Source organism: Pseudomonas sp. PDM28, from assembly GCF_019219115.1.
In the GTDB taxonomy this organism is placed as follows: domain Bacteria; phylum Pseudomonadota; class Gammaproteobacteria; order Pseudomonadales; family Pseudomonadaceae; genus Aquipseudomonas; species Aquipseudomonas laurylsulfatiphila.
In genome coordinates this window covers 111,346-169,016 of sequence record NZ_JAHUWG010000011.1, presented here as the reverse complement: position 1 = coordinate 169,016, position 57,671 = coordinate 111,346, and the positions used below count along the sequence as shown (strand labels likewise).

At 59.5% G+C, this 57,671-nt stretch carries 47 protein-coding genes (2 of these 47 only partly in view); 22 read left to right on the top strand and 25 right to left on the bottom strand.

What is annotated here, in order from left to right; all coding sequences use genetic code 11:
* Positions 1 to 1,410 carry the 5' portion of a TonB-dependent siderophore receptor gene (locus KW841_RS24540; RefSeq protein WP_218480115.1) on the bottom strand. The gene continues 915 nt to the left of window position 1, outside the view, so only the first 1,410 of its 2,325 coding nucleotides appear in the window; its start codon is at positions 1,408 to 1,410; the stop codon falls past the left edge of the window.
* A 207-nt stretch (positions 1,411 to 1,617) separates the two neighbouring features.
* On the opposite strand from KW841_RS24540, the gene KW841_RS24535 reads away from it, so the two are divergent.
* A complete protein-coding gene (locus KW841_RS24535; RefSeq protein ID WP_218480114.1) occupies positions 1,618 to 2,298 on the top strand; it encodes a Fe2+-dependent dioxygenase in 681 nt (226 codons plus the stop codon).
* Complete coding sequence (locus KW841_RS24530) at positions 2,299 to 3,069, top strand: tetratricopeptide repeat protein (RefSeq protein WP_218480113.1); 771 nt, start codon at positions 2,299 to 2,301, stop codon at positions 3,067 to 3,069.
* Positions 3,070 to 3,170: 101 nt separating this feature from the next.
* Here the strand turns inward: KW841_RS24530 and KW841_RS24525 are convergent, their stop codons facing one another.
* The 7 genes from KW841_RS24525 to KW841_RS24495 all read right to left on the bottom strand — a co-directional run bounded on the left by KW841_RS24525 (position 3,171) and on the right by KW841_RS24495 (position 11,245).
* A complete protein-coding gene (locus tag KW841_RS24525) occupies positions 3,171 to 4,184 on the bottom strand; it encodes an alpha-xenorhabdolysin family binary toxin subunit B (RefSeq protein ID WP_218480112.1) in 1,014 nt (337 codons plus the stop codon).
* A 59-nt stretch (positions 4,185 to 4,243) separates the two neighbouring features.
* On the bottom strand, positions 4,244 to 5,422 hold the full coding sequence (locus KW841_RS24520) for an alpha-xenorhabdolysin family binary toxin subunit A (RefSeq protein WP_218480111.1): 1,179 nt from the start codon (positions 5,420 to 5,422) through the stop codon (positions 4,244 to 4,246).
* Between the two features lie 255 nt (positions 5,423 to 5,677).
* Positions 5,678 to 6,841, bottom strand: coding sequence for a type III PLP-dependent enzyme (locus tag KW841_RS24515; RefSeq protein ID WP_015093460.1), 1,164 nt, complete (start codon positions 6,839 to 6,841; stop codon positions 5,678 to 5,680).
* Positions 6,842 to 7,761: 920 nt separating this feature from the next.
* Positions 7,762 to 8,919: a betaine/proline/choline family ABC transporter ATP-binding protein gene (locus tag KW841_RS24510; RefSeq protein ID WP_218480110.1), complete on the bottom strand. Its 1,158-nt coding sequence runs from the start codon at positions 8,917 to 8,919 to the stop codon at positions 7,762 to 7,764.
* Complete coding sequence (locus KW841_RS24505) at positions 8,916 to 9,569, bottom strand: ABC transporter permease (RefSeq protein WP_218480109.1); 654 nt, start codon at positions 9,567 to 9,569, stop codon at positions 8,916 to 8,918. Before KW841_RS24505 ends, KW841_RS24510 begins: the two co-directional genes overlap by 4 nt.
* 12 nt (positions 9,570 to 9,581) lie before the next feature.
* Positions 9,582 to 10,475 carry a glycine betaine ABC transporter substrate-binding protein gene (locus tag KW841_RS24500; RefSeq protein WP_218480108.1) on the bottom strand — a complete coding sequence of 298 codons (894 nt, stop codon included), beginning with the start codon at positions 10,473 to 10,475 and terminating at the stop codon, positions 9,582 to 9,584.
* Between the two features lie 20 nt (positions 10,476 to 10,495).
* The gene (locus KW841_RS24495) at positions 10,496 to 11,245 is read right to left on the bottom strand and encodes an ABC transporter permease (protein WP_371319538.1); all 750 of its coding nucleotides are present in this window, start codon (positions 11,243 to 11,245) and stop codon (positions 10,496 to 10,498) included.
* A 407-nt stretch (positions 11,246 to 11,652) separates the two neighbouring features.
* On the opposite strand from KW841_RS24495, the gene KW841_RS24490 reads away from it, so the two are divergent.
* The 3 genes from KW841_RS24490 to KW841_RS24480 all read left to right on the top strand — a co-directional run bounded on the left by KW841_RS24490 (position 11,653) and on the right by KW841_RS24480 (position 15,092).
* Positions 11,653 to 13,236, top strand: coding sequence for a peptide chain release factor 3 (locus KW841_RS24490; protein WP_007973058.1), 1,584 nt, complete (start codon positions 11,653 to 11,655; stop codon positions 13,234 to 13,236).
* A gap of 219 nt (positions 13,237 to 13,455) precedes the next feature.
* Positions 13,456 to 14,691 carry an MFS transporter gene (locus KW841_RS24485; protein WP_218480107.1) on the top strand — a complete coding sequence of 412 codons (1,236 nt, stop codon included), beginning with the start codon at positions 13,456 to 13,458 and terminating at the stop codon, positions 14,689 to 14,691.
* Between the two features lie 146 nt (positions 14,692 to 14,837).
* The gene (locus tag KW841_RS24480; protein WP_218480106.1) at positions 14,838 to 15,092 is read left to right on the top strand and encodes a hypothetical protein; all 255 of its coding nucleotides are present in this window, start codon (positions 14,838 to 14,840) and stop codon (positions 15,090 to 15,092) included.
* Between the two features lie 99 nt (positions 15,093 to 15,191).
* On the opposite strand, the gene KW841_RS24475 is transcribed toward KW841_RS24480, so the two are convergent.
* From KW841_RS24475 to KW841_RS24430, 10 genes are all read right to left on the bottom strand, one after another.
* Positions 15,192 to 16,379, bottom strand: a complete 1,188-nt coding sequence (locus KW841_RS24475; protein WP_218480105.1) for a hypothetical protein — start codon at positions 16,377 to 16,379, stop codon at positions 15,192 to 15,194.
* A 230-nt stretch (positions 16,380 to 16,609) separates the two neighbouring features.
* A complete protein-coding gene (locus tag KW841_RS24470) occupies positions 16,610 to 17,590 on the bottom strand; it encodes a peptide ABC transporter ATP-binding protein (RefSeq protein WP_015093469.1) in 981 nt (326 codons plus the stop codon).
* Positions 17,590 to 18,558, bottom strand: coding sequence for an ABC transporter ATP-binding protein (locus KW841_RS24465; protein WP_007973051.1), 969 nt, complete (start codon positions 18,556 to 18,558; stop codon positions 17,590 to 17,592). Before KW841_RS24465 ends, KW841_RS24470 begins: the two co-directional genes overlap by 1 nt.
* A gap of 10 nt (positions 18,559 to 18,568) precedes the next feature.
* Complete coding sequence (locus KW841_RS24460) at positions 18,569 to 19,480, bottom strand: ABC transporter permease subunit (protein ID WP_007973050.1); 912 nt, start codon at positions 19,478 to 19,480, stop codon at positions 18,569 to 18,571.
* Positions 19,481 to 19,490: 10 nt separating this feature from the next.
* Positions 19,491 to 20,501 carry an ABC transporter permease subunit gene (locus KW841_RS24455; RefSeq protein WP_007973049.1) on the bottom strand — a complete coding sequence of 337 codons (1,011 nt, stop codon included), beginning with the start codon at positions 20,499 to 20,501 and terminating at the stop codon, positions 19,491 to 19,493.
* 73 nt (positions 20,502 to 20,574) lie between these two features.
* Complete coding sequence (locus KW841_RS24450; RefSeq protein ID WP_218480104.1) at positions 20,575 to 22,170, bottom strand: ABC transporter substrate-binding protein; 1,596 nt, start codon at positions 22,168 to 22,170, stop codon at positions 20,575 to 20,577.
* 78 nt (positions 22,171 to 22,248) lie between these two features.
* Entirely contained in the window at positions 22,249 to 23,682 is a 1,434-nt protein-coding gene (locus KW841_RS24445; protein WP_218480103.1) for an OprD family porin, read from the bottom strand.
* Positions 23,683 to 23,855: 173 nt separating this feature from the next.
* Positions 23,856 to 25,457: an ABC transporter substrate-binding protein gene (locus KW841_RS24440; RefSeq protein ID WP_218480102.1), complete on the bottom strand. Its 1,602-nt coding sequence runs from the start codon at positions 25,455 to 25,457 to the stop codon at positions 23,856 to 23,858.
* Positions 25,458 to 25,760: 303 nt separating this feature from the next.
* Complete coding sequence (locus KW841_RS24435; RefSeq protein WP_007973045.1) at positions 25,761 to 27,386, bottom strand: ABC transporter substrate-binding protein; 1,626 nt, start codon at positions 27,384 to 27,386, stop codon at positions 25,761 to 25,763.
* Between the two features lie 447 nt (positions 27,387 to 27,833).
* The gene (locus tag KW841_RS24430) at positions 27,834 to 28,550 is read right to left on the bottom strand and encodes an SIMPL domain-containing protein (protein WP_218480101.1); all 717 of its coding nucleotides are present in this window, start codon (positions 28,548 to 28,550) and stop codon (positions 27,834 to 27,836) included.
* Between the two features lie 402 nt (positions 28,551 to 28,952).
* Here KW841_RS24430 and KW841_RS24425 point away from each other — a divergent pair, with 402 nt between their 5' ends.
* The 9 genes from KW841_RS24425 to KW841_RS24385 all read left to right on the top strand — a co-directional run bounded on the left by KW841_RS24425 (position 28,953) and on the right by KW841_RS24385 (position 40,463).
* Positions 28,953 to 30,215 carry an ATP-binding protein gene (locus KW841_RS24425; protein WP_102698840.1) on the top strand — a complete coding sequence of 421 codons (1,263 nt, stop codon included), beginning with the start codon at positions 28,953 to 28,955 and terminating at the stop codon, positions 30,213 to 30,215.
* A complete protein-coding gene (locus tag KW841_RS24420; protein WP_007973041.1) occupies positions 30,208 to 30,768 on the top strand; it encodes a response regulator transcription factor in 561 nt (186 codons plus the stop codon). The genes KW841_RS24425 and KW841_RS24420 overlap by 8 nt, the downstream gene beginning before the upstream one ends.
* 97 nt (positions 30,769 to 30,865) lie before the next feature.
* Positions 30,866 to 32,593 (top strand): ABC transporter ATP-binding protein/permease, encoded by a 1,728-nt coding sequence (locus KW841_RS24415; RefSeq protein WP_218480100.1) that lies wholly within the window; start codon positions 30,866 to 30,868, stop codon positions 32,591 to 32,593.
* 95 nt (positions 32,594 to 32,688) lie between these two features.
* On the top strand, positions 32,689 to 33,438 hold the full coding sequence (locus tag KW841_RS24410) for a FadR/GntR family transcriptional regulator (RefSeq protein ID WP_015093478.1): 750 nt from the start codon (positions 32,689 to 32,691) through the stop codon (positions 33,436 to 33,438).
* Positions 33,439 to 33,853: 415 nt separating this feature from the next.
* Complete coding sequence (kdgD, locus tag KW841_RS24405; protein WP_007976489.1) at positions 33,854 to 34,765, top strand: 5-dehydro-4-deoxyglucarate dehydratase; 912 nt, start codon at positions 33,854 to 33,856, stop codon at positions 34,763 to 34,765.
* Between the two features lie 59 nt (positions 34,766 to 34,824).
* The gene (locus KW841_RS24400) at positions 34,825 to 36,270 is read left to right on the top strand and encodes an aldehyde dehydrogenase family protein (protein ID WP_218480099.1); all 1,446 of its coding nucleotides are present in this window, start codon (positions 34,825 to 34,827) and stop codon (positions 36,268 to 36,270) included.
* Positions 36,271 to 36,354: 84 nt separating this feature from the next.
* Complete coding sequence (locus KW841_RS24395; protein WP_218480192.1) at positions 36,355 to 37,797, top strand: MFS transporter; 1,443 nt, start codon at positions 36,355 to 36,357, stop codon at positions 37,795 to 37,797.
* A gap of 11 nt (positions 37,798 to 37,808) precedes the next feature.
* Positions 37,809 to 39,362: a galactarate dehydratase gene (gene garD, locus KW841_RS24390; protein ID WP_218480098.1), complete on the top strand. Its 1,554-nt coding sequence runs from the start codon at positions 37,809 to 37,811 to the stop codon at positions 39,360 to 39,362.
* Positions 39,363 to 39,521: 159 nt separating this feature from the next.
* Positions 39,522 to 40,463: an AEC family transporter gene (locus tag KW841_RS24385; RefSeq protein ID WP_218480097.1), complete on the top strand. Its 942-nt coding sequence runs from the start codon at positions 39,522 to 39,524 to the stop codon at positions 40,461 to 40,463.
* Here KW841_RS24385 and KW841_RS24380 read toward each other — a convergent pair.
* The 7 genes from KW841_RS24380 to gatC form a co-directional block, all read right to left on the bottom strand.
* Positions 40,460 to 41,941, bottom strand: a complete 1,482-nt coding sequence (locus KW841_RS24380; RefSeq protein WP_218480096.1) for a PhoPQ-activated pathogenicity-related family protein — start codon at positions 41,939 to 41,941, stop codon at positions 40,460 to 40,462. The two genes, KW841_RS24385 and KW841_RS24380, sit on opposite strands and share 4 nt — an antisense overlap.
* 194 nt (positions 41,942 to 42,135) lie before the next feature.
* The gene (locus tag KW841_RS24375) at positions 42,136 to 42,516 is read right to left on the bottom strand and encodes a carboxymuconolactone decarboxylase family protein (RefSeq protein ID WP_007976475.1); all 381 of its coding nucleotides are present in this window, start codon (positions 42,514 to 42,516) and stop codon (positions 42,136 to 42,138) included.
* On the bottom strand, positions 42,513 to 43,574 hold the full coding sequence (locus KW841_RS24370) for a calcium/sodium antiporter (protein WP_218480095.1): 1,062 nt from the start codon (positions 43,572 to 43,574) through the stop codon (positions 42,513 to 42,515). The genes KW841_RS24375 and KW841_RS24370 overlap by 4 nt, the downstream gene beginning before the upstream one ends.
* A gap of 50 nt (positions 43,575 to 43,624) precedes the next feature.
* Complete coding sequence (locus KW841_RS24365) at positions 43,625 to 43,999, bottom strand: septal ring lytic transglycosylase RlpA family protein (protein WP_218480094.1); 375 nt, start codon at positions 43,997 to 43,999, stop codon at positions 43,625 to 43,627.
* Between the two features lie 178 nt (positions 44,000 to 44,177).
* On the bottom strand, positions 44,178 to 45,623 hold the full coding sequence (gene gatB, locus KW841_RS24360) for an Asp-tRNA(Asn)/Glu-tRNA(Gln) amidotransferase subunit GatB (RefSeq protein ID WP_116580960.1): 1,446 nt from the start codon (positions 45,621 to 45,623) through the stop codon (positions 44,178 to 44,180).
* Positions 45,624 to 45,633: 10 nt separating this feature from the next.
* Positions 45,634 to 47,085 (bottom strand): Asp-tRNA(Asn)/Glu-tRNA(Gln) amidotransferase subunit GatA, encoded by a 1,452-nt coding sequence (gene gatA / locus KW841_RS24355; RefSeq protein WP_218480093.1) that lies wholly within the window; start codon positions 47,083 to 47,085, stop codon positions 45,634 to 45,636.
* Positions 47,086 to 47,101: 16 nt separating this feature from the next.
* Entirely contained in the window at positions 47,102 to 47,389 is a 288-nt protein-coding gene (gatC, locus tag KW841_RS24350; protein ID WP_007976465.1) for an Asp-tRNA(Asn)/Glu-tRNA(Gln) amidotransferase subunit GatC, read from the bottom strand.
* 211 nt (positions 47,390 to 47,600) lie between these two features.
* Here gatC and mreB point away from each other — a divergent pair, with 211 nt between their 5' ends.
* The 8 genes from mreB to tldD form a co-directional block, all read left to right on the top strand.
* Positions 47,601 to 48,638, top strand: a complete 1,038-nt coding sequence (gene mreB / locus KW841_RS24345; protein ID WP_002555108.1) for a rod shape-determining protein MreB — start codon at positions 47,601 to 47,603, stop codon at positions 48,636 to 48,638.
* A 143-nt stretch (positions 48,639 to 48,781) separates the two neighbouring features.
* Positions 48,782 to 49,918 (top strand): rod shape-determining protein MreC, encoded by a 1,137-nt coding sequence (mreC, locus tag KW841_RS24340; RefSeq protein ID WP_218480191.1) that lies wholly within the window; start codon positions 48,782 to 48,784, stop codon positions 49,916 to 49,918.
* Positions 49,918 to 50,409, top strand: coding sequence for a rod shape-determining protein MreD (gene mreD / locus KW841_RS24335; protein ID WP_007970244.1), 492 nt, complete (start codon positions 49,918 to 49,920; stop codon positions 50,407 to 50,409). Before mreC ends, mreD begins: the two co-directional genes overlap by 1 nt.
* A 32-nt stretch (positions 50,410 to 50,441) precedes the next feature.
* A complete protein-coding gene (locus KW841_RS24330; RefSeq protein ID WP_218480092.1) occupies positions 50,442 to 51,038 on the top strand; it encodes a nucleoside triphosphate pyrophosphatase in 597 nt (198 codons plus the stop codon).
* A gap of 57 nt (positions 51,039 to 51,095) precedes the next feature.
* A complete protein-coding gene (rng, locus tag KW841_RS24325; RefSeq protein ID WP_007970246.1) occupies positions 51,096 to 52,553 on the top strand; it encodes a ribonuclease G in 1,458 nt (485 codons plus the stop codon).
* A 75-nt stretch (positions 52,554 to 52,628) separates the two neighbouring features.
* Positions 52,629 to 56,432, top strand: coding sequence for a YhdP family protein (locus KW841_RS24320; protein WP_218480091.1), 3,804 nt, complete (start codon positions 52,629 to 52,631; stop codon positions 56,430 to 56,432).
* A 157-nt stretch (positions 56,433 to 56,589) separates the two neighbouring features.
* Positions 56,590 to 57,444 (top strand): carbon-nitrogen hydrolase family protein, encoded by an 855-nt coding sequence (locus KW841_RS24315; RefSeq protein WP_218480090.1) that lies wholly within the window; start codon positions 56,590 to 56,592, stop codon positions 57,442 to 57,444.
* A 12-nt stretch (positions 57,445 to 57,456) separates the two neighbouring features.
* On the top strand, positions 57,457 to 57,671 hold the beginning of the coding sequence (gene tldD / locus KW841_RS24310) for a metalloprotease TldD (RefSeq protein WP_007970251.1). Its footprint extends 1,228 nt past the window's final position; the window shows 215 of its 1,443 coding nt (coding positions 1–215); it begins with the start codon at positions 57,457 to 57,459; its stop codon lies beyond the right edge, outside the window.

The window sequence follows — 57,671 nt, the reverse complement described above, 5'->3', positions numbered from 1 at the left end:
GGCCTTGGTGTCGGTGCCGGCGTAGTTACGCGAGATGGCGCCGTTCCACGGATCATTCGGGTTCGGGTTGGACAGCGAGGTGCAGTTGTAGCCACTTGGCGCGCCGATCAGGGCCGGCGAGCAGTTGGTGGTTACCGGGGTTGTTCCCGGGGTGGTGTCGGTGTTGACGTTGTACGAGGACTTTTGGTTTTCCTCATGGGTGTACTCGACACCGGTGGAGAAGCTGTTCTTGAAACCGGCGATGTAGACATCACCAAACAGGTCGGTCTGGTTGGTGGTGGTCTCGGTGTTGCTCACGCGGGTGTTTGCGCGGCGCCAGACGCTGCCATTGTTGACGTTGCCTTTACTGTCATCCGGCTGGGTCAGGATGTAATCCTGCATGCTGGTGCCGTGACGCAGGGTGTTCTTGATGGTCAGCGCGTCGCTCAGGTCGTGCTCGATGGCGAAGGTCGCCGTATCGACACGGGTCTTGCGGAAGTCGCGGTCGTTCAGGCCATAGAAGTTGCTGCTGTCGCCGCCGTCATTCGGCTTGTCCGGATTGGCTTTGGTACGCGCAGCCGAGCCACCGGCCGGGATCGAATACGGAATGCCCGAATCCGGCGTGTCGTTGCTTTCGAGGTGGTAATAGTCGAGGTTGACGCGAGTGTCCGTACCCAGGCCGAAGGCCAGGGACGGTGCAATACCCCAGCGGTCGTAGTCGACGCTGTCACGCCCGGCGACGTTGCTCTCGTGGCTCAGCAAATTCAGACGGCCAGCGGCGGTGTCGGTGAACTGGTAGTTACCGTCGAAAGTATAACGCTGGGTCTGGTCGGAACCCCAGGTGAAACCGCCGTCGAGCGAATCGCCCAGGTGCGCTTTCTTGCTGACCAGGTTGATGCTGCCGCCCGCTGCGCCGCGGCCGCCGATCGCGGAGTTCGGGCCTTTGCTGACTTCAATCGATTCAACGGCGAAGATCTCGCGGCTCTGGGAGCCGGTATCGCGCACGCCGTCCAGATAGGTGTCGCCCTGGGCGTCGAAGCCGCGAATGAACGGACGGTCGCCTTGCGGGTTACCGCCTTCACCGGCACCGAAGGTGATGCCTGGAACAGTGCGCAACGCGTCCTGCAGGTTGAGCGAACCGGTGTCTTTCAAGACTTGTTGCGGAACAACGGTCACCGAGCGCGGCGTGTCGATCAGCGGCGCGGTGTACTTGGGCGAGGAGGCTTTCTCTACGTTGTAGCTTGTCTCGTCCTGGGCTTCGCCGGTGATGGCGGTAGCGCCCAGCGAAATCACATTGTCCGGTGCTTTTCCGTCGGTTTTCTCCGCCGCGAAAACCATGTGGCCCGCAGAGCCGGCAGTAATCGCCATGCCGATGGCCGATGCGAGCAGACGTGGTGAACTGACCGGTACTTGTGGTTGTTGACGCGACATTTGAATTCCCCTCCCCAAGGATTTGAGGCCGCGAAATATAGGGTAAATAGGTATTCGTAACAATTGCGAAACATTACTATTCGCACTGAATTTACAATCTTTACAATTTAACCTTACGGTTTCTGCTGACTCATTCGTCAGATGTGTTTTACACAGGCAATAAGAATCAATACCATTGGAACCCCCTTTGTATTCAGGTGTCTTGTCATGCTGCTGCACATTCCAGGCCTGTTCGAGAAAGACGAGGTGCAGCGCATTCGCGAGGCTCTGGAACAGGCCGATTGGGCCGATGGCAAGATCACCGCCGGCTTCCAGTCGGCCAAGGCCAAGCACAATTTGCAACTGCCTGAAGGGCATCCGCTGGCCAAGGAGATCGGCGCAGCGATGCTGGAGCGGCTGTGGAAGAATCCGCTGTTCATGTCGGCTGCACTACCGCACAAAGTCTTTCCTCCGTTGGTGAACTGTTACACCGCCGGTGGCAGTTTCGATTTCCATATCGACAACGCGGTGCGTCAGCCCAAAGGCAGCATGGAGCGGGTACGTACGGATTTGTCCGCCACGCTGTTCTTCAGCGAGCCAGAGGATTACGACGGCGGCGAGCTGGAAATCCAGGACACCTTCGGCACCCAGCGAGTGAAACTGCCCGCCGGCGACATGGTGCTGTACCCCGGCACCAGCCTGCACAAGGTCAACGCGGTGACACGCGGAGCGCGACTCGCCTCGTTTTTCTGGACGCAAAGCCTGGTGCGCGAAGACAGTCAGCGCGCCCTGTTGTTCGAGATGGACGGGGCCATCCAGCAACTGACCCGTGATGTCCCTGATCATCCATCGCTGATCCGCCTGACCGGCACCTATCACAATCTGTTGCGTCGCTGGGTCGAGGTGTAAGTGGCGGATTTTCGTTTGCGCCGCGAGGAAATGCTCGACGGCGAGCGCTTGCGCTCCATGCTTGACGAAAGTCCGGCCCGCGCCGCTCAGGCCATCCTGATCGCCGCACGTGAAGGTGAAGTCGAGGCCCAGGCCTTGCTCGGGCAGATTCTGCTCGACGGCCAGGGAATCGCGCAGGACCAGCCGCTGGCGTTGCGCTGGTTTGGCATCGCCGCGCGCCAGGGGCACCTGATGTCACGCAATATGCTCGGCCGTTGTCATGAACATGGTTGGGGTTGTGTTGCCGACGCCTCGATTGCGGCGCGGCATTACCGGATTGCAGCGCAGGGTGGGCTGGATTGGGCGATGTACAACCTCGCCAATCTGTTGGCCACCGGGCGCGGTGTGGCCGAAGATCAGGCACTGGCGCTGGGCTGGTACCGGCGTGCGACGGACCTCGGCCATGCGAAGTCGATGAACCTGCTGGGGCGCTATCTGGAAGAGGGCAGATTTTGCCGGGCCGACCCGGATGCCGCTTTCGAGTGGTATAGACGTTCTGCAGAGGGCGGGGATTTTCGCGGGCAGTTCAGTTATGCGGCGGTTCTGGCGCAGGACGGGAAAGTCGAAGAGGCCTTGGTATGGCTTCACCGGGCGTTGGAGGCTGGCAGCCTGAACTTCCTGCGGGTGAGCAGCCAGGCACTGCTGCAGGCTCCCCACCCCGATCTGCAGGCATTGGCCTCGCGCTTTCAGCAGCGTGCCGAGCAATTGCACAATCAGGCACAGGTAGCCTAGGTACCGAGAACTGCAGCAGTCATCGGGGCGAGCGAAATGGCGTTGTGGGCGCCTTCGCTCGCGCTGATCAGGATGCTACTTCCAGGTGGAACGGGCCCGGTTTAGCTTCTCCATTCCTGACGAAGGTTCTTCAAGTGTTTGATGAAGATGTTCGACTGTTCAATGAATCGTTTAACAACCGAACTGAAATCGTCGGTAGCGTCATGTTCATTAATCTCCAGGAATTTATCAATGGCGTCGGCGAGGGTGCTTATCTCATTCGTGTAAGCCTCTCTCGGGGTTTGCACGGACTGGAATTCCACCAACTGATCTTTTCGGTCCTGCAAGATCTTTACATCTTGTTTGATACTGACCAGGTTTCGACGGCGGTCATCAAGGCGCGCCTGAATCTGGCGCCGGGCTTCAATCAGGTGATCATATTTGATTCTGTCACTGATTAAGTTGAGAATCTTGCCAGCGGTGGTGATGCCAGTCTTGACGAGTTCAACTTGAGGCGCGGAGAGGTTAAGCCCTGCAAGTTTTTCCGCCGTGAGAAACAGCTCCTTGATCAGTGAGAAGGTGTCCGTTGCTTCAATGAGTTTAATGGCACCGTTCAGCTCTGATTCGTCAGTTGTCAGTTTCTCAATGTCGCTTTCCAGTTCTGCTATATGCGGGCTGATGTTGGCGATGGAATCTTCCAGTTCCTTGATGCGGTATTGATTGTCGCTGAGGGTTACTGCTTTGAAGTTCGCCAGATTGTTGTTCAGCGTTGTTGAGTGTTTTAAGGCTTCGGACGTGCCGATTTTAATTGACGAATTTATCTCTTCGTAAAAACTGTCTATGGCCTCCTGTTGCTCGGGGGTGGAGGGCTCGAGTTTCATCTTCTCGATGATGGTGTGAAAACGTTGAATTTCGCCAATGGGTAATGCGTTAGGCAGCAGAGTCAGGGTGCTTAGTGCTTGCTTGTCGATGGCTTTCAATTCCTCCTCTAACGATGCCAATTGCTCCCCGAGTACCGGTAGATAGACAGTGCTCAATGTGCGGATTTTATAGTAGATCTCATCCCTGTTTTGCTTGATTTTTTTCATGTCGGGAGAGGGGTATTGAAATTGCGAGCCAAGAGTATGTAGGGTCATGATTTTTCCGTTTTTAAAGAATCAATTTCGGGTTTGGCATGGGAGCGCAAGCCGGGATGTCAGGAGTCGCTTGTGGCATTGTTGAAAGCAGTCAGTAAATCGCCCGCCTGTTTTTTTATCGCTGACCAGTTATCCATCATCGTGATTAGTTTGGTGGCAAAAGTTACCAAGTACATGGCATTGGTAACGTCAACCAGTTTTTTGCTGGAGGATTCGACGTAAGTCTGTATCAACTGCCAGAGGCTTTCGAGGTTCGATGAACTGCCAGCAGCATCTTCAATCCTGAGGTGCAGGTCCTGGAGGCTGGTTTCGAATGCCAGCAACGACGCGAGGACCGTATTGGTGGTTGCGATCTCTGATTCGATTTCGCGTCGTTTGGTTGTTAGCTGCTCCAGTTCGTTACGGGCCTTGTTGGCCTTGGCTCCATATATTGTAGAAGAAACGAGAAAGCCAAATACGCCACCGATAACGCCCCACCATTTGTTTTTGGAATATTCTCCGATTTCTGCGAGTTTTTGGTCGATACGGTCATTGTGAAGTTTCAGATCATCATTGAGTTCTTTTATTTTTTCATTGAAGTTATGGCTGTTGCACAGGGTTACTTTTAAACCCAGTTTCGACTTCAGTGCATCGATTTGCAATTTGAATTCGCTGATCTGGTCTTTGGTGGTCTTTGTGCTTGCGCTGTGTTCGGTAATAACGGTTTTAAGCTCTTCAACCAGCTCCAGTAGTGCCGGGATTTTTTTCTTTTCACCTTCAGTCAATTGGATTTCCGGAAGATTGTCGATTTCCTCCGGACTCAGGTCGCCGACTTTTCCGGTTCCGCTAATGTAACTGGGAAGGCTCTCCAGATACTTAATAATGGATTGGCTATTTGAAGTGAAATTGTCGGCAAACACATGAAGGTCCGAGCCGACTTTCTTCATGTTGGACTCCAGTGGTGACCAAGAGGCCGCATGGCTTCTCATGGGCAGGAACAGGACTTGCATATCGGCAGATGTGAGTCCCGTAATACTCACTTGATCGAACTTGTATATCTGTTCTATTTCATTGATTTCGATAGGGAGTTTAAGCCCGGCATTGACGTAGCGTTTGATTTTTCTGATATCGTCATTTGTGACCAATAATCCTTTTTCACGCTCGACACCCTCGAGCGTGCCGGAAACGGCCCCCATGAAATCCGATGTCAATGAATTGAGTTGTTCTGCGGTAATGACCTGTTCTTCAGTGGCTAACATGAAAATCCCTTTTATGTTATTGCGTTATGGGGGTGTTGTCGTCACTGAAAAGTAATGGTGGCTGTGGTTAAAGTTAAGTTGTGAAGAGTTTCAGTGTGTGTCTGATGGTGGAGGAAAAATGGCGATTTACTGTTTCTGCTGGATAAGGTTCGATGTTCCGATATCGAAACTTAATGTGTTGAGAGTTGGTGCTGCGGTGAAAATAAAAAAAGGCCTGTGATTACTCACAGGCCTTTTTTATATAACGGGCGGGATTTACACGTAGAACGACTTCAGCGGCGGGAAACCATTGAACTCGACAGCGCTGTAACTGGTGGTGTACGCACCGGTCGACAGCCAGTACAGGCGATCACCGATGGCCAGGTTCAGCGGCAGGCCGTATTTGTAGTTTTCGTACATGATGTCGGCGCTGTCGCAGGTAGGGCCGGCGATGACCACTTCTTCCATCTCGCCCTTTTTCTCGGTCCAGATCGGGAACTTGATGGCTTCGTCCATGGTTTCGATCAGGCCGGAGAACTTGCCCACGTCCGTGTACACCCAACGCTCTACCGCGGTGCGGGATTTGCGTGCGACCAGCACCACTTCGCTGACCAGGATGCCGGCGTTGGCGATCAGCGAACGGCCCGGTTCCAGGATGATTTCCGGCAGATCATCACCGAAGTCTTCCTTGAGGAAGCGGATGATTTCTTCCGCGTAGGTTTCCAGGCTGTTGGTGCGGGTGATGTAGTTGGCCGGGAAGCCGCCGCCCATGTTGATCAGCTTCAGGTGGATGCCGTCTTCTTCTTTCAGGCGTTCGAAGATCACTTTGACCTTGGCGATCGCTGCGTCCCAGACGCTGATGTCGCGCTGCTGCGAGCCGACGTGGAACGAAATGCCGTAAGGCACCAGGCCCAGGTCGCGAGCGAGGATCAACAGGTCCATGGCCATGTCGGTCTGGCAGCCGAATTTGCGCGACAACGGCCAGTCGGCGGTGGTCGAGCCTTCGGTCAGGATACGCACGTAGACTTTCGAACCCGGTGCGGCCTTGGCGATGTTGCGCAGGTCGGCTTCGGAGTCGGTGGCGAACAGGCGCACGCCCTTGTCGTAGAAGTAGCGGATGTCCTTGGATTTCTTGATGGTGTTGCCGTAGCTGATGTGCTCGGCGCTGACGCCACGGCCCAGCACTTTGTCCAGCTCGTAGATCGAGGCGATGTCGAAGCTCGAGCCTTTCTCTTTGAGCAGGTCAATGATTTCGACGGCCGGGTTGGCCTTGACCGCGTAGTAGACCTTGGCGAATTCGAAACCGGCGCGCAGGTCGTCGTAGGCCTGGGCGATCATCGCGGTGTCGATCACCACGAACGGGGTTTCCTGTTTGTCGGCGAACGCCTTCATTTTCTGAAAGGTTTCACGCGCGAAATAGTCTTCGACCTGGATCGACATGCTGGGAACTCCTACTGGCAAACTAAAATTATCAATGGGTGCGAGGGTGTGTCATCAATGAATTCTCGAGTGCGTTGCGCCTGAGCGCGTGCCAGGCAAGGCGCAGGCCGCCGCTAATGGTCATTCCCTTCGCAAGGCCTGCAACGCAGCATGGCGCGCGCTCAGGCACAACCCGAAGGGCCGGGCCTGCTTTTGCGCAGGGCTGCGTTGCTCGTCCCTCATTTGGAACAACCAAACTGCGGTCCTCGCGCCTTGCCCTGCGCAAAAGCAGTCTCCGGCGCACTCGTGAATTCATTGATGACACACCCTCCTGAACGTCCTCCGTATCCCCACTTTGGTTCGCCTACTTCCCAAGGCATGTCGCCGAAAGCAAAAAGGCCATGGGAAGTGCAGCTTTCCCTTGGCCTTGCTGTCTCGTCGTCAGTACTTGAGCCGGATGGATCGTTTCCAGCATGGACGTTCGGCGCGAACTTTAGGGCGTGAGGGGCTTGAGATCAACAAAAAATGTCGCGTTTTTGCACTCTTCTGACGCGCGTTGCGGACATCACTCTTTGTAACCGACTCAGATGACAGTCGGATGTTCCCCAAGAATTGCGAAGTGTTAAAAATACCTGCACGTTCGATGCTGTTGTGAGCCAATTCATAGGTAAGTGTGATGGCGTCAACATCGGCGACGTTGGCAGCGAGAAGGTGGGCTGAGGGGAGATTTGGCTATTTCAAAAGGTATGTTCGGATAGCTTTTGCATCCGATGCTGTTGATATTTTTTTCCGGTCTGCGAATCCCTGAAAAATTGCACAAGAACTGTGGGAGCGAGCTTGCTCGCGATAGCGTTATGTCAGTCAACTACGATGTTGGCTTTGAAAATGCCATCGCGAGCAAGCTCGCTCCCACAGGTTTTGTATTTTTACCGAGCAAGCTGTCAGGCGACTACTGCCTCGGCCGGCGAGACGATATTGGTTTTCATCCCCCGCGAACGCCCCGAACTCAGGTAGGCCGCAATCGACTCCTGCGTCACTTCACCTAAAAACACCCGCTCGGCATTCATCACCGGCAACCACGACCGGTTGAACTCGTACATGCGCGACAGCAGGATGCGTAAATGCTCGTCGTACGCCGCCGTGGCGTTGAACTCACGCTGGTACTGCGCGCAGGTGCCGGTCTGACGGTGCAAGTCGCGACGTCTTACGTAACCCAGGGCCTTGTTCTCTGTGCAGGTCACCACCACGTAGCGACGGTCATGTTCGTCCATCAATTCCAGCGCCTCGGCCACCGGGGTTTGCGGGCTGACGGAGGGTGCGTTGTCCGCTGCGTCTTCGGCTTTCACCAGCAGCAGGCGTTTCAGCGTGCTGTCCTGGCCGACGAAGTTGCTGACAAACTCATCCGCCGGGTGGGCGAGCAAGGTGTCCGGGTGATCGATTTGCAATAGCTTGCCGGCGCGGAAGATCGCGATCTTGTCGCCGAGCTTGATCGCCTCGTCGATGTCATGGCTGACCATGATCACGGTCTTGTTCAGCGCCCGCTGCATCTCGAAGAATTCATTCTGGATCATCTCGCGGTTGATCGGGTCGACCGCGCCGAACGGTTCGTCCATCAACAACAAGGGCGCATCTGCCGCCAGGGCGCGAATCACGCCGATCCGTTGTTGCTGGCCACCGGACAACTCCCGTGGATAGCGATGCAAGTACTGCTTGGGTTCGAGCTTGATCATGCTCATCAACTCGCGGGCGCGGTCGTGGCATTTCTGTTTGTCCCAACCGAGCAGTTTCGGCACGACCACGATGTTTTCTTCGATGGTCATGTTCGGGAACAGGCCGATCTGCTGGATGACGTAGCCGATGTTGCGGCGCAGCGTCACTTCGTCGAGGCCGGTGGTGTCTTCGCCGTTGATCAGGATCTTGCCCGAGGTGGGATTGATCAGGCGGTTGATCATCTTCAGCGTGGTGCTTTTGCCGCAACCCGATGGCCCGAGAAATACGCAGATTTCGCCTTCATTGACGGTCAGGCTCACCGAGTCCACGGCTTTCACGTCCTTGCCGTTGCTTTGGAAGGTCTTGCTGAGGTTTTGAAGTTCGATCATTTGAGCAGTCCTTTTGGAGTCAGCGAGCGTTGCAGTACTTGCAGGATCAGGTCGGCGATGATCGCCAGCACACTGACCAGCACGGCGCCGACGATCAGCATCGACATGTCGCTGCGGCTGATGGAAGCGAGGATGAGTACACCGAGGCCACCGGCACCGATGGTGGCGGCGATGGTCATGACGCCGATGTTCATGACCACGGCGGTGCGTACGCCGGCAAGGATCACCGGCACGGCGATGGGCAGCTCAACCATGCGCAGGCGCTGGCCGAACGTCATGCCGATGCCGCGCGCCGCTTCGCGGATGCCCGGTTCGATGCTGGTCAGGGCCAGGTAGGTGTTACGCATGATCGGCAGCAGTGAATAGAGAAACACTGCGGTGATCGCCGGCATCGGGCCGAGGCCCTGGCCGAATCTGGAGTAGAACGGCAGCAACAGGCCGAACAGGGCAATCGACGGCACTGTCAGCAGCACCGTTGCACTGGCCTGCAAAGGCCCGGCGAGGCTCGGGAAACGCGTCATCAAGATGCCCAAAGGCACGCCGACCAGAATCGCCAGGGTCACGGCGATGCCGACCAGCGTGATGTGTTGCCCGGTCAGATGCATCACCTGTTGCCAGTCGAGATGGGAAAAGGCGTTCAAGAATTCCATGACTTCTCCTTCTCAGTTCAATGGATGCTGGCGCAGGAAATCGGCGGCCACGGCTGAAGGACTCTGGTGATCGACATCCACCCGCGCGTTGAGCTCGCGCATGGTGTTGTCGTCGAACAGTTCCGCCAGTGGCTTGAGCTGTGCGGCCAGTTGCGGGTGCGCATCGAGGTAGGCTTGACGCACCACGGGCGCGGCGGTGTAGTCGGGGAAGTAGTGCTTGTCGTCCTCCAGCAATTTCAGCTTGAAGGCATTGAGGCGACCATCGGTGGTGTAGACCAGGCCGGCAAACACCTGGCCATTGCGCAGCGCGGTGTAGACGAGGCCGGCGTCCATCTGCCGTATGTTGTTGCGAGTCAGGTTAATGTCGTACAGCTGCACCATGCCTGCGAGTCCGTCCGATCGGTTGGCGAACTCGGTATCCAGCGCCACCAGATTGTTGGTCTTGGCCTCCTTGTGCAGCACCTTATTCAGCTCACTGATGGTGTTGATCTGCGGGTATTGGTCAGCGACGTTTTTCGGCAGGGCAAGGGCATAGGTGTTGCTGAATTTCGACGGCGTGAGCCAGACCAGGCCTTTTTGTGCGTCGAGTTCTTTCACCCGCGCGTAGGACTGTTCGCTGTCGAGTTTTTCGGTGACATGGTTGTAGGCCACCAGCGACACACCGGTGTATTCCCAGAGCATGTCCAGTTGACCGCTTTCGTGGGCGCTGCGGGCGAGGTTGCTGCCGAGACCTCCGGTCACTTGCACGTCGTAACCCTTGGTGCGCAGGTATTGCGCGGTGATTTCCGCCAGCAGGGTCTGTTCGGTGAACACCCGGGCGCCGATGCGGATCAAGGGTTTTTCCGCAGCTTGGGCAAATCCTGCGCACAGCAGAACGCAGCCTAGTAAAAAGCTTGTTGTTTTCATGAGAGTTCCTTTACCGAGGCTTAAGACGGGCGCAGGCCGCGTTCGAGCCAGAGGCGACTGCCCAGTGTGACCATGCCGTCCAGCAGCAGGGCCAGCAACGCGGTGCATGCGGCACCGAGCAGCAACTGCGGCTGATTGTTCAGGGCAATGCCGGGGAATATCAGGCTGCCAAGACTGTTGGCGCCGATCAGGAACGCCAGCGGCGCCGTCCCGACGTTGATCGCCAACGCCACGCGCACGCCACCGATGATGATCGGCACGGCATTCGGCAGCTCGACTTTGCACAGCACCTGGCGCGGGGTCATGCCGATGCCGACGGCGGCTTCCTTGAGCGAGCCCTGAACGTTTTTCAGTCCCTCATAAGTGTTGCGCACGATGGGCAGCAAGGAGGCGAGGAACAGGGCGAGGATGGCGGGACCGCTGCCGATGCCGAGGATGCCCAGGGCAATGGCCAGGACGGCCAGGGGCGGAACGGTGTTGCCGATGTTGAAGAACTGCATGAAGCGTTCAGCACGACCGACCATGGACGGGCGGCTGAGCAAGATGCCGGCGGGGAGACCCACGACAAGGGCGGCCAGCATGGAAGCGAGGACGAGAATCAGATGAGCTTGCAGGTAAAACAGCAAATCGTCGCGGTAGTGTTCGATCGTGTTGATGCCGATCCATTGGATCAGCAGGGCCAGAAGGGCGATTACCAACGCGCCTCCCATCAGCCCTTTGCCATAGCGGATAGCCACAGGCGGACTCCTTTTTTCAGTCGGCGAACACATTTTCGTGTGGTAATGCCTTGCTTGGCTGCCGAAAAAAATGATCGCGAGAAGCAGCTCATGCCGAGCGCGTTCCACTGCAGGAGCGAGCTTGCTTGCGAAAAACGTCCAGACAACGCGTACATTCAGGTACCCAGCGTTATCGTTGAAGTCCATCGCGAGCGGGCTCGCTCCTACAGGGGATTGGCGCAGAGCAATCGAGCCATGAGCACAGCCTCGTCAGGCTGAAATGCGGGTGTTTCAGGCCCCCGACGAGTGGTCGTTACGGGGGAGTGGACGTCTCCGTGCTTTAAAAGGTTCCCATCTAAGGCAGCATTTGGCCACCCCTGATGTGCTCAACGGTTCGGTTATTGACTCAACTTGGGCTATAATCTGCGCCCTTTTTTGAATCACCTGCCAGGCGATTTCCCATGACCAAACAGGCCGCCGAAGTCGCGAAACGCCGCACTTTCGCCATTATTTCCCACCCCGATGCCGGTAAGACCACCATCACCGAGAAGCTCTTGCTGATGGGCAAGGCGATCGCGGTAGCCGGTACGGTGAAATCTCGTAAATCCGACCGCCATGCCACCTCCGACTGGATGGAAATGGAAAAGCAGCGTGGTATTTCCATTACCACGTCGGTCATGCAGTTCCCGTACCGCGAGCACATGATCAACCTGCTCGACACCCCGGGCCACGAAGACTTCTCCGAAGATACCTACCGCACCCTGACGGCGGTGGACTCGGCCTTGATGGTCCTCGACGGCGGTAAAGGTGTAGAGCCACGGACCATCGCCCTGATGGACGTCTGCCGTCTGCGTGACACGCCGATCGTCAGCTTCATCAACAAACTCGACCGTGACATCCGCGACCCGATCGAACTGCTCGACGAAATCGAAGCCGTCCTCAAGATCAAGGCTGCGCCGATCACCTGGCCGATCGGTTGCTACCGTGACTTCAAAGGCGTGTATCACCTCGCCGACGACTACATCATCGTGTACACAGCCGGTCACGGCCATGAGCGTACCGAAACCAAGATCATCGAGAAGCTCGACTCCGACGAGGCGCGTGCGCACCTGGGCGACGAGTACGAACGTTTCCTCGAACAGCTTGAACTGGTGCAGGGCGCCTGCCACGAGTTCAACCAGCAGGAATTCCTCGACGGCCAGTTGACCCCGGTGTTCTTCGGTACGGCGTTGGGCAACTTCGGTGTCGACCATGTCCTCGACGCCGTGGTTGATTGGGCTCCGCGCCCGCTGGCCCGGGTGGCCAACGAGCGCACCGTGGAGCCGGTGGAAGAGAAGTTCTCGGGCTTCATCTTCAAGATCCAGGCGAACATGGACCCGAAACACCGCGACCGCATCGCCTTCATGCGTATCTGCTCCGGCAAGTACGAAAAAGGCATGAAGATGCGCCATGTGCGCACCGGCAAGGACGTGCGGATCGGCGATGCGCTGACCTTCTTCTCCTCCGAGCGTGAGCAGCTGGAAGAGGCGTTTGCCGGCGACATCATCGGCCTGCACAACCACGGCACCATCCAGATCGGCGACACCTTCAGCGAAGGCGAAGTCCTGGGCTTCACCGGCATCCCGCACTTCGCTCCGGAACTGTTCCGCCGCGTGCGCCTGAAGGATCCGCTGAAATCCAAGCAACTGCGCCAGGGCTTGCAGCAGTTGGCCGAAGAGGGCGCGACCCAGGTGTTCTTCCCGGAACGCAGTAACGACATCATCCTCGGCGCCGTCGGTGTGCTGCAGTTCGATGTGGTCGCCAGCCGTTTGAAAGAGGAATACAAGGTCGAGTGCTCCTACGAGCCGATCACTGTTTATTCCGCGCGCTGGATCGAATGCAGCGACAAGAAGAAGCTTGAGGAATTCTCCAACAAGGCTGTGGAAAACCTGGCACTGGACGGCGGCGGTCACCTGACCTACCTCGCGCCAACGCGGGTCAACCTGGCACTGATGGAAGAGCGCTGGCCGGACGTGAAATTCCGTGCGACCCGCGAGCATCACTAAGCGCTCAATGGCGACACCCGAAAGCCCGCTGTGAAAACAGTGGGCTTTTTTTTTGGATTGATTTTGCGCTGGAGGCGATTGTGTAGGTCTTTTCCTTTGCGTTTGTAGCCTGCCTCTGCTTTTGCCCCGTGTGGGAGATTTGCCCGCGACAAGTCAGTCGTTGGCGTTTAGTGTTCAAGACACATTTCGCAAACAGCGGCCATCTTGATGATCAAGGGAATGACGCATCGGCTGACTCATCGGCTGAGGCTGGACGGCTATTTCAGCGTGATGGCCTGGGTGCTCGCGGCGCTGTTGTTCATCAATCGACTGAGCAGCATGGTCAAGTTGTTCATGGCGCTGTACCTGCGTCAGGAACTGGGGCTGGCTATTGAAACCGTTGGCTGGCTGCTGTCGGCATACGGCGCTGGATTGCTGGTCGGCTCGATGCTCGGTGGTTTGCTCAGTGACCATGTGCGCACGGCACGGCTCACCGTGGCGCTGTTCTTTGTGTCGATGTGGGTGCTGATCCTGCTCGGGCTGGTCACGCACGTGCCGTTGCTGGCCGGGCTGCTGTTGCTCAGCGGGGCCGTCGACGGGGCGATCCGTACGCTGCATCAGCGGCTGATCATGGAGTATTGCGAGGTTGCGCAGCGTTCCCGGGCACAGGCCTTGAGCCGGGTAGCCCGGAACCTCGGAATGGCCGCTGCCGGGGTGGCGGGCGGTGTTTTGGCGCAGACCGATTTTCGCTGGGTGTTCTTCGCCAGCGCAGCCATGACCCTGTTGGCCTTGCTCTGGTTTGTCCGCACGACATGGCGCCGAGCGGTGCTGGTGCCTGACGAGAAACCTGATACCGGTTCAGGCTCATGCGTGCCGTATCGCGACAAACCCTTTCTCTGGTTATTGGCGACGACGGTCCTGCTCGGGATGGCATTCGACACGGTCTACAGCACGCTGGGTAACTATCTGCGTGATTACTATCGCCTGAGCACCGAAGCGATCGGCTGGCAGTTCGCATTGAATGCCGTATTGGTGGTGTCGTTACAGATTCCGTTGACCCATTGGGGCGAACGCTGGGGCACGCGTCGCCAACTGGTGGCGGGCAGTCTGTTGCTGGCCTGTGGGCTCGGTATGTTGCCTTTGGGTTCCGGGCTGTTCTATGCCTGTCTGTCGACGGTGGTCTGGACATTGGGCGAGGCGCTGTTCATGCCGCCACTGAATGCGCTGGTCATGCAGCATGCGCAACGTGGAAAAAGCGGACAGTACTTTGGCGTGTTTTTCATGAGCTGGAGTGCAAGTGCACTGTTGTCGCCGATGCTTGGCGGTCAGTTGTACGGTCATTTTGGCGGGCACAGTGTGTGGCTGGTCAGTGCGGTATTGGCGCTGCTGTCCATACCCATGATTTATCAGGCTACCCGCCCTCGCGCTCCAGACAAGCTGGAGGGGCAGCCTAGCCGAACTATTTCGCTTAGTTGATCCGGCTATTGGGTTTATTTGAAACCAGTCTTTCTACCGAGCGCATTTCTGCTCGCTCGTCAGCGTCCAATCTGGAGAACCCGGCTGATCGGAACTAGATTTCACTCAGCGCCAGACAGGCACTCCACGAAAGGAAGGAATCGGCTATGAACAGGTTGTTTCGCGTTTTACTGCTGTTGAAGGTGTTGGTGATGCTATCGCTCGGGACGTCGACGGCGTGGGCCGAGTGCATCGATCACGGGGAACAGGCTTCGAGCGGGCAAGCGGGATACGCGGGGTTGATGCTCGCCAAATCCGAATCGGAACCGGGAGATCTGGGGCAGGGTGGTGCTGACAACGACGATGATGAGACCACCGACGAGCCGGACTCCGATGAAGAAGAGGGTGATAGCCAGACGTAATCGCTCGATGGCGAGCGGTAGAAGGGGTTGGGTTACAACTCCAACCCTGTGGGAGCAAGCCCGCTCCCACTGTTTTATGCCGCGCCGTCGAGAACGGGATCAGGCCCGGAGCCCGTAGACTACCGGGCCGCGATTCCCTGCTTCAATGAAAGCCTCGCCGCCAACGATAATGCGAGCACCGCCCTGGACCTTCACATCCCACGGCAATCCTCCTGACGGACCAAAAGAAACCCACCCGGCCCCAGTCCCTCCGAATTGGGTGTCATAGTCTCCATTGGGCAACAACCTGCCAGCGATGATATGGAGTGCCCGGTTGTAACCAACCACGACAATCTTGCCGTCCGGCTGCTGGGCCAGGGATCGCCAGAAGGTTTCAGGACCGGTGTTGGTGAATACAGGAAGCCCGCCATTCCACTCCTTATCGGGGTGACCGTCTGCGGTAAACCTCATCGCCATGCCCATGCTCTCCTGGAGACCGCCGGCACATGCCAGCTTGCCATCAGCCTGTGCGATGAGTTGACTCATTTTGAGTGAGCCATCCGTTGATGCCAGGAAAGTAAAACCATCGACACCAAATTGGCTATCGACCCGCCCCTCCAGATCAAATCGTGCAAGAACGAGCTGACCGGATGTGGTGGTTCCGCCAACAACGATTTTTCCCTCTTGAATCACAACGCTGCAAAGCCGGATGAAATCGCCCGCGGTTTCGATCTCGAGAAAACCGCGATCGCCGAAACCGGTATCGAGTTCGCCGTTACTGTGCAGGCGAACCAGCAGTGACCCTTCGGACTCACTGATGAAATAGCTGAACGCCACAAGCACTTTTCCATCCCCCTGCAGGCAACCGTCGATCAACGCCACTTGGGAATAATCATGCTGTGCTACAGGAATGACGACACTGCCGAAGTCCAGGTCAGGGCTGCCGTTGGCATGAAAACGTCTCAGTGCTGCCCGGCCAATACCGTCGGGTTCTCGGGTATCACCGATTACCAGGATCTTGCGATCCTCTTGCAGTAGCAAACGCGCCGGACTTGCCTTTTTACCGCTGACGAACTGCCACTCACCGGTGTTCCCGTCATTGCCAAACGCCTTGTCCTTGATACCGTCAGAATCGGTGCGGTACACAGTGAAACCCTCTCCCTGCCGAGTGGCGTAGGTCAGTTCACCTCCACCCGATAACACAACGGCCCTGACCGAGCCGGCCAGAAAATTGGGCCGGATCTGGCCAACAACACCAAATGCCGGGTCTAGTTGACCAGCGTTTTCGTCTGTTGCTTGAATTTCCATGATGCTTGCACCTGTCCCTGTAGTTTGAATGTTTTCGGGTCTACGCCTTGTGTCACGTGACACATGACTCTCCGACAGGATTCAAACAAAGCAGCTGGGCGTGCGTAACTGTCAGAAATGGCCGTGCGTTTGTGCAAACAAAAGAAAACCCCTCCTCCGTCGATTGATGCGCAATCGCAAGAGAAGGGGTTTGCCTGATTCAAGCGCGCCCCAATGACCGAGGCGTTTTTTTATGCCGCGCCGTCGAGGAATTGCTCGGCGTAGTGGCAAGCCACCTGGCGGTTGTCGAGCAGGCGCAGGGCCGGCTCTTCAGTACTGCAGCGCTCGGTCGCGTACGGGCAGCGCTTGTGGAAGGCGCAGCCCGGTGGCGGGTTCAGCGGGTTGGGCAACTCGCCGACGATCTTGATTTTCGGCTTGTCCGGATCCGGGTGGATGGCTGGCGTCGCCGACAACAGGGCCTGGGTGTAGGGGTGCAGGGGACGGGAGTAGATGTCCTCTTTCGTGCCCATTTCCACCGGGCGGCCCAGGTACATCACCATCACATGGTCGGCCACGTGGCGAACCACTGCCAGGTTGTGGGAGATGAACACGTAGGCGGTGTTGAACTCTTGCTGCAGATCCATGAACAGGTTGAGCACCTGTGCCTGAATCGACACGTCCAGCGCCGAGGTCGGTTCGTCTGCCACCAGCACTTTCGGTTGCAGCATCATCGCGCGAGCCAGGGCGATCCGCTGGCGCTGACCGCCGGAAAACATGTGCGGATAACGCTGGTAGTGCTCGGGACGCAAACCCACCTGCTTCATCATCGCCTGGACTTTCTCGCGACGTTCCGCGGCACTCAGGTTGGTGTTGATCAACAGCGGCTCGGCCAGCTGATCGCCGACCTTCTGCCGTGGGTTCAACGAGGCGTACGGGCTCTGGAACACCATCTGCACGTCTTTGCGCAGTTGCTTGCGCTGAGCCTTGTCGGCACCGGCGACTTCCTGGCCGGCGATTTTCAGGGAGCCTGAGGACGGCTCTTCGATCAGGGTCAGGGCGCGGGCCAGGGTGGATTTGCCGCAACCGGATTCACCGACGACAGCGAGGGTCTTGCCGGCTTCCAGTTCGAACGACACGCCGTTGAGGGCGCGCACGGTGGCGTGACCCTTGAACAGGCCTCGGGACACCTCGTAGTGACGGGTCAGGTCGCGGGCGGTAAGAACGACGGCCATTACGCCACCTCCTGGTTCAGCGGGTAGAAGCAGCGAGCGAGGCTGTTGCTTTTCTGGTCAAGGGCCGGACGTTGTTGACGGCAGTTGTCTTTCACGTACGGGCAGCGTGGCGACAGCAGGCAACCCTGCGGACGGTCGTAGCGACCGGGAACGATGCCCGGCAGGGTCGACAGGCGCGAGGCACCCAGGCTGTGTTCCGGAATCGCCTTGAGCAGCGCTTCGCTGTACGGGTGTGCCGGAATGTCGAACAGTTGCGGCACCTGACCGACTTCGACCGCCTGGCCGGCGTACATCACGCACACGCGCTGGGCGGTTTCGGCCACGACCGCGAGGTCGTGGGTGATCAGCACCAGGCCCATGTTCTGCTCTTTCTGCAGCGCCAGCAGCAGGTCCATGATCTGCGCCTGAATCGTCACGTCGAGTGCCGTGGTCGGTTCGTCGGCGATCAGCAGTTTCGGTTCGCCGGCAATCGCCATGGCAATCGCGACACGCTGGCTCATACCGCCGGACAATTGATGCGGGTAGGCGTCCATACGACTGGCTGCGCCCGGGATTTCAACTTTTTCCAGCAGTTCGATCGCACGCTTGCGGGCCGCCTTGCCGGACATTTTCAGGTGCAGGCGCAGCACTTCCTCGATCTGGAAGCCCACGGTGTAGCTCGGGTTCAGCGCGGTCATCGGATCCTGGAAGACCATGGACAGGTCTTTACCGACAATCTGCCGCCGCTGGCGATTGTTCAGCTTGAGCATGTCCTTGCCGTCAAAGCTGAGCGAGTCGGCGGTAACGATGCCGGGGTGCTCGATCAGGCCCATCAGCGCCATCATGGTCACGGACTTGCCGGAACCGGACTCGCCAACGATGGCCAGCACTTCGCCCTTGTCCACTTTCAGGTCGAGGCCGTCGACCACTGGCGTGGCGTTCTTGTCGCCGAAGCGAACGTTGAGATTCTTGATTTCTAACAGTGACATGGGAATCTCCTCAGGCGGCGTTCTTGAGTTTCGGGTCCAGCGCGTCGCGCAGGCCGTCACCCATCAAGTTGATTGCCAGCACGCTGAGCAAAATGGTCAAACCAGGCAGGCTCACCACCCACCAGGCGCGTTCGATGTAGTCGCGGGCCGAAGCCAGCATGGTGCCCCACTCAGGGGTTGGCGGTTGTACGCCAAGGCCGAGGAAGCCCAGTGCGGCGGCATCGAGGATCGCCGAAGAGAAGCTCAGGGTGGCCTGAACGATCAGCGGCGCCATGCAGTTGGGCAGCACGGTGACGAACATCAGGCGCGGCAGGCCGGCACCGGCCAGGCGCGCGGCGGTCACGTAGTCGCGGTTCAGTTCGCCCATCACCGCAGCACGGGTCAGACGAACGTAGGACGGCAGGGATACCACGGCGATAGCGATCACGGTGTTGATCAGGCCAGGGCCGAGGATGGCGACGATCGCCACGGCCAGCAGCAGGGACGGCAGGGCCAGCATGATGTCCATCAGGCGCATGATGGTCGGGCCGAGCACGCGCGGGAAGAACCCGGCGAACAGACCCAGCAGGATCCCCGGGATCAGCGACATCACCACCGACGACAAACCGATAAGCAGCGACAGGCGCGAGCCGGTAATCAGGCGCGACAGCAGGTCGCGACCCAGTTCATCGGTACCGAGCAGGAACTGCAGTTGCCCACCTTCCAGCCAGGCCGGCGGGGTCAGCAGGAAATCACGGTACTGCTCGCTCGGGTTGTGGGGGGCGACCCACGGGGCGAAGATGGCGCAGAAAATCACCAGCAGCATGAACATCAGGCCGGCGACGGCGCCTTTGTTCTTGGAGAACGCTTGCCAGAATTCTTTGTACGGAGACGGGTACAGCAGGCTTTGATCGACTGCTACCGATGGAATTGGAGTGGTCATGGTCATGATCTCAGCGCTGATGACGGATGCGTGGGTTGGCAAAGCCGTAGAGGATGTCCACTACGAAGTTGACCAGAATCACCAGGCAGGCGATTAACAGGATGCCGTTTTGCACGACGGGATAGTCTCGGGCGCCAATGGCTTCGATCAGCCATTTGCCGATGCCGGGCCACGAGAAGATGGTTTCGGTCAGGACTGCACCGGCCAGCAGGGTGCCGACTTGCAGGCCGACCACGGTCAGTACCGGAATCAGCGCGTTACGCAGACCGTGCACGAACACCACGCGCGACGGCGACAGGCCCTTGGCCTTGGCGGTACGGATATAGTCTTCACGCAGTACTTCGAGCATCGAGGAGCGGGTCATCCGCGCGATCACCGCCAGCGGGATGGTGCCCAGCACGATGGCCGGCAGGATCAGGTGGTGCAGGGCGTCGAAGAAGGCGTCCGGCTCGTTGGCCAGCAGCGTATCGATCAGCATGAAGCCGGTGCGTGGCTCGATGTCGTAGAGCAGGTCGATCCGTCCGGATACCGGGGTCCAGCCCAGGCTTACCGAGAAGAACATGATCAGGATCAGGCCCCACCAGAAGATCGGCATCGAGTATCCCGCCAGGGAGACACCCATCACCCCATGGTCGAACAGGGACCCTCGCTTGAGTGCCGCGATCACCCCGGCCAGAAGACCCAGGATGCCGGCGAACAACAGGGCGGCCATGGACAGCTCCAGGGTCGCGGGGAACAGGGAAGTGAATTCGTTCCAGACGCTTTCACGGGTACGCAGGGATTCTCCGAGGTCGCCGTGGGCCAGTTTGCCGATGTAATCCAGGTACTGGGCATACAGGGGTTTGTTCAGACCTAGGCGTTCCATTGCCTGAGCGTGCATTTCCGGGTCGACTCTGCGTTCGCCCATCATGACTTCCACGGGGTCGCCAGGGATCATGCGAATCAACGCGAATGTCAGCAAGGTGATGCCGAAAAACGTGGGGATCAGTAACCCCAGTCGGCGGGCAATAAAACTAAACATCGTAAGGTGTACCTCATCAGCCGGTTAGGCGTGCCCGGCATCCCTGCGTCAGGAATGCCGGGAGTTTTCTTATCTACTTCACCTGGGTGGTGGCGAAGTTGTTCGTGGTGAGGGGGCTAATGTGATAGCCCTCTACGTTGTTGCGCATTGCGGTAAACATTCTAGTGTGCGCCATGCTGATCCATGGCTGGTCCTGGTTAAAAATAACCTGGGCCTGCTCGTAGAGCGCTGCACGTTCGGCCGGATCGGTTTTTTCCCGGGCCTGGTCAATCAGCGCCTGGAACTTGTCATTGCACCAGCGGGCGTAGTTTTCTCCGTTCTTGGCCGCTTCACAACTGAGCATAGGCGTCAGGAAGTTATCCGGGTCGCCGTTATCGCCCGCCCATCCGGCGGAAACCATGTCGTGCTCGCCGTTTTTGGCGCGTTTGAGCATTTCGCCCCATTCCATCACGCGGATGTCGATCTTGATCCCGACCTTGGCCAGGTCGGCTTGCATCATCTGCGCGCCGAGCATCGGGTTCGGGTTGGTCGGACCGCCACCGTTGCGGGTGAACAGGGTGAAGGTGGTGCCTTCCGGTACGCCGGCTTCCTTGAGCAAGGCGCGCGCTTTGTCCAGGTCACGGGCCGGGTTCTTCAGGTCGTGGTTGTAGCCCAGCAGGGTGTCCGGGTACGGGTTGACCGCAGCGGTTGCATTACCCTTGCCGAACAACGCATTGACGTACGCCTCTTTGTCGAAGGCGATGTCGATGGCTTTGCGCACCCGCACGTCACTCATGTACTTGTGCGTGGTGTTCATGGCGACGTACGAGACGGTCATCGCATTCAGTTCATCGATTTTCAGCTTGTCGTCTTTCTTGATGCTCGGGATGTCATCCGGCTTCGGATACAGCGCGACCTGGCACTCGTTGGCCTTGAGCTTCTGCAGGCGTACGTTGTTGTCGATGGCGATGGCCAGGATCAGCGCATCAGCCGGTGGCTTGCCACGGAAGTAATCCGGGTTGGCCTTGAAGCGAACCTGGGCGTCCTTGTTGTAGCGCTGGAAGACGAACGGGCCGGTGCCGACGGGCTTGTTGTTCAGGTCGCCGGCCTTGTTGGCCTTGAGCAACTGATCGGCGTACTCGGCGGAGTAGATCGACGAGAAGGCCATGGCAATGTCGGCCAGGAACGGCGCTTCGCGACGGGTCAGGGTGAACTTGACCGTGTTGTCGTCGACTTTCTCGACGCTTTTCAGCAGTTCCTTGAAGCCCATGCTTTCAAAGTACGGGAAGCCCACGCTCGACAGTTTGTGCCACGGATGATTCGGGTCCAGCTGGCGCTGGAAGCTCCAGACCACGTCGTCGGCATTCATGTCGCGGGTCGGCTTGAAGTATTCGGTGGTGTGGAACTTGACGCCTTTGCGCAGATGGAACGTATAGCTCAGGCCGTCTTCACTGATGTCCCAGGAGTCGGCCAGTGCCGGAATCACCTCGGTGGTGCCGGGCTTGAAGTCCGCCAGGCGATTGAAGATGGTTTCGGCCACGGCATCGGCGGTGACTGCAGTGGTGTACTGGACCATGTCGAAGCCTTCGGGGCTGGCTTCGGTGCAAACCACCAGGGGCTTGGCCGAAGCGCCGACAGCGACACAGAGCAAAGCAGCCGCGATGGCCGCACGTAGGGGAAGCATTTTCATCAAGAACCCTCTGCAATCAGTTAAAGGACAAAAGCCGAACGGCCGATTCGTCATTGAATCAGCCGTCAGGCGCGAGCATTACAGGATGTTGAACGGAACCGTGGTCACGAGGCGGAACTCGTTGATGCTGCCGTCAGCCTGGTTTTCGCTGGCACGGTGAGCCGTGTAGGTGCCGCGGATCGTGGTGGCCTTGAGTGGGCCGCTCTGCACGGCGTAGGTCGCGCCGATGCCGTATTCATAGTGGTGTTCGCCATCCTGGGACTGGATGCCGTCGTAACCCTTGCCAGGCACGCCGCCGTTGCCGGTGTAGTGAGTGCCGTCGATACCCCAGCCGCGCGCCTGGTAGATGTTGAACTTCAGGCCTGGCACGCCGTATTCGGCCATGTTCAGGCCGTAGGCCACCTGGAACGATTTTTCGTTCGGGCCGTTGAAGTCCGACAGCAGGGAGTTGGCCAGGTAGATGCCGTTGGTTTCGTGCAGGTAGTCGAAGTACTCGTTGCCGTTCACTTCCTGGTACGAGAGGGTCAGGGTGTGGGCCTGGTGGGTCAGGCCGAACGACAGGGAGTAGGTGTCGTTGTCGATAGTGCCGATCAGGGCCTTACCGGTGTCCTGGGTTTTGTAGTAGTTCAGGCCGGTGGTCAGGCTCAGTACCTGGCTGTCGCCCAGTACGTGGGAAGCGCCGAAGTAGTACTGGTTCCAGATGTCTTCAGCCTGGGTCGCCCAGAGGCTGGTGGTCAGGCTGGCAAATGGGGTGTAGGTCAGGCCGCCGGTGTAGACGTGATCGGTCTCGACGATGCCGTTGGCGTATTCGGTGCGGAATTTGCGCTGGCTTTCTTCGGTACGCGGAGAGTTGCGGTCGAAGGTGGCCAGGTCGAAGGCCAGGTTGTTCAGCTCTTCGCTGTGGATGGCCACACCTTCGAAACTCGAAGGCAGTGCGCGGTTACCGATCACGTCGACCATCGGGCTGCTGAAGTTCATGCGGCCGGCGGTCAGGGTGGTGTTGGAGACACGGGCCTTGACGTTGGCCAGGCCCACTTTGCTCCACTGGCCTTGAGCGTCGCCGCCCTCTTTGGTCAGGGTACGGTTGTTGCCCGCGTTTGGACGAGAGCCCGGTGCGCCACCGTTGCCGGAGGCCAGGTCTTTGCGGTCCCGGTCCAGTGCGATGGCGTTGTAGGCCGCCACTTCGGTGCTGAAACCGACAGTCCCTTCGGTGAAGCCCGAGTTGTATTTGACGATAGTGCCCTGGACCCAGTTGATACGACGATCGGTATTGGTCAGCGTGCCGTGATCGTTGTATTTGAATTTTGCACCACGTTTCAGTTGCTCGTTGGCGTACCAGTTACGCGTGGTGCCGGTGATCGACTGGCCTTCGACAAAACCGGTAGCTTCGCTTTGGGCGTTCTTCTCGTTCACGGTAACCGGGGTGAAAGCCTGGCTTTGGGTTTCTGCGTAAGCCGTGGCGGTTACGCTGCTTATGGCCAAGGCCAATAACGCGCTGCTGCTCAGTTTCATGGGTAAAGCTCCTTACTTTCTTTTTTTATACCGGTCTTTTTTTGTGATCCGGCTATTGGTTTAGAACTCATTCATGGCATCGCAAACGTTTGCTATCGGCCAAATTGGCAAAAGACGGCAAAGCGTCTGCGTGAGGGCGGAAAATCCGCCCCCCGGCATTTCTGGCTAATCGGTTATTTTTCTATGCTGACACCCGAAAACACATTGCGGCCGAACGGGCTCACCTTGAACCCTTCGATTTTGGCGCTCAGCGGCTGGTTGACCGTTGAGTGGGCGACTGGCGTGATCGGAACCTGCTGCTTGAGGTACTGCTGCGCCTGTTTGTAGAGCAGGGTGCGCTGGTCACGGTCGGTGACGACCTTGGCTTGCTTGATCAGCTTGTCGTAGGCCGGATCGCACCACATCGAATAGTTGTTGCCGCCAATGGCGTCGCAGCTATAGAGCGTGCCCAGCCAGTTGTCCGGATCCCCATTGTCACCGGTCCAGCCGATCAGGCTGATGTCGTGCTCGCCATTTTTGGTGCGCTTGATGTACTCGCCCCACTCATAGCTGACGATCTTGACCTTGAGACCGATCTTCGCCCAGTCAGCCTGGAGCATTTCGGCCATCAACTTGGCGTTGGGGTTGTACGGTCGCTGGACCGGCATGGCCCAGAGGGTGATTTCAGTGCCTTCCTTGACGCCGGCAGCCTTGAGCAGTTCCCTGGCTTTCTCCGGGTTGTAGGCGGCGTCCTTGATCGTGTCGTCGTAGGACCATTGGGTCGGCGGCATGGCGTTGACCGCCAGTTGCCCCGCACCTTGGTAAACGGCGTTGAGAATGCCCTGTTTGTTCACCGCCATGTCCAGCGCCTGGCGCACTTCGAGCTGGTCGAACGGCTTGTGGCGCACGTTGTAGGCGATGTAGCCGAGGTTGAAGCCAGGCTTCTCGATCAGTTGCAGGGCCGTGTCGTTCTTCAGTGCGGGCACATCGGCAGGGCGCGGATGCAGGGTGATCTGGCACTCGCCGGCCTTGAGCTTCTGCACGCGCACCGAGGCGTCGGTGTTGATGGCGAAAATCAGGTTGTCGAGCTTGACCCGGTCAGGAGCCCAGTAATGCTTGTTGCCGGTGTAGCGGATGTTCGAGTCTTTCTGATAGCTCTTGAACACGAACGGCCCGGTGCCGACCGGCTTCTGGTTGATGTCGCTCGGCTTGCCTTCGGCCAATAGCTTGTCGGCGTATTCGGCCGACAGGATGGCGGCGAAGCTCATGGCGATGTTCTGGATGAACGCGGCGTCCACGCTGTTGAGCGTAAAGACCACGGTCAGTGGCCCGGTCTTTTCGACCTTGGCGATGTTCTTGTTCAGACTCATGCCGTTGAAGTACGGAAACTCTGTCGGATAAGCCTTACGAAATGGTTGTTGCGGATCGAGCATGCGATTGAAGGTGAACAGCACGTCGTCGGCGTTGAAGTCGCGGGTTGGCGTGAAGTATTTGGTGGTATGAAACTTCACTCCTTCGCGCAGGTGAAACGTATATTTGAGGCCGTCCTCGGAGATGTCCCAGCTCGTGGCCAGGCCCGGTACGACGTTGGTCGCGCCTTTTTCAAACTCTGCCAGCCGGTTGTACAACGGTTCGGCGGCGTCGTTGTCGGTCGCAGTGGTGTACTGCGCCGTGTCGAAACCGGCGGGGCTGCCCTCGGAGCAGAACACCAGGCTGTTGTTGGCGGCCTGGCTGATGGAGGTGGCGGCCAACAGGCCGGTGCCCAGCAATGCGGATAAAACCAAGGTATGGCGCATAACGCTCCCTTTTCTCTCAAAGTGTTGTCAATGAGCCGTCGCTCCGTCCGTAGACGTGGAGGCATCACTGATTTCAAGCCATGCACGCAGCAGTAACCGATGACCCACGCGTGTACTGGTCGGATCCCGACGGTATGAGCCACGGGTCCGGCAGTAAATGCGTAGAGTCCTAAAGACTCGTAGGAAATGGCGACGCGTCCTCACCCGATGCTGTAGTCAGCTGCGGATTTGGATGTAGGCAAATTCCTGCTTGCTCGGTAGATAAAGCAACGGCGACGTCAGAAACGTCGCCGTTGCAAAACCTTATTTGCTGACGCTGACGCCGTAGAAGGAGTTCAAGCCAAATGGGCTGATCTTGAAGTCCTGCACGTTGGCGCGCATAGGTTGGAACACCGTCGAGTGAGCGATAGGTGTCATTGGGACTGCATCTTTGAGGACGTGTTGCGCCTGCTTGTACAGTTCGGTGCGCTTGGCCTGGTCGGAAGTGCGCTTGGCTTGCTTGACGATGTCGTCGAACTTCTTGTCGCACCACTTGGAGAAGTTGTTGCCTTCCAGCGAGTCGCAGCCGAACAGCACGTTCAGCCAGTTGTCCGGATCACCATTGTCACCGCTCCAGCCAATCAGCATCGCCTGGTTCTCGCCACCTTTGGAGCGCTTGATGTACTCGCCCCACTCGTAGCTCTGGATCTTGACCTTGAGGCCGATCTTGGACCAGTCGGACTGCAGCATTTCTGCCATCAGTTTGGCGTTCGGGTTGTATGGACGCTGTACCGGCATCGCCCAGAGCACGATTTCGGTGCCATCTTTCACGCCAGCTTCCTTGAGCAGCTCTTTGGCTTTCTCAGGGTTGTACGGCGCATCCTTGATGGTGGTGTCGTAGGACCACTGGGTCGGCGGCATGGCGTTGACGGCCAGTTGGCCCGCGCCCTGGTACACGGAGTCGATGATCTGTTGCTTGTTGACCGCCATGTCCAATGCCTGGCGAACCTTCAGCTCGGCCAGCGGGTTGGCATCGGTTTGACCCTTGACCTTGGGCATCACGTTGTAGGCGATGTAACCCAGGTTGAAACCGGCCTGGTCAGGCAGTTTCAGGTCCTTGTCTTCTTTCAGCGCCTTCAGGTCGGCCGGACGAGGGAACAGGGTGACCTGGCACTCGTTCTTCTTCAGCTTCTGGATACGTACCGAAGGGTCGGTGGTGATGGCGAAGATCAGGTTGTCGATCTTCACGTCGTCAGGCTTCCAGTAGTCCTTGTTCCCGGTGTAGCGGATGTTGGAGTCTTTCTGGTAGCTCTTGAACACGAACGGGCCGGTGCCGACCGGTTTCTGGTTGATGTCGGCGGCCTTGCCTTCCTTGAGCAGCTGGGCAGCGTACTCGGCGGACTGGATCGAGGCGAAGCTCATGGCCATGTTCTGGATGAACGCGGCATCAACGTCCTTGAGGGTGAACTTGACAGTTTTGTCGTCGACTTTATCGATCTTGGTGATGTTGGTGTCCATCCCCATGTCGGTGAAGTACGGGAATTCGGTCGGGTACGCTTTGCGGAACGGGTCATCCTTGTTAATCATGCGATTGAAGGTGAACAGCACGTCGTCGGCGTTGAACTCACGAGTCGGCTTGAAGTACGGGGTCGTGTGGAACTTCACACCTTCACGCAGATGGAAGGTGTAGGTCAGGCCGTCATCGGAGACGTCCCAGCTGGTCGCCAGACCTGGAATGACAGCGGTGCCGCCGCGCTCGAACTGGGTGAGGCGGTTGAACATGGTTTCTGCAGAGGCGTCGAAGTCGGTTCCGGTGGTGTATTGACCTGGATCGAAACCGGCCGGGCTCCCTTCGGAGCAGAACACCAGGTTAGTCGCAGCTTGAGCGAACGGTGCACTAGCCAACAGGCTGGCGCCGACTAAAAACGGAATGACCGCTTGTTTAAGCATGGTGGCCTCATGATTTGTTGTCATTTTTGGAATTAGAGGACGACCTCGTGAGTCGTGCCTGCGGATACTTATGCAGGGGCCATACCCAATGCAAGATCCAGAGTGACTACAAGCCTTAAACGGTGGCACGAACGTACCTTAATGTCGCATTTGTATAATTCCTGACGCATTTGACCGTTTGCGCGGCGTTTTTACGGTGCAAGTGACGCACTTTTACAGTGCGCGCCTGACTCGGGTTGCTCCCGCGTGGGGCGGGGGTGTTACTTATTCATACCCCGGATTGTGGGGTGGGCATGGCGTGAATAAGAGTGGTTATTGTTGCACCGATAGTGGCCAATCGACGGCATTTCTCGGGTTGACCTATCCAGTTATAGCTCATGCCTGAAAACTGCCAAAAAAAACGGCGATCATTTTGATGATCGCCGTTTTGGTTTACGGGCTATCGATTCAAGGCATCAGCACTTCAATCGAACCATCGGCGGTCATGCCGACCTGGCTGGTGCCGGCTTCGACATCCGGTGTCACGGGGGCGGCGTCCATGGCGGCCGCTTTCATCATCATCGGCGCGCGCAGGTAAGGCTGTGGATAACCGTTGCTGTTGAGGTTCAGGTTGACGATTTTGTAGCTTTTGCCGCCGAGGGCATCGGTGGCCAGTTGGGCGCGGGCCTTGAAGGCGGCCACGGCGTCCTTGAGCAGGGCGTCTTCGCTGGCTTTACGGGTCGGGGTGGCGATGGCGAAGTCCATGCCACCCATTTTCAGGTCGGTGAGCAGTTCGCCGGTCAGCTTCGACAGCGCGGCGAAGTCCGAGCTTTCCAGGCGCAATTCGGCGCGCTCGCGCCAGCCGGTGATTTTCTGGCCCTTGGTGTCGTAGATCGGGTAGCTGTTGCGACTGCCCTGGCGCAGGGTGATGTCCTTGACCTGCTTGGCCTGGGCCAGCGCCTTGTTCATGGTGGTGCTGACGTCGGCGGCGAGTTTGGCCGGGTCGCTGTTCTGTTCTTCGGTGTAGAGCGTCACGATCATCAGATCGCGGGCCACTTCCTGACTGACTTCGGCGCGCAGGGAAATCTGGTTGTAATGCAACTCGTCGGCGGCCAGGGCCGGGAGGCTGGCGACGGTGCCGAGACTCAGGGCGAGGAGGGCGGCGCTGCGGCGGAATGTGTGCATGAAGGCTCCTTGAGAGGTGCGCAGGGGTATGGTCCGGACCTGCGTGAAACCATCAGACTCTAGCTTTTATGCTCTGGTTCGCACAGTTACAACTTCTATACAGATGCATGCGGCCTTTTGCAGGAGCGAGCTTGCTATGGCGAGGGAGCTTGTCGGACCGCCGCACCGCCCCGTTCGGCTGCGAAGCAGTCGCCGATTGCCTCACTTGGTTCAACCGATAAAATGCGGCGGCAGGTTTTAGGACTGCTTCGCAGTCCAACGGGGGCAAGCCCCCTCGCCACAGAGTTCATTGCACGCAGTTCCACGCCAATGACTGTGGCCGTTTGCCGCACTTTTGCCTGTCAGCCCCCGCGCTTGGTTATACTCCCTGCGATCCGCCTGGAGCGCTCATCAGGAGAGCTCATGCTCGCCCCCGTTCAAATCACTTCCGCCACTCGCCAGAACCTCTGGCGGCTGACATTCATCCGCACATTGGTGCTGGCCGCCCAGGCCGGTTCCGTGGGCCTGGCCTACTGGCTCGAACTGTTACCTCTGCCCTGGTTTCAACTGGCTGCGACCCTCGCCTGTTCGATGCTGCTGTGTGTGTTCACAGCGATTCGCCTGCGCACCTCGTGGCCGGTGACCGAGCTCGAATACGCCGTGCAACTGGCTTGCGACCTGTTTATCCACAGCGCATTGCTGTATTTCTCCGGTGGCTCGACCAACCCCTTCGTCTCCTATTACCTGGTGCCGTTGACCATTGCCGCCGTGACGTTGCCGTGGCGTTATTCGGTGATTCTCTCGGGGATCGCGCTGACGATGTACACACTGCTGCTGGCGCAGTTCTATCCGCTGCAAACCTTCCCCATCGCCCGGGAAAACCTGCAGGTGTACGGGATGTGGTTGAGCTTTGCCCTCGCGGCTGCAGTCATCACGTTCTTCGCCGCGCGCATGGCCGAGGAACTGCGTCGTCAGGAAGAACTGCGCGCCATTCGTCGCGAAGAAGGCTTGCGCGATCAGCAACTGTTGGCCGTCGCCACCCAGGCCGCTGGCGCCGCCCATGAACTGGGCACGCCGCTTGCGACCATGAGCGTGTTACTCAAGGAAATGCGTCAGGACCACCCTGACCCGATGTTGCAGGATGACCTGAGCGTGCTGCAGGATCAGGTCAAGCTGTGTAAAGAGACCTTGCAGCATCTGGTGCGCGCCGCAGAGGCCAATCGCCGGTTGGCGGTGGAGATGCAGGACGTCACCGACTGGCTTGATGAAGCCCTCAATCGTTGGCACCTGATGCGCCCGGAAGCCAGCTATCGCTTCCAGCGCCTCGGCCAGGGCCCGGTACCCCGTATGGCGCCGCCGCCGGACTTGACCCAGGCGTTGCTCAATCTGTTGAACAACGCTGCCGATGCCTGCCCCGAAGGACTGCAGGTGACGCTGGACTGGGATTGGGAAAACCTCACCATCAGCATCCGTGACCATGGCGCCGGTGTGCCGCTGGCTATCGCCGAGCAAATCGGCAAGCCGTTTTTTACCACCAAGGGCAAAGGTTTCGGCCTGGGCCTGTTTTTGAGCAAGGCCAGCGTGACACGCGCCGGCGGCTCAGTGAAACTCTACAGTCATGAGGAAGGCGGCACGCTCACCGAGCTGCGCCTTCCCCGTGTCGCCCGAGGAGACGAACATGAGTGAAGAGATCCAAGTCGAAGGCGAAGAACTGCCGCATTTGTTGCTGGTCGATGACGACGCCACATTCACCCGCGTCATGGCCCGCGCCATGGCCCGCCGCGGTTTTCGCGTCAGCACCGCCGGTTCCGCCGAAGAAGGCCTGGAACTGGCCAAGGCCGATCTGCCGGATTACGCCGCCCTGGACCTGAAAATGGACGGCGATTCGGGCCTGGTGCTGCTGCCCAAGTTGCTGGAAATGGACCCGGAAATGCGCGTGGTGATCCTCACCGGTTATTCGAGCATTGCCACCGCTGTCGAGGCGATCAAGCGCGGTGCCTGCAACTACCTGTGCAAACCGGCTGACGCCGACGACGTGCTGGCGGCGCTGCTGTCCGAACACGCCGACCTCGACAGCCTGGTGCCGGAGAACCCGATGTCCGTGGACCGCCTGCAGTGGGAGCACATCCAGCGCGTGCTGACCGAGCACGAAGGCAACATCTCCGCCACTGCCCGCGCCCTGGGCATGCACCGCCGCACCCTGCAGCGCAAACTGCAGAAGCGCCCCGTTCGCCGCTGAACCTGCGCTGAACGAATGCGGGCCGTATCTCGCGACAAACCGGACCGATCATCTATGATCGGTTCGTGCGTGTTCTTTTCTTTATCGAGCCTTATCCATGAATCAGAACGCTGAGTATTCCGCGGTCAACGACGCCGTGCGCGGGCAGTTTTTTCGCAAAGTGTGGGCAATGATCACGCCTTACTGGCGCAGTGAAGAGAAGGTCAAGGCCTGGACACTGCTGATCGCGGTGATTGCGCTGTCGCTGATCAGCGTGGGGATCTCGGTGTGGTTCAACACCTGGTACAAGGACTTCTACAACGCCCTGCAAAAGAAGGACGAGGCAGCGTTCTGGCAACTGATCCTGTATTTCTGTGCGATTGCGGCGGTGGCGATCGTCGGCGCGGTGTATCGGCTCTACCTGACGCAGATGTTGACGATCCGCTGGCGGGCGTGGCTCACCGAAAAGCATTTCAGCCGTTGGCTGGCGGACAAAAACTACTACCAGCTGGAGCAGGGCGGTTACACCGATAACCCGGACCAGCGGATTTCCGAAGACCTCAACAACTTCACCTCCAACACCCTTGAACTGGGTATCGGGCTGCTGCGCAATATCGTCAGCCTGGTGTCGTTCTCGATCATTCTGTGGGGCGTGTCGGGCAGTATCGAAGTGTTCGGCGTCACCATTCCCGGCTACATGTTCTGGTGCGTGCTGGTCTACGCCGTGGTGGGCAGTTGGCTGACGCATTTGATCGGTCGTCGCCTGATCGGTCTGAACAACCAACAACAACGCTTCGAAGCCGACCTGCGTTTCTCCATGGTGCGGATTCGCGAGAATGCCGAAAGTATTGCGTTGTACAACGGCGAACCGAACGAAAATCGTCGGTTGAGCAGTCGCTTCGGGATGGTCTGGCATAACTTCTGGGACATCATGAAGGTGTCCAAGCGCCTGACGTTTTTCACCGCCGGTTACAGCCAGGCAGCCATCATCTTCCCGTTCATCGTTGCCTCGCCGCGTTACCTCTCAGGCAAGATCGAACTGGGCGAACTGATGCAGATCAGCTCGGCGTTCGGCAATGTGCAGGAAAGCTTCAGCTGGTTCATCAGCGCCTACCAGAGCCTCGCTTCCTGGCGCGCCACCTGCGATCGTCTACTGAGCTTCCACCAGGCCATGCGTGACAACGAAGAGCGTGCGCCCGCCATCGACGTGCAGAATTCGGGCTCCGTCCTGAAGGTGCACAACCTTGGCCTCGACCTGGCGGACGGTCGTCACCTGCTGACCAACGCCGACATGACTGTAGAGGAGGGCGAGCGTGTGATGCTCAGCGGTCGCTCCGGCAGCGGCAAGTCGACCCTGTTGCGGGCAATGGGACATCTGTGGCCGGCCGGCCACGGCAGTATTCGCCTGCCATCGGCACGTTACCTGTTCCTGCCGCAAAAACCGTACCTGCCGATTGGTACGCTGCGTGATGTCCTCAGTTATCCACAGCCCGGCGATACCTATCCGAACGAGCGCTACGTGCAGGTGCTGGAAACCTGTCGTTTGCCGCACCTGATTGCCCGTCTCGACGAAGCCAACCACTGGCAGCGCATGTTGTCTCCGGGTGAGCAGCAACGCCTGGCCTTTGCCCGTGCGCTGCTTTATGCACCTCAATGGCTGTACATGGACGAAGCGACCTCGGCGATGGACGAGGAAGACGAGGCCACGCTGTATCAGGCGCTGATCGATGAATTGCCGGGGCTGAGCATTGTCAGCGTCGGCCATCGCAGCAGCCTCAAGCGCTTCCATCCGCGGCATGTTCGTATCGAGAATGGTCATCTGGTGGACCAGGCCGTGACCGCATAAACACCTCGCTCCTACATGGGGCGGTGGTGATCGTACAACCGCGTTGCGCTATGATGCGCTTTCAGCCGCCGAACTTTTCGAGACCGACGTACACCATGGAAAACCCGATCGACACACCACGCCTCCCACGCAAGCGCCGCAGCCTCGCTCAGGAACTGGTGACGGTGCTGTCCGAGCAGATCCGCGACGGTCATCTCAAGCGTGGCGACAAGTTGCCCACCGAGTCGGCCATCATGGATGCCCATGGTGTCAGCCGCACGGTGGTGCGCGAAGCGATATCCCGTCTGCAGGCGGCCGGCCAGGTGGAAACCCGCCATGGCATCGGCACCTTCGTGCTCGACACGCCGAGCCCGAGTGGCTTTCGTATCGACCCGGCGACCGTGGTGACCTTGCGCGATGTGCTGGCGATCCTGGAGTTGCGTATCAGTCTCGAAGTGGAGTCTGCCGGGCTGGCGGCGCAACGCCGCAGTCCGGAACAACTGGCCAACATGCGCGCCGCCCTCGATGCGTTGAATGAAAGCGCCGCCCACGCCAGTGATGCCGTGGCTTCGGACTTCGCCTTCCACCTCGAAATAGCATTGTCCACAGGCAACCGTTATTTCACCGACATCATGACCCACCTGGGCACCAGCATTATCCCGCGCACACGGTTGAATTCCGCGCGCCTGGCCCATGACGACCAGCAGCACTACATGGGGCGCCTGAGCCGTGAGCACGAGGAAATCTACGACGCCATTGCCCGTCAGGATTCCGATGCGGCCCGGGCCGCCATGCGTTTGCACCTGACCAACAGTCGTGAACGGTTGCGCCATGCCCATGAAGAGGCTGAGGCGCAGCGGGGCTGAGTGTTTTGATCCAACCCTGTATTGGCTGACAGATTGCCTTCGCGAGCAAGCCCGCTCCCACATTTGAATTTCTGCGAGCTCACAATTTGTGAACGACACCGATCAAGTGTGGGAGCGGGCTTGCTCGCGAAGAGGCCGTAAGCCATCCCACAAAACCTACAGTCAGCCTCTATCCCTCACCACAATCTTCCGACAACGTATCTCCTGAGCACCTGTTTTTCGAGGTGTGATCATCCCTGTTCCCTTCCGCGTAAGCCCTTTAAAACAAGGATTTTGCATATTCGTGTCGAACAATTTCCACCCCCAGCGATGAAATGCAGTTGACGGTTGTATTTTAAGTTGTACGATGACCTACAACTTCGGCGCAGGCTGAACGGTTTTCTCACACAACGTCGCTATCCAGGGTGTTCGAATAATGAATCCACAAGAACTGAAGTCCATCCTCTCTTCCGGTCTGCTGTCTTTCCCGGTCACCGATTTCAATGCTCAGGGCGACTTCAATCGCGCGGGTTATATCAAGCGTCTCGAATGGCTGGCCCCATACGGCGCCTCGGCGCTGTTCGCCGCGGGCGGCACCGGTGAGTTCTTCTCTCTGGCGGCCAGCGAATATTCGGAAATCATCAAGACGGCGGTCGACACGTGCGCCACCAGCGTGCCAATCCTGGCCGGCGTGGGCGGTTCGACCCGCCAGGCCATCGAATACGCACAGGAAGCCGAGCGTCTGGGTGCCAAGGGCCTGTTGCTGCTGCCGCACTACCTGACTGAAGCCAGCCAGGACGGCGTTGCCGCCCACGTTGAAGCCGTGTGCAAATCGGTCAACATCGGCGTGGTGGTCTACAACCGTAACGTCTGCCGCCTGACCGCGCCGCTGCTGGAACGTCTGGCCGAGCGCTGCCCGAACCTGATCGGCTACAAGGATGGCCTGGGTGATATCGAGTTGATGGTGTCGATCCGTCGTCGCCTCGGTGATCGCTTCAGCTACCTGGGTGGCTTGCCGACCGCCGAAGTCTACGCCGCGGCCTACAAGGCACTGGGCGTGCCGGTCTACTCCTCGGCGGTGTTCAACTTCATCCCGAAAACCGCGATGGACTTCTACCACGCGATCGCTCGCGAAGATCACGCCACCGTCGGCAAGATCATCGACGACTTCTTCCTGCCGTACCTGGACATCCGTAACCGCAAGGCCGGTTATGCCGTGAGCATCGTCAAGGCCGGGGCAAAAATTGCCGGCTACGACGCCGGTCCCGTGCGTGCACCGCTGACCGATCTGACCGGCGAAGAGTACGAAATGCTCGCCGCGCTGATCGACAAGCAGGGCGCGCAGTAACACTCGATAAACCAGGGCCGCTGAGCAATCAGCGGCTTTTTGCGTGAGGAGAACATCTCGTGGCAGATGCAAAGCGTTTCGATAACTACATCAATGGCGAATGGGTCGCGGCCAGCGATTACTCGACCAACATCAACCCGTCCGAGTTGAGCGACGCCATCGGCGATTACGCCAAGGCTGACCTGGCCCAGGTCAACGCCGCCATCGACGCCGCCCGTGCCGCGTTCCCGGCGTGGTCCATTTCCGGCATCCAGGCGCGCCACGATTCCCTGGATAAAGTCGGCACTGAAATCCTCGCCCGTCGCGAAGAACTCGGCACCCTGCTGGCCCGGGAAGAGGGCAAGACCCTGCCCGAAGCCATCGGTGAAGTGACCCGCGCCGGCAACATTTTCAAGTTCTTCGCCGGCGAGTGCTTGCGTCTGTCCGGCGACTACCTGCCGTCGGTACGTCCGGGCGTCAACGTTGAAGTCACTCGCGAAGCCTTGGGCGTGGTCGGTCTGATCACCCCGTGGAACTTCCCGATCGCGATCCCATCCTGGAAAATCGCCCCGGCCCTGGCCTACGGTAACTGCGTCGTGCTCAAACCGGCGGATCTGGTACCGGGTTGCGCCTGGGCCCTGGCGGAAATCATCTCCCGCGCCGGTTTCCCGGCCGGCGTGTTCAACCTGGTGATGGGCAGCGGTCGAGTAGTCGGCGAAGCGCTGGTCAACAGCCCGAAAGTCGATGGCATCAGCTTCACCGGTTCGGTGGGCGTGGGTCGTCAAATCGCTGTGAACTGCGTGTCGCGTCAGGCCAAGGTCCAACTGGAAATGGGTGGCAAGAACCCGCAGATCATTCTCGACGATGCCGACCTCAAACAAGCGGTCGAGCTCTCGGTACAGAGCGCGTTCTACTCCACCGGCCAGCGTTGCACCGCATCCAGCCGCTTCATCGTCACCGCCGGCATCCACGACAAGTTCGTCGAAGCCATGGCCGAGCGCATGAAGTCGATCAAGGTCGGCCATGCGTTGAAGGCTGGCACCGATATCGGTCCGGTGGTCTCGCAAGCGCAACTTGAACAGGACATGAAGTACATCGACATCGGCCAGTCCGAAGGTGCACGTCTGGTCAGCGGGGGTGGTCTGGTGACCTGCGACACCGAGGGCTACTTCCTCGCGCCGACCCTGTTTGCCGACAGCGAAGCGTCGATGCGCATCAGCCGCGAAGAGATCTTCGGCCCGGTGGCCAACATCGTCCGCGTCGCCGATTACGAAGCCGCGCTGGCCATGGCCAACGACACCGAGTTCGGGCTGTCGGCGGGTATTGCCACTACCTCGCTGAAATACGCCAACCACTTCAAGCGCCACTCCCAGGCCGGGATGGTGATGGTCAACCTGCCGACCGCCGGTGTGGATTACCACGTTCCGTTCGGTGGGCGTAAAGGTTCATCCTATGGATCACGTGAGCAAGGTCGCTATGCGCAAGAGTTCTACACGGTCGTGAAAACCAGCTACATCGGTTCGTAAACGCAACACCCTGTAGGAGCTGCCGAAGGCTGCGATCTTTTGATCCTGATTTTCGGCGGCCTCGAAGACGCCAAAGATCAAAAGATCGCAGCCTGCGGCAGCTCCTACAGGACACAAGATTCACCCGCGCATAAAAATAATCAGTGGGAGTACATCTACATGCAATCGACCAAGCCGACTCACGTCCGCTATCTGATCCTGCTCATGCTGTTTCTGGTGACCACGATCAACTACGCTGACCGGGCTACCATCGCAATCGCCGGCTCGAGCCTGCAAAAAGACCTCGGCATCGACGCGGTCACCCTCGGTTATATCTTCTCCGCATTCGGTTGGGCCTACGTGGCCGGGCAAATCCCCGGTGGCTGGTTGCTGGACCGTTTCGGTTCGAAAAAAATCTATGCACTGAGCATCTTCACCTGGTCGCTGTTCACCGTGCTGCAGGGCTATGTCGGCGAGTTCGGCATGTCCACGGCGGTGGTTGCGCTGTTCATGCTGCGCTTTTTGGTCGGCCTGGCCGAAGCGCCATCTTTCCCCGGCAACGCGCGCATCGTCGCGGCCTGGTTTCCGACCGCTGAACGCGGCACCGCTTCGGCGATCTTCAACTCGGCGCAATACTTTGCCACCGTGTTGTTCGCACCGCTGATGGGCTGGATCGTCTACAGCTTCGGCTGGCAGCACGTGTTCATCGTCATGGGCGTGATTGGCATCATCTTCTCCGGGATCTGGCTGAAAGTGATCTACAGCCCGCGCCAGCATCCGATGATCAATGACGCCGAGTTCAAGCACATCGCCGACAACGGCGGCATGGTCGACATGGACCAGGACAAGGGCAAAGGCAAGAAGACCGACGGCCCGAAGTGGGACTACATCCGTCAGTTGCTGACCAATCGCATGATGCTCGGCGTGTACCTGGGCCAGTACTGCATCAACGGCATCACTTACTTCTTCCTGACCTGGTTCCCGGTGTACCTGGTGCAGGAGCGTGGCATGACCATCCTCAAGGCCGGTTTCATCGCGTCCTTGCCGGCGATCTGCGGCTTCATTGGTGGCGTGCTCGGCGGAGTGATCTCCGATTACCTGCTGCGCAAGGGCCATTCCCTGACCTTCGCCCGCAAGGCGCCGATCATTGCCGGCCTGCTGGTTTCCAGCAGCATCGTGGCGTGCAACTACGTCGACGTAGAATGGATGGTCGTCGGCTTCATGGCCCTGGCGTTCTTCGGCAAAGGCGTTGGCGCACTGGGCTGGGCCGTGGTGTCCGATACTTCGCCCAAGCAGATCGCCGGTCTGAGCGGTGGCCTGTTCAACACCTTCGGTAACCTGGCTTCGATTACCACTCCGATCGTCATCGGCTACATCATCAGCTCCACCGGTTCATTCAAGTGGGCGCTGGTGTTCGTTGGTTGCAACGCGCTGGTCGCGGTGTTCAGCTACCTGGTAATCGTAGGCCCGATCAAGCGTGTGGTGCTCAAAGAGCCTCCTGCGAATGGTACTGAAGCCCCTGGCAAATTGTCTCAAGCGCATTCCTGAGGAGCGGCGTCATGCAGTTGATTGAACATTCCGATTCGCCGCGCTACATCCGCCTGCACGAGCGGGATAACGTAGTGATCGTGGTCAACGATCAGGGCGTACCGGCCGGTACCGAATTTGCGGACGGCCTGGTCACCGTGGACTTCGTGCCACAGAGCCACAAGGTCACCCTGGAAGACATTCCCGAGGGCGGCCAGGTGATTCGTTACGGCCAGGTCATTGGCTACGCCTTGCAGCCGATTCCTCGCGGTAGCTGGGTCAAGGAAGATCAACTGCGCATGCCGACCGCGCCACCGCTGGACAGCCTGCCGCTGTCCACCGACGTGCCCGCCGCGCAAGCACCGCTGGAAGGCTTCACCTTCGAGGGTTATCGCAACGCCGACGGCACCGTCGGCACGCGCAACATTCTTGGCATCACCACCACCGTGCAATGTGTGACAGGGGTGTTGGACCATGCGGTCAAACGCATCAAGGCCGAGTTGCTGCCCAAGTACCCGCACGTCGATGACGTGGTCGCCCTGACCCACAGCTATGGCTGCGGCGTGGCGATCACCGCCACCGACGCGTACATCCCGATTCGCACGGTACGCAACCTGGCGCGCAACCCGAACCTGGGCGGAGAGGCGCTGGTGATCAGCCTGGGCTGCGAGAAATTGCAGGCCGGGCAAGTGATGCACGAGAACGACAGTTCGGTGGATTTGAGCGAGCCATGGCTGTACCGCTTGCAGGACTCCAGCCACGGCTTCACCGAGATGATCGAGCAGATCATGGAACTGGCCGAAACCCGTTTGAAGAAGCTCGATCAACGTCGCCGGGAAACCGTGCCGGCGTCCGAGCTGATTCTCGGCATGCAGTGTGGCGGCAGTGATGCGTTCTCCGGCATCACCGCCAACCCGGCGCTCGGTTATGCCTCGGACCTGTTGCTGCGGGCCGGTGCGACGGTGATGTTTTCCGAAGTCACCGAAGTGCGCGATGCCATCTATCTGCTCACCTCTCGCGCGGAAAACCAGGACGTCGCCCAGGAGCTGGTGCGGGAAATGGACTGGTACGACCGTTACCTGGCCAAGGGCGAAGCGGACCGCAGCGCCAACACCACGCCGGGCAACAAGAAGGGCGGACTGTCGAACATTGTCGAGAAGTCCCTGGGCTCGATCGTCAAGTCCGGCAGCAGCGCGATCAACGGCGTGCTCGGCCCTGGCGAGCGTTTCAAGCGCAAGGGCCTGATCTTCTGCGCGACCCCGGCCAGCGACTTTGTCTGCGGGACGCTGCAACTGGCGGCGGGGATGAACCTGCACGTGTTCACCACTGGTCGCGGCACGCCTTACGGGCTGGCCATGGCACCGGTGGTGAAGGTGTCGACCCGGACCGAATTGGCGCAACGCTGGCCGGACCTGATCGACATCGACGCCGGGCGCATTGCCACCGGCCGCGCTTCCATTGAAGATCTCGGCTGGGAGTTGTTCCACTACTATCTGGACGTGGCCAGCGGCAAGAAGCAGACGTGGGCGGAGCAGCACAAGCTGCATAACGACATCACCTTGTTCAACCCGGCGCCGATCACGTAAGACCGCGTTATCGTTCTTCGCGAGCAAGCCCGCTCCCACAAGGATTGCGCTCAACCTGTGGGAGCGGGCTTGCTCGCGAAGGCGGTCGACCAGACACCGAAGGACTTGGTGGCTTATCATTAGCCTCCTAACGACGCCCACCCCAAGGTCCTCTCCGGCATGCTGGCAATATTCCTCGAAACCCTGAACATCACCGCGCCGGTATTCGCCATGCTGTTTCTGGGTGTGCTGCTCAAGCGCATCGACTGGATCAACGACAACTTCATCCACACGGCGTCGTCCCTGGTGTTCAACGTCACCATGCCGGCGCTGCTGTTTCTGGGCATCCTGCATGCCGACCTGCACGCGGCGTTGCAGCCGGCGCTGCTGATCTATTTCTCCCTCGCGACCCTGGTGGGCTTTGCCATTGCCTGGGGCTGGGCGATCTGGAGGTGTCCGCGGGAAGATCGAGGGATCTACACCCAAGGCGCCTTTCGCGGTAACAACGGGGTGATCGGCCTGGCGCTGGCGGCCAGCATGTACGGCGACTACGGGATTTCCCTCGGGGCGATCCTCGCGGCGCTGGTGATCCTGTTCTACAACACGCTATCTACCATTGTCCTGGCGGTGTACAGCCCGGTGATCAAGTCCGACCCGTGGAGCATCTGCAAAAGCGTGTTCAGCAATCCGCTGATCCTCAGCGTGATGGCGGCGGCGCCCTTCGCCTATTTCAAGATCGGCTTGCCGGGGTGGATGGAGACCTCCGGTCAGTATCTGGCACAAACCACCTTGCCATTGGCGCTGATCTGCATCGGCGGCACCTTGTCCATGGCGGCGCTGCGTAAAAGCGGCAACATGGCGCTGAGTTCAAGCCTGGTGAAGATGATCGGCTTGCCGGTACTGGCGACGCTGGGTGCGTGGTTATGGGGTTTTCGCGGCGCGGAATTGGGGATTCTGTTTCTGTACTTCGGCAGCCCGACCGCCGCTGCCAGTTTTGTGATGGCGCGAGCGGCCGAGGGCAATCATGAACTGGCGGCGGCGATTATCGTGATCACCACGCTGATGGCGGCGGTCACCACCAATGTGGGGATCTTCTTTTTGCAGTGGGGTGGGTGGATTTAGCGCCCTTGTTCATCTGCGAGGGTTTTGCACACCGGTTCGATCACCGGAGGTGCCTGGGTCGGATAGTGCGTGGGCATGACCTGCACCGGGGTTGTCACGACGAAGCCATCGGCAAAGGTCGTTTCGACAAAGGTCGCTTTCCAGCCAATTTCCGGTGATTCGATCTGCATGTCGGCGTTGAGCGGGTCCGTGAGCTTTACGTCTTCGGGCACATATTGGATGCCGCAGGGGTGACGAAAGTCCCGCGCGACCGGATTTATCGCGGTCCACTGAACCACTCGCACCGGTGCTTCGGAAAAGTGCAGCCCCACCTTTTGTGTTGAAACGTGCGGGTTGGCGCGCATGGAAATGACCGGCAAAGGCTTGTCCTGTTGCCAGCGATTGATCACCGGTATCAGCGAGTTCTCGACGAACCGGTTGATGCCGTAGTGGCTCGCATTGGGAGCGACTCGCAAGGCTTTCGGGACGGGTAGCTGATCGAAGAAAAACTGTGAATTGTCTGGCAGGAAGAAGTCGTCGCTGCTGGCGTTGACGATGTATTTCGGGATTGCCAGGCGATCGGCATAGCGGGTCTGCAGGTAGCTGAGCGGATCTTCGATTTTCATCAATCGGGCGAAATTTTCAGTCTTGATCTGTTGGGTGATGCCCTCGTGATGGTAGTCAAAGAACGCCAGTGGCCAGTTCTTGCCATAGCTTTGATAGGTATGCTCAAGCACGTTATCCATGCCCAGCACGTCGATGACAAATGGCACGATGGCTGTGATCCGGTCATCGGCGATGGCTGCCAGCCAGGTGGTCCAGCCACGTTTTGAGGCGCCGCTGGCGATGAAACGCTCTATCCCCCAAGGCTGCAGTTCCCTTTGCGCGAGGTCCATGGCCTTGACCATCGACACCACCATCGGCAGGCGCACCGACATGTACGGGCGCTGGAGCGGAGCGTCGAGAAAGAGCTTCCAGCTGTGGGCGACGCTGGCATCTTCCGTGCGGGCTATGCCGTCATCGGCATAGGTCAGGTACTGGTTCGGGACGTTGCTGACGGAAATGACAATCGTGCGTGTTCTGCGCGCCACTTCAAGGGCCATGGCTTCGGTAAAGTCCGTCGGTTCGTCGGCGTTGTCTGGCCCGGCGTTGGGGGTTCCGTTGTTGGCCACCAGCAGCGACTGGCCGTGCAGGGCATTGTCCGGGATATAGATGTCCACAGTGTGTTTCCACTGGATGGGGCTAACCAGTCCTTGTGGCGACCATTGTTGGGAGGACAGGTCGAAACTGCGCTTTTCCACACCGGGAAATGGCGTATTGCCTTTGACTGAGTAAACCAGTGGGTTGGCGTCTTCGGCTTTCTTGTAGCAAGCAAGTACTTCGCTGAAGTCTGGGTTGCTGGCGTCGAAACACGCTTGGGTCGAGGCCTGTATCGAACTGCTGACGAGCAGGCTGGATAACATCAATTTTGACAATGCGAACCTGGCGTTCAATCCCATGGGAACCTTCCTTGTGATACGGGGAAAGGTTCTGATCCTGAGTACAGCGAAGCTGCACCGACTGTTCCCCGGCAGGTTTTTTGTCGGCGCAGTGTGTCGAAAAGAGGCGTGCGGGAACAGGTTTGGCAGGGGGGCTTTTATTGTCGAAATATGTGGTTGAACCGTTCAACCACAAGCGTTTCCGAGCGGGGTGATCACTCCGGCTTCTGATAGCTGTCGATCACTTCCTGCGCCGCGCGAAACGCATCAATCGCCGCCGGTACGCCGGCATACACCGCGCAATGCAGCAACGCCTCGCGAATTTCCTCCACGGTGCAGCCGTTGTTCAAGGCCCCGCGCACGTGACCTTTCAATTCCTGCGGGCACTTGAGCGCGGTCAGGGCGGCGAGGGTGATCAGGCTGCGGGTTTTCAGCGGTAGGCCTTCGCGATTCCACACGCCGCCCCAGGCGTGTTCATTGACAAAGTCCTGCAGCGGCTGGGTGAACTCGGTGGCATTGCCCAGTGCGCGGTCGACGAAGGCGTCGCCCATTACTTGGCGACGAACTTCAACGCCGGTTTTTTTATTCTCGGTCATGGGACTTCCTTCTTATGGTGTTGGCGATGCCAGGCGCGTAGCGACGTGAACAGCAAAAACGCCACCAGCGCCGGCAGGACGAAAAACAGCATCAGGTGTTCCAGCTTGCCGGCCAGTGGCATGCCGGTGGTGAACGACACCACGTGCAGCCCGTACGCCAGGTACAAACCCAGAAACAGCAGGCCTTCGGCGCGGGTCACCCGGTAACCGGAGTAGAACACCGGCAGGCACAGCGCCGCGACGCCGAGCATCACCGGCAGGTCGAAATCCAGGGCATTGGGCGACACCGACAGTGGCGATGGCGCCACCAGGGCAGTAAAGCCGAGCACGCCCAGGAGGTTGAACAGGTTGCTGCCAATCACGTTGCCCACGGCAATATCACGTTCGCCGCGCATCGCCGCGATCAACGAAGTGGCGAGCTCAGGCAGTGAGGTGCTGACGGCGACGATGGTCAGGCCGATGATCCGCTCCGACAACCCGAGATCGGTGGCGACTGCAACCGCGGCGCCCAGCAGCAAGTGCCCGGCGTACACCAGCATCGCCAGCCCGGCGACGATCATCAGCAGGCTGCTCAGCCATGGCGCTTGCGCATGATGGTCATGGCTCGATACCGGGCGCGCCGAATGCCGTGACTGACGCAGCAGCAAGGCTAGGTAAATCGCCAGTGCCGTCAGCAGCATCACGCCGTCGACACGGGTCAGTTCTTCATTCCAGGCGAGTACGAACACCAGCAGGCTGGCACCGATCATCAGTGGAATATCCAGGCGCACCAATTGCCGGGAAACCCGCAAAGGAATGATCAGGGCGGACAGCCCTAGGGTGACGAGGATGTTGAAGATGCTGCTGCCGATCACACTGCCGACGGCGATGTCGGCATTGTGCGCCAGGGTCGCCTGCAGGCTGACCGCCATTTGCGGTGCGCTGCTGCCGAGGGCGACGATGGTCAGGCCGATGATCAGCGGGCGTATGTGCAACCGTGCGGCAATGCGTACGGCGGCGCGCACCATCAATTCGGCGCCGACAATCAGCAGGAACAATCCGCTGAGCAATTCGATCACGCTGATCAGGGGTAAGTCGGCTAGTCCGAAAATGGTCGGGGCTCCATCGGTCAGTCGTCGAGGGCTTGCACGCGAACCCGCGCGGTGCCGCTGCGCAGCATGCCCAGGCGCTCGGCGGCTTCCTTGGACAGGTCGATCAGGCGGCCCCGGGTGTGCGGCCCGCGATCATTGATGCGCACCACGCAGGACTTGTCGTTATTCAGATTGGTGACCTTCACCCGTGTACCGAAGGGTAGCTGGCGATGGGCGGCGGTCATGGAATTCATGTTGAAACGCTCGCCGCTGGCGGTGCGTTTGCCTTGGTGTTTGGAGCCGTAGTACGACGCCACGCCGGTTTTGTCGTAGCCATGCGGGTCGACGGTGTCGGTGCTGGCGCAACCGGCCAGGAGCGAGAGGAGGGCGCATAGTCCAAGTAGACGCTTCATTTGAAAGCTTCCGAAAACAAATGTGGGAGCGGGCTTGCTCCGGGCGGCGTTCCGACGAATGCATTCTGACAGTCAACTTTGTGTTGAGTGCCGAACAGCATTCGCGAGCAAGTCGAATCGTCGCACCGCCGCTCCCACAGGGGAATGGAGCCAGATTGCCGGGCTGGCTCCATTCTCATCAGCCTTCGAGCTTGCTTTTCAGCAGTTCGTTAACTTGTTGCGGGTTAGCCTTGCCTTTGGAAGCTTTCATGGCCTGGCCGACGAAGAAGCCGAACATCTTGCCGCGCTTGGCTTCGTCTGCCGCGCGGTATTGTTCGACCTGCTCGGCGTTGGCCGCGAGCATTTCGTCCAGCACTGCCGAGATCGCGCCAGTGTCGGTCACTTGCTTGAGGCCGCGTTTGTCGATGATCTCGTCCGCGCTGCCTTCGCCGTTCGCCATCGCTTCAAACACCACCTTGGCGATTTTGCCGGAGATGGTGTTGTCCTTGATGCGCAGCAGCATGCCGCCCAGAAGCTCGGCAGAAACCGGCGACTGTTCGATATCCAGGCCTTGCTTGTTGAGCAGGCTGCCCAACTCGACCATCACCCAGTTCGCCGCCAGCTTGGCGTCGCCGCTGATGCTCGCGACCTTCTCGAAGTAGTCCGCCTGCTCACGGCTAGTGGCCAGCACGTTGGCGTCGTACGCCGACAGACCGAACTGCGCCTGGAAGCGCTCGCGCTTCTGCGGCGGCAATTCCGGCAGGGTGGCGCGCACGTCGTCGAGGAAGGTGTTTTCGATCACGACTGGCAGCAGGTCCGGATCAGGGAAGTAACGGTAGTCGTTGGCTTCCTCTTTGCTGCGCATCGGACGGGTTTCGTCCTTGTTCGGATCGTACAGGCGGGTCTGCTGGATCACCTTGCCGCCGTCTTCGATCAGCTCGATCTGACGCTGGATTTCGCTGTTGATCGCTTTTTCGATGAAGCGGAACGAGTTGACGTTCTTGATCTCGCAGCGGGTGCCGAACTCGACCTGGCCTTTCGGACGGATCGATACGTTGCAGTCGCAACGCAGCGAGCCTTCGGCCATGTTGCCGTCGCAAATCCCTAAGTAGCGCACCAGCGCGTGGATCGCCTTGACGTAAGCCACGGCTTCCTTGGCGCTGCGCATGTCCGGTTCGGAAACGATTTCCAGCAACGGCGTACCGGCACGGTTCAGGTCGATGCCGCTGGCGCCGCTGAATTCTTCGTGCAGGCTCTTGCCGGCGTCTTCTTCAAGGTGCGCGCGGGTGATGCCGACACGTTTGACCGTGCCGTCTTCCAGGGCGATGTCCAGGTGGCCCTTGCCGACGATCGGCAATTCCATCTGGCTGATCTGGTAGCCCTTGGGCAGGTCCGGGTAGAAGTAGTTTTTACGGGCGAACACGTTGTGCTGACCGATCTCGGCGTCAATCGCCAGACCGAACATCACGGCCATGCGCACCGCTTCCTGGTTCAGCACCGGCAATACGCCGGGCATGCCCAGGTCGATCAGGCTGGCCTGGGTGTTCGGCTCGGAGCCGAACTGGGTGGAACTACCGGAAAAGATTTTCGACCGGGTAGTGAGCTGAGTGTGAATCTCCAGCCCGATCACGACTTCCCATTGCATGTGTGTCTCCTCAGAAGCCGGTTGGGGTGCGGGTGTGCCAGTCAGTGTTCAACTGGTACTGGTGCGCAACGTTGAGCAAGCGGCCTTCCTGGAAATACGGGGCGAGCAGTTGCACGCCAACCGGCAGGCCGTCGACAAAACCGGCCGGCATCGACAGGCCCGGCAGGCCGGCGAGGTTGGCGGTGATGGTGTAGACGTCTTCCAGGTACGCAGCGACCGGGTCGCTGTTCTTGGCGCCGAGCTTCCAGGCCGGGTTTGGCGTGGTTGGGCCGAGGATGATGTCGACCTCATTGAAGGCCGCCATGAAGTCGTTCTTGATCAAGCGACGGATCTTCTGCGCCTTGAGGTAGTAGGCATCGTAGTAACCGGCGGACAGCGCGTAGGCACCGACCATGATCCGGCGCTGCACTTCCGTACCGAAGCCTTCGCCACGGGAGCGCTTGTACAGGTCTTCCAGGTTTTTCGGGTCTTCGCAGCGATAGCCGAAGCGCACGCCGTCGAAACGCGACAGGTTGGAAGAGGCTTCCGCCGGGGCGATCACGTAGTACGCAGGAATCGCGTGCTGCATGTTCGGCAGGCTGATTTCCTTGATCACGGCGCCGAGCTTTTCCAGCTCCTTGATGCTGTTGTGGATCAGTTCGGCAATGCGCGGGTCGAGACCGGCGCTGAAGTATTCCTTCGGCACACCGATGCGCAGGCCTTGCAGCGAGCCGTTGAGGCTGGCGCTGTAGTCCGGTACGGGTTCGTCGATACTGGTGGAGTCGTTCTGATCGAAGCCGGCCATACCTTGCAACAAAATCGCGCAGTCTTCGGCCGTGCGCGCCAACGGGCCGCCCTGATCGAGACTGGAGGCATAGGCGATCATGCCCCAGCGTGAAACGCGACCGTACGTCGGTTTCAGGCCTGTGAGGTTGGTCAGGGCCGCCGGCTGGCGGATCGAACCGCCGGTGTCGGTGCCGGTGGCAGCCGGCAACAGACGAGCGGCCACCGCCGCCGCCGAACCACCGGACGAACCGCCCGGCACGTGTTCCAGGTTCCACGGGTTTTTCACCGCGCCGTAGTAGCTCGACTCGTTGGCCGAACCCATGGCGAATTCGTCCATGTTGGTCTTGCCCAGGGTCACGGCCCCGGCGGCAGCCAGCTTGGCGACGACAGTGGCGTCGTACGGTGCTTTAAAGTTGTCGAGCATCTTCGAGCCGCAACTGGTGCGAATGCCTTGGGTGCAGAACAGGTCCTTGTGGGCGATCGGCGCGCCGAGCAGGGCGCCGCTCTCACCATTGGCCCGGCGGGCGTCAGCGGCTTTCGCCTGCGTCAGCGCCAGGTCTTCGGTGAGGCTGATGAAACTGTTGAGCTGTGGATCGAGCTGGGCGATGCGCGCCAGCAGGACTTTGGTCAGCTCTTCGGAGGAAAACTTTTTATCGGCGAGTCCGCGGGCGATCTCGGCCAGAGTCAATTGATGCATTGCAGGCTCTTTCCCTTTAGTCGATGACTTTCGGAACCAGGTACAGGCCGTTTTCGACCGCTGGTGCGATGGACTGGTAGGCCTCGCGGTTATTGGTCTCGGTCACGACGTCCGCGCGCAGGCGCTGGCTGGCTTCCAGCGGGTGGGCCAGCGGTTCGATACCGTCGGTATTGACCGCCTGCATTTCGTCGACCAGCCCGAGAATGCTGTTGAGGGCCGAAGTGATGTGTGGAAGATCGGCATCATTGAGGCCCAGACAGGCCAGATGAGCGATTTTTTCCACGTCGGAGCGTTCTAGCGCCATTGGGATTCTCCAGTGGAAAACAAAACGGACCGCGTCCGTGTGTTAGATTGTCGGAACACTACCGCACTTCTACGGTCATAAGGCCGCGATTGTGGGGCTTGGTGCACAGAAAAGCGTCCAATTTAACATATTGGCGCCTTGCCCAAAATCCCTGTCGTTGTTAGAGTTTGCCGCACTTTTTTACCCACGCGTTGCCTAGGGTCCCTTTCCCATGTTCAAGAAACTGCGTGGCATGTTTTCCAGCGATCTTTCCATTGACCTGGGCACTGCCAACACCCTTATTTACGTGCGCGAGCGCGGTATCGTCCTGAATGAGCCCTCCGTTGTGGCCATTCGGACACACGGTAACCAGAAAAGTGTCGTTGCTGTCGGCACCGAAGCCAAGCGCATGCTCGGCCGTACTCCGGGCAACATTGCTGCCATTCGTCCGATGAAGGACGGTGTGATCGCCGACTTCAGCGTGTGCGAAAAAATGCTGCAGTATTTTATCAACAAGGTTCACGAAAACAGCTTTCTGCAGCCTAGCCCGCGCGTGTTGATCTGCGTTCCATGCAAATCCACCCAGGTTGAGCGTCGCGCCATCCGTGAATCGGCCCTCGGTGCCGGTGCCCGTGAAGTGTTCCTGATCGAAGAGCCAATGGCCGCTGCGATCGGTGCCGGCCTGCCGGTTGAAGAAGCTCGCGGCTCGATGGTCGTGGATATCGGTGGCGGTACCACCGAAATCGCGCTGATCTCCCTGAACGGTGTGGTTTACGCCGAATCCGTCCGTGTTGGCGGCGACCGCTTCGACGAAGCGATCATCACCTACGTGCGTCGCAACTACGGCAGCCTGATCGGTGAATCCACCGCCGAGCGCATCAAGCAGGAAATCGGCACGGCCTACCCGGGCGGCGAAGTTCGCGAAGTCGACGTTCGTGGCCGTAACCTGGCCGAAGGCGTTCCACGCGCATTCACCCTGAACTCCAATGAAGTGCTGGAAGCTCTGCAAGAGTCCCTGGCAACCATCGTTCAGGCCGTGAAAAGCGCCCTGGAGCAATCGCCTCCGGAACTGGCTTCCGACATCGCCGAGCGCGGCCTGGTGCTGACCGGTGGTGGCGCCTTGCTGCGTGACCTGGACAAGTTGCTGGCCCAGGAAACCGGTCTGCCGGTGATCGTTGCCGAAGACCCGCTGACCTGCGTTGCTCGCGGCGGTGGCCGTGCATTGGAAATGATGGATAAACACACCATGGACCTGCTTTCCAGCGAATAAGTCGCCGGATCGCTTCTATGCTGTTGAGCGCGCAGGCGGCACTTTGCAGTGCTGCCTGTTCGCGTTTATCTTCTGTCAGTCTGCATCCAGGCCGGATTGCTGCCGTATGAATAAACAGAACATTTGCCTGGGAGGAGCGGCTTATTAAACCGCTTTTCACCAAGGGCCCTTCACTGGGCGTGCGCCTGTTGGTGCTGGTCGTGCTATCGGTCGCGCTGATGGTGGTCGATGCCCGTTTCAGTCTGCTCAAGCCTGCACGCAGCCAGATGTCGCTGGTGCTGATGGACGCCTACTGGATCACCGACCTGCCCGGACGCCTCTGGGAAGGCGTTGCCAGTCAGTTTGGCAGCCGGACCGAACTCGTCGCCGAAAACGAAAAACTCAAGACCGAGAACCTGCTGTTGCAGGGGCGCATGCAGAAGCTTGCCGCCCTGACCGAGCAGAACGTTCGGCTGCGCGAGCTGCTCAACTCTTCGGCACTGGTCAACGAGAAGGTCGAAGTGGCCGAGTTGATCGGCATGGACCCCAACCCCTTCACCCATCGCATCATCATCAATAAAGGTGAGCGCGACGGTGTGGTCCTCGGTCAGCCGGTACTCGATGCCCGCGGCCTGATGGGCCAGGTGGTCGAGTTGATGCCCTACACCTCCCGCGTCCTGCTGCTGACCGACACCACCCACAGCATTCCGGTGCAGGTGAACCGTAACGGATTGCGGGCGATTGCCAGCGGCACCGGCAACCCGGAGCGCCTCGAATTGCGTCATGTGGCCGATACCGCCGACATCAAGGAAGGCGACTTGCTGGTCAGCTCTGGTCTCGGCCAACGTTTCCCGGCCGGTTATCCGGTGGCGACGGTCAAGGAAGTGATTCACGATTCCGGCCAGCCGTTTGCCATTGTCCGCGCCATTCCGACCGCCGCCTTGAACCGCAGCCGTTACCTGCTGCTGGTGTTCAGCGACACCCGTACCCCGGAAGAGCGCGCCAACGCTGCCGCCCAGGCCCAGGAAAGCCTGGATGCACAGGGCGGTGGCCCGATGATTCCGGCGACCGTTCCGAAGCTGGTCAACCCCGCAGTTCCCGCGGCACCGGCCGCCGCACCGGCGATACCTGCCACGGCGGCGCCTGCGGCCACCGCACCCGTCAAGCCAGCCACCACGCCAGCCAAGCCCGCGGCCACGCATCCAGCGGCGGCTAAACCGCCGGCGGCGCAACCCGCTGCCGCGAAGCCTGCCGCCAAACCGCCAGTCTCCGCGCCAGCCACTCCAGTGGGGAGAGAATAATGGGCGGTGTAAAAGCATCCCGAAACGGCTGGATAGTCTGGCTGACGTTCGCCGTCGGTCTACTCCTCAGCGTGTCGCCTTTGCCGCAATTCATGGAAATCCTGCGCCCGCTGTGGCTGGCCTTGTTGCTGGCATTCTGGGCGTTGAACCTGCCGCAGACCGTCGGGATGGTGACGGCGTTCTGCCTGGGGCTGGCTGAAGACGTACTCTACGGTACCTTGCTGGGGCAGAATGCCTTGATCCTGACCCTCATCACCTATCTGGTACTGGCGCTGCAGCAGCGTCTGCGGATGTTCCCGATGTGGCAGCAGAGCCTGGTGATCCTGGTGATCTTCGGCCTCGCCCAGCTGGTGCAACTCTGGCTCAGTGCCTTGACCGGCAATCGTCAGCCGACGCTGGCGCTGGTGTTGCCGGCACTGGTCAGTGCGTTGCTCTGGCCCTGGATCAGTTTCGGTTTGCGCGGACTGCGTCGACGCTACAAAATCAATTAATTCGCTCAGGCATTAGACAGGGAGAGGTCTTGATGAAACGGTTGTACCTCGCCTCTGGCTCGCCACGCCGGCGTGAATTGCTCACGCAGATCGGCGTTCCGTTCTCCGCCGTCAGTGCGGATATCGATGAAACTCCTATAGATCAAGAGTCCCCGTCGGCCTATGTCGAGCGTCTGGCACGTGGCAAGGCCGAGGCCGGGCGCGGCAGCGTCGTGTCTGACGAGCCGTTCTGCGTGCTCGGAGCCGATACCGCCGTGGTGCTCGATGGAAAAATTCTCGGCAAACCGGTTGATCAAGCGGATGCCTGCGCCATGCTGATGATGTTGTCAGGGTGTGAGCATGAAGTCCTGACCGCGATTGCCGTGCTTGATGGCGAGCGTTGCGAATCCCGGGTTGTCACCAGTCGCGTGCGTTTTCGGGATATCAGTCGTGATGAAGCCGTGGCCTATTGGGCCAGCGGTGAACCACAGGACAAGGCGGGCGGTTATGGCATTCAAGGACTGGGTGCGGTGTTTGTCGCCGGGCTCAATGGAAGTTATTCAGCGGTGGTCGGACTGCCGCTTTGCGAAACCGCGGAACTGCTCGGCCATTTCGGCATACCCTGTTGGCAAACCCGGAACGCACGCTAAGCAACGTTCTGAACAGATGCGGCCATTATCGTGAACATGCCTGAACGAGACCCTGCCATGAGTGAAGAGATCCTGATCAACATCACGCCGATGGAGTCGCGCGTGGCGGTGGTCGAAAACGGTGTCCTGCAAGAGGTCCACGTCGAGCGTACGCAAAAGCGCGGAATCGTCGGCAACATCTATAAAGGCAAAGTCGTGCGGGTATTGCCGGGGATGCAGGCGGCATTCGTCGATATCGGCCTGGATCGCGCGGCGTTCATTCACGCCTCGGAAATTTCCCTGCGCGAAGGCCCGGCGGTCGAGAGCATCAGCGCACTGGTGCACGAAGGCCAGAGCCTGGTGGTGCAGGTGACCAAGGACCCGATCGGTTCCAAAGGCGCACGCCTGACCACCCAGCTGTCGATCCCTTCACGCTACCTGGTGTACATGCCGCGCACGGCCCATGTCGGGATTTCCCTGAAGATCGAAGACGAAGCCGAGCGCGAACGTCTCAAGCAAGTGGTCACCGATTGCGTGGCCAAGGAAGGTATCAAGGAGGCCGGCGGTTTCATCCTGCGTACGGCAGCCGAAGGCGCCGGCGCCGATGAAATCCTCATGGACATCCGTTACCTGCGCAGGCTCTGGGATCAGATCAGCGCCCAGATCAAAACCATCAGCGCGCCCAGCGTGATCTACGAAGACCTCGGTCTGGCGCTGCGCACCCTGCGTGACCTGGTGAGCCCTAAAATCGAGAAGATCCGCATCGACTCCCGGGAAACCTTCCAGAAGACCACGCAATTCGTCGCCGAATTGATGCCGGAGATTGCCGACCGTCTGGAGCATTACCCGGGCGAGCGGCCGATTTTCGACCTGTATGGCGTCGAAGACGAAATCCAGAAGGCCCTCGAACGCAAGGTCCCGCTCAAGTCCGGCGGATATCTGGTGGTCGACCCTGCGGAAGCCATGAGCACCATCGACGTCAATACCGGGGCGTTCGTCGGCCATCGCAACCTCGAAGAAACCATCTTCAAGACCAACCTCGAAGCCGCGACGGCCATCGCCCGTCAATTGCGCCTGCGCAACCTCGGCGGCATCATCATCATCGACTTCATCGACATGGAAGATGAAGAGCACCAGCGCCAGGTGCTGCGCACGCTCGAGAAGCAGCTGGAGCGCGATCACGCCAAGACCAACATCATCGGTATCACCGAGTTGGGCCTGGTGCAGATGACCCGCAAACGCACCCGCGAAAGCCTTGAACAAGTCTTGTGCGAGCCGTGCAATGCCTGTCAGGGGCGCGGCAAGCTCAAGACGCCGGAAACAGTGTGCTACGAAATCTTTCGCGAAATCCTGCGTGAGGCTCGCGCCTATCAGGCGGAGGGCTATCGTGTATTGGCAAACCAGAAAGTTGTCGACCGCCTGCTCGATGAAGAGTCGGGCAACGTCGCCGAGCTGGAAGGGTTTATCGGGCGCACCATCCGTTTCCAGGTCGAAACCATGTATTCCCAGGAACAATACGACGTGGTGCTGCTCTGAAGCGTTTCGTTTTGATTATTCGAGAACGGCTGGCCTCAGCTTTTTGCAAAACTTTTTCCATGGGGGCCATCTGACATGGACCGTCTGACACGCATTTTGGCCGCACTGACCCGCTGGGGTCTGGGCCTGTGCGCGTTGGTTTTGGTGTTGATGGCGCTCTACGTCAGCCTTGGCCGGGAACTGACTCCGCTAGTCGCCGAGTACCGTGCCGATATCGAAACCAAAGCCAGCGATGCCTTGGGCATGCCGCTGCAAATCGGCGAACTGGAAGGCAACTGGAGTGGATTCGCCCCCATATTGTTGGCGCACGACGTGACCGTCGGCGAGGGCGCCAATGCCCTGCACCTGGATCAGGTGCGCGCGGTGCCAGACCTTTGGGCCAGTCTGCTGGCGCGTGAGGTACGCATTGCTCATCTGGAACTCAGCGGCCTGAAGATCAGCGTCAAGGAGGGCGACGACGGTCAATGGGCGCTGGAAGGTTTGCCGGTGCAACAGGATCAACCGACCGATCCGGAACAGTTGCTCAATCGCATGCAGATGATCCAGCAACTGTCGGTGCTCGACAGCCAGGTGACCTTGCAGCCCTTTGCACAGTCGCCGCTGACCCTGACCTACGTCGGCCTGAATCTGAAAACCGGTGCGTCGCGGCAGCGTCTCGACGCCCGCCTGACCCTGCCCGACGGCCAGCCTGTGGCCATGAGCCTGCGTACCCGCATTCGAGCCAGCCAATGGCAGGATGGTGAAGCCGAGTTCTACCTGAGCCTGCCGCAAAGCGACTGGTCGAAGTGGCTGCCCGAGCGCGTCAGCCAGCAATGGAATTTCTCCGAGATCAAGGCCGGCGGCGAGCTGTGGCTGACCTGGGGCAAAGGCCTCTTGCAAAGCGCTGCAGTGCGCTTGAACGCGCCACAACTCAAGGGCGCCTACGCCGAACGCAAGCCGATCCAGATCAACAACCTGGCACTCAATGGATACTTCGAGCGCAGTGCCGAAGGCATGCAGGTGACCCTGGACTCCCTGGCAATGAACCTGGACGACGTCCGCTGGGAAACGCATTTGCAGCTCAAGCAAAGCGCCGCCACCGACAAGACCGAAGAACTCTGGCATCTACAGGCCGACCGGGTCGACCTGACCCCGCTCACGCCACTGCTCAATGCCCTGGCGCCGTTTCCGCAAGGCTTTGCCACCGTTGTCGAGCGGCTCAAGGTGAAGGGCGGACTGCGCAATGTATTGATCGACGTGCGACCCAATGCCACCGACGACAGCAAGTTCAGCTTTGCCGCCAACCTCGACCAGGTGGGTTTCGATGCCTATCACGGTGCGCCGGCGGCGCGAAATGTCAGCGGCAGCATCAGCGGTGACCTGGGGCACGGCGAGCTGCGTATGGACAGCAAGGATTTCATGCTGCACCTGGACCCGATTTTCGCCAAGCCATGGCAGTACATTCAGGCCAACGCGCGGCTGACCTGGAAACTCGATAAAGAAGGCTTCACCCTGATTGCGCCCTATCTGAAGGTGCTGGGCGAGGAGGGCAAGATTGCCGGCGACTTCCTGATTCGCCTGCATTTCGATGACTCCGAGGAAGACTACATGGACCTGCGGGTTGGCCTGGTGGACGGTGACGGTCGCTACACCGCCAAATACCTGCCGACGGTCCTCAGCCCGGCGCTGGATGAATGGCTGCGTACGGCGATTCTCAAGGGCGCGGTGGACCAGGGCTTCTTCCAGTATCAAGGGTCGCTCAGCCACGGTGCCGCAGACGTCGATCGCAGCATCAGCCTGTACTTCAAGGTTCACGATGCCGAACTGGCCTTCCAGCCGGGCTGGCCCCATGTCAGCAAGGTCAGCGGCGATGTGTTTGTCGAAGACAGCGGCGTGCGGATCCTGGCCAGCAAAGGCCAATTACTCGACACCCAGGTCAGGGATGTTTACGTCAACATTCCCCATGTGCCTGCCGGGCAGAACGTTCATTTGTTCCTCGATGGTGGATTTGCCGGTGGTTTGGGCGATGGCCTGAAAATCCTCCAGGAGGCGCCGATCGGCACCGGGGCGACCTTTGCCGGCTGGGAAGGCGAGGGTGAGCTGACCGGCAAGTTGAAGCTGGATATTCCGCTGGCAAAAGGTGAGGAACCGAAGATCCTCGTCGATTTCAAGACCGCCAGGGCACGCTTGAAACTCGCCGAGCCGGTGCTGGAGCTGACCCAGCTCAAAGGTGACTTCCGTTTTGACAGCAACAAAGGCCTGAGCGGGCAGAACATCGGCGCCCGGGCATTCGACAAGCCGGTCACCGCACAGATTTTTGCCGATGGCAGCCCCGGTAAGCTCAATACCCGGGTGACCGCGTCGGGCCAGGTCGAGGTGAAGAAATTGACCGAATGGCTGAAGGTGACCCAGCCTCTGCCGGTGAGTGGCGTGATCCCTTATCACCTGCAACTGACCCTCGCTGGCCCCGACAGCCAATTGCTGGTCAACTCCAACCTCAAGGGCGTGGCGGTCGATTTGCCTGCGCCCTTCGGCATGGCCGCCGATGCCGGGCGCGACACGACGTTTCGCATGACGTTACAGGGCGACGAGCGGCGCTATTGGGTCAACTACGGGGATCTGGCGAGTTTCACGTTTGCGGCCCCGGCCAGCAATTTCGTCGACGGTCGCGGGGATTTGTTCCTCGGTGGCGGCGAGGCCGTGTTGCCGGGCACCAAAGGCCTGCGGGTACGGGGCGTGTTGTCGGAACTGGACGTAGGCCCGTGGAAGGATCTGGTGGATAAATACGCCGGGCAGGACCCCGGCGGCAGCGCCAAGCAATTGCTCAGCGGTGCGGATTTCAAGGTGGGCAAGCTCAGCGGTATCGGCACCACGCTTGATCAGGCTTCGATCCAGCTGGCGCGCAAACCCTCCGCCTGGGCGCTGCAACTCGACAGCCAGCAGATCAAGGGCAGCGCCAACCTGCCCGACTCGAAGGCCACGCCAATCGCGATCAATCTGCAAACCGTGCGCCTGCCGGCACCGGACCCGACCGTACTGGCCGATGAGAACTCGCCGGATCCGCTGGCGTCGGTGGACCCGACGAAAATCCCCGCGATGGACATCATGATCAATCAGCTATTCCAGGGCCAGGATCTGGTCGGTACCTGGTCGCTGAAGGTTCGCCCGACGGCCAGGGGTATTGTGTTCAACTCGCTGGATCTGGGACTCAAGGGCATGTTGCTGGTGGGCAATGGTGGCTGGGAAGGCGTACCTGGTGCCAGCAACAGCTGGTACAAGGGCCGCATCAGCGGCAAGAACCTTGCCGATGTGCTCAAGGGCTGGGGATTTGCGCCGAGCGTCACCAGCCGGGACTTTTATATGGATGTCGATGGCCGTTGGCCCGGCTCGCCGGCATGGGTGGCGACCAAGCGTTTCTCCGGTTCGCTGGATGCGACACTCAATCAGGGCCAGTTCGTCGAAGTCGAAGGCAGTGCCCAGGCGCTGCGGGTATTTGGTTTGCTCAACTTCAACTCCATCGGCCGGCGCCTGCGCCTGGACTTCTCCGACCTGTTCGGCAAAGGCCTGAGCTACGACCGGGTCAAGGGGCTGCTGGTCGGGACGAATGGTGTGTATGTCACCCGTCAGCCGATCCAGCTGACGGGGCCATCGAGCACCATCGAACTCGACGGCACGCTGAACATGGTGGCCGATCAGATCGATGCGAAACTGATGGTGACCTTGCCGGTGACCAATAACCTGCCGATTGCCGCGCTGATCGTCGGCGCCCCGGCGGTTGGCGGGGCGCTGTTCCTGATCGACAAGCTGATCGGTGACCGGGTCTCCCGTTTCGCCAGTGTGAAGTACAGCGTCAAAGGGCCGTGGAAAGAACCGAAAATCACCTTCGACAAGGCTTTTTGAAAAACCATTTTCCAGACCTATGGAGTAGCATGGCTGTACGGTTCACCTGTAGGAGCTGCCGCAGGCTGCGATCTTTTTACCCTTATTTTTCAAGATCAAAAGATCGCAGCCTGCGGCAGCTCCTACAGGAACGCATTGTTTCAATAGGGAAAAGGCCATGTCTGTAGCGGTGATTCAAATGGTCAGCCAGAGCGATGTGCTGGCCAATCTGGCCCAGGCCCGTCGACTGCTGGAGCAAGCGGCCGCCGGCGGCGCGAAACTCGCGGTATTGCCAGAAAACTTCGCCGCCATGGGCCGGCGCGACGTTGCCGACATCGGGCGCGCCGAAGCCCTGGGCGAAGGCCCGATCCTGCCTTGGTTGAAACAGACCGCACGCGACCTCAAGTTATGGATAGTGGCCGGCACGTTGCCGTTGCCGCCGGTGGATCAGCCGACGGGGAAGGCGCATGCCTGTTCGTTGCTGGTCGATGACCAGGGCGAAACGGTGGCGCGCTACGACAAGCTGCACCTGTTCGATGTGGATGTGGCGGACAATCGTGGCCGTTACCGTGAATCCGATGACTATGCTTATGGCAGTGGAGTGGTCGTGGCGGACACCCCGGTCGGTCGGGTCGGCCTGACGGTTTGCTATGACCTGCGCTTTCCCGAACTGTACAGCGAACTGCGCGCTGCCGGCGCGGAACTGATTACCGCTCCCTCGGCCTTCACGGCGGTGACCGGCGCGGCGCATTGGGATGTGTTGATTCGTGCGCGGGCCATCGAGACCCAATGTTATGTGCTCGCGGCTGCCCAGGGCGGCACGCATCCGGGGCCGCGGGAAACCTTCGGACATGCCGCCATCGTCGACCCGTGGGGGCGCGTGCTGGCACAACAGGATCAAGGCGAGGCCGTGCTGCTGGCCGAACGCGACAGCAGCGAACAGGCGTCCATCCGGGCGCGGATGCCGGTGTCCAGTCACCGGCGCTTTTTCTCGCAGGGCGCCCAGCGACCTGCATCAGAAACACGAATTTAAGGCGTAAAGCATATGAGCGAGTTGTTGTCCTCAGTCAGTGAACACCTGCTGGCGCCCGGTGGCGTCACGATCGAGAGCCTGCAAGGCGTGCTCGGCGATCTGGCCGGGCCGGGCATCGATGCCGCCGACCTGTATTTCCAGGGGCAGATCTCCGAGTCCTGGGCGCTGGAAGACGGCATCGTCAAGGAAGGCAGCTTCAACCTTGACCAGGGTGTCGGCGTGCGGGC

Excerpts from the sequence above, each read along its gene's own strand:
- KW841_RS24535 (WP_218480114.1), top strand. The coding sequence starts at position 1,618 with ATGCTGCTGCACATTCCAGGCCTGTTCGAGAAAGACGAGGTGCAGCGC.
- KW841_RS24525 (WP_218480112.1), bottom strand. The coding sequence starts at position 4,184 with ATGACCCTACATACTCTTGGCTCGCAATTTCAATACCCCTCTCCCGAC.
- KW841_RS24520 (WP_218480111.1), bottom strand. The coding sequence starts at position 5,422 with ATGTTAGCCACTGAAGAACAGGTCATTACCGCAGAACAACTCAATTCA.
- KW841_RS24515 (WP_015093460.1), bottom strand. The coding sequence starts at position 6,841 with ATGTCGATCCAGGTCGAAGACTATTTCGCGCGTGAAACCTTTCAGAAA.
- KW841_RS24510 (WP_218480110.1), bottom strand. The coding sequence starts at position 8,919 with ATGATCGAACTTCAAAACCTCAGCAAGACCTTCCAAAGCAACGGCAAG.
- KW841_RS24505 (WP_218480109.1), bottom strand. The coding sequence starts at position 9,569 with ATGGAATTCTTGAACGCCTTTTCCCATCTCGACTGGCAACAGGTGATG.
- KW841_RS24500 (WP_218480108.1), bottom strand. The coding sequence starts at position 10,475 with ATGAAAACAACAAGCTTTTTACTAGGCTGCGTTCTGCTGTGCGCAGGA.
- KW841_RS24495 (WP_371319538.1), bottom strand. The coding sequence starts at position 11,245 with ATGTGTTCGCCGACTGAAAAAAGGAGTCCGCCTGTGGCTATCCGCTAT.
- KW841_RS24490 (WP_007973058.1), top strand. The coding sequence starts at position 11,653 with ATGACCAAACAGGCCGCCGAAGTCGCGAAACGCCGCACTTTCGCCATT.
- KW841_RS24485 (WP_218480107.1), top strand. The coding sequence starts at position 13,456 with ATGACGCATCGGCTGACTCATCGGCTGAGGCTGGACGGCTATTTCAGC.
- KW841_RS24480 (WP_218480106.1), top strand. The coding sequence starts at position 14,838 with ATGAACAGGTTGTTTCGCGTTTTACTGCTGTTGAAGGTGTTGGTGATG.
- KW841_RS24475 (WP_218480105.1), bottom strand. The coding sequence starts at position 16,379 with ATGGAAATTCAAGCAACAGACGAAAACGCTGGTCAACTAGACCCGGCA.
- KW841_RS24470 (WP_015093469.1), bottom strand. The coding sequence starts at position 17,590 with ATGGCCGTCGTTCTTACCGCCCGCGACCTGACCCGTCACTACGAGGTG.
- KW841_RS24465 (WP_007973051.1), bottom strand. The coding sequence starts at position 18,558 with ATGTCACTGTTAGAAATCAAGAATCTCAACGTTCGCTTCGGCGACAAG.
- KW841_RS24460 (WP_007973050.1), bottom strand. The coding sequence starts at position 19,480 with ATGACCACTCCAATTCCATCGGTAGCAGTCGATCAAAGCCTGCTGTAC.
- KW841_RS24455 (WP_007973049.1), bottom strand. The coding sequence starts at position 20,501 with ATGTTTAGTTTTATTGCCCGCCGACTGGGGTTACTGATCCCCACGTTT.
- KW841_RS24450 (WP_218480104.1), bottom strand. The coding sequence starts at position 22,170 with ATGAAAATGCTTCCCCTACGTGCGGCCATCGCGGCTGCTTTGCTCTGT.
- KW841_RS24445 (WP_218480103.1), bottom strand. The coding sequence starts at position 23,682 with ATGAAACTGAGCAGCAGCGCGTTATTGGCCTTGGCCATAAGCAGCGTA.
- KW841_RS24440 (WP_218480102.1), bottom strand. The coding sequence starts at position 25,457 with ATGCGCCATACCTTGGTTTTATCCGCATTGCTGGGCACCGGCCTGTTG.
- KW841_RS24435 (WP_007973045.1), bottom strand. The coding sequence starts at position 27,386 with ATGCTTAAACAAGCGGTCATTCCGTTTTTAGTCGGCGCCAGCCTGTTG.
- KW841_RS24430 (WP_218480101.1), bottom strand. The coding sequence starts at position 28,550 with ATGCACACATTCCGCCGCAGCGCCGCCCTCCTCGCCCTGAGTCTCGGC.
- KW841_RS24425 (WP_102698840.1), top strand. The coding sequence starts at position 28,953 with ATGCTCGCCCCCGTTCAAATCACTTCCGCCACTCGCCAGAACCTCTGG.
- KW841_RS24420 (WP_007973041.1), top strand. The coding sequence starts at position 30,208 with ATGAGTGAAGAGATCCAAGTCGAAGGCGAAGAACTGCCGCATTTGTTG.
- KW841_RS24415 (WP_218480100.1), top strand. The coding sequence starts at position 30,866 with ATGAATCAGAACGCTGAGTATTCCGCGGTCAACGACGCCGTGCGCGGG.
- KW841_RS24410 (WP_015093478.1), top strand. The coding sequence starts at position 32,689 with ATGGAAAACCCGATCGACACACCACGCCTCCCACGCAAGCGCCGCAGC.
- kdgD (WP_007976489.1), top strand. The coding sequence starts at position 33,854 with ATGAATCCACAAGAACTGAAGTCCATCCTCTCTTCCGGTCTGCTGTCT.
- garD (WP_218480098.1), top strand. The coding sequence starts at position 37,809 with ATGCAGTTGATTGAACATTCCGATTCGCCGCGCTACATCCGCCTGCAC.
- KW841_RS24385 (WP_218480097.1), top strand. The coding sequence starts at position 39,522 with ATGCTGGCAATATTCCTCGAAACCCTGAACATCACCGCGCCGGTATTC.
- KW841_RS24380 (WP_218480096.1), bottom strand. The coding sequence starts at position 41,941 with ATGGGATTGAACGCCAGGTTCGCATTGTCAAAATTGATGTTATCCAGC.
- KW841_RS24375 (WP_007976475.1), bottom strand. The coding sequence starts at position 42,516 with ATGACCGAGAATAAAAAAACCGGCGTTGAAGTTCGTCGCCAAGTAATG.
- KW841_RS24365 (WP_218480094.1), bottom strand. The coding sequence starts at position 43,999 with ATGAAGCGTCTACTTGGACTATGCGCCCTCCTCTCGCTCCTGGCCGGT.
- gatB (WP_116580960.1), bottom strand. The coding sequence starts at position 45,623 with ATGCAATGGGAAGTCGTGATCGGGCTGGAGATTCACACTCAGCTCACT.
- gatA (WP_218480093.1), bottom strand. The coding sequence starts at position 47,085 with ATGCATCAATTGACTCTGGCCGAGATCGCCCGCGGACTCGCCGATAAA.
- gatC (WP_007976465.1), bottom strand. The coding sequence starts at position 47,389 with ATGGCGCTAGAACGCTCCGACGTGGAAAAAATCGCTCATCTGGCCTGT.
- mreB (WP_002555108.1), top strand. The coding sequence starts at position 47,601 with ATGTTCAAGAAACTGCGTGGCATGTTTTCCAGCGATCTTTCCATTGAC.
- mreD (WP_007970244.1), top strand. The coding sequence starts at position 49,918 with ATGGGCGGTGTAAAAGCATCCCGAAACGGCTGGATAGTCTGGCTGACG.
- KW841_RS24330 (WP_218480092.1), top strand. The coding sequence starts at position 50,442 with ATGAAACGGTTGTACCTCGCCTCTGGCTCGCCACGCCGGCGTGAATTG.
- rng (WP_007970246.1), top strand. The coding sequence starts at position 51,096 with ATGAGTGAAGAGATCCTGATCAACATCACGCCGATGGAGTCGCGCGTG.
- KW841_RS24320 (WP_218480091.1), top strand. The coding sequence starts at position 52,629 with ATGGACCGTCTGACACGCATTTTGGCCGCACTGACCCGCTGGGGTCTG.
- KW841_RS24315 (WP_218480090.1), top strand. The coding sequence starts at position 56,590 with ATGTCTGTAGCGGTGATTCAAATGGTCAGCCAGAGCGATGTGCTGGCC.